Source organism: Variovorax sp. dw_954 (genome assembly GCF_018449755.1).
GTDB lineage: Bacteria > Pseudomonadota > Gammaproteobacteria > Burkholderiales > Burkholderiaceae_C > Variovorax.
The window spans coordinates 1-54963 of the sequence record NZ_JAAVVD010000026.1; the positions used below are offsets into that span (position 1 = coordinate 1).

At 68.2% G+C, this 54963-nt stretch carries 57 protein-coding genes (1 of these 57 only partly in view); 38 read left to right on the top strand and 19 right to left on the bottom strand.

The window, feature by feature from the left end; translation table 11 throughout:
• The first annotated feature begins 311 nt into the window (after nt 1-311).
• Entirely contained in the window at nt 312-2222 is a 1911-nt protein-coding gene (locus tag HB681_RS29960) for an ATP-binding cassette domain-containing protein (protein WP_213958531.1), read from the top strand.
• 78 nt (nt 2223-2300) lie between these two features.
• Nucleotides 2301-4061 (top strand): phospholipase D family protein, encoded by a 1761-nt coding sequence (locus HB681_RS29965; RefSeq protein ID WP_213958532.1) that lies wholly within the window; start codon nt 2301-2303, stop codon nt 4059-4061.
• Between the two features lie 199 nt (nt 4062-4260).
• Here HB681_RS29965 and HB681_RS29970 read toward each other — a convergent pair whose 3' ends face one another.
• From HB681_RS29970 to HB681_RS29980, 3 genes are read right to left on the bottom strand one after another with little or no spacing between them, the layout of a single operon-like run.
• Complete coding sequence (locus HB681_RS29970) at nt 4261-5229, bottom strand: tripartite tricarboxylate transporter substrate binding protein (RefSeq protein ID WP_213958533.1); 969 nt, start codon at nt 5227-5229, stop codon at nt 4261-4263.
• A 47-nt stretch (nt 5230-5276) separates the two neighbouring features.
• Nucleotides 5277-5633 carry a hypothetical protein gene (locus HB681_RS29975; protein WP_213958534.1) on the bottom strand — a complete coding sequence of 119 codons (357 nt, stop codon included), beginning with the start codon at nt 5631-5633 and terminating at the stop codon, nt 5277-5279.
• Nucleotides 5630-7042: an acyclic terpene utilization AtuA family protein gene (locus HB681_RS29980; RefSeq protein ID WP_213958535.1), complete on the bottom strand. Its 1413-nt coding sequence runs from the start codon at nt 7040-7042 to the stop codon at nt 5630-5632. Before HB681_RS29980 ends, HB681_RS29975 begins: the two co-directional genes overlap by 4 nt.
• A 94-nt stretch (nt 7043-7136) precedes the next feature.
• Here HB681_RS29980 and HB681_RS29985 point away from each other — a divergent pair, with 94 nt between their 5' ends.
• Complete coding sequence (locus HB681_RS29985; RefSeq protein ID WP_213958536.1) at nt 7137-8051, top strand: LysR family transcriptional regulator; 915 nt, start codon at nt 7137-7139, stop codon at nt 8049-8051.
• 256 nt (nt 8052-8307) lie between these two features.
• On the opposite strand, the gene HB681_RS29990 is transcribed toward HB681_RS29985, so the two are convergent.
• Complete coding sequence (locus HB681_RS29990) at nt 8308-9723, bottom strand: PLP-dependent aminotransferase family protein (protein ID WP_213958537.1); 1416 nt, start codon at nt 9721-9723, stop codon at nt 8308-8310.
• Nucleotides 9724-9825: 102 nt separating this feature from the next.
• On the opposite strand from HB681_RS29990, the gene HB681_RS29995 reads away from it, so the two are divergent.
• The 13 genes from HB681_RS29995 to HB681_RS30055 all read left to right on the top strand — a co-directional run bounded on the left by HB681_RS29995 (nt 9826) and on the right by HB681_RS30055 (nt 20313).
• The gene (locus tag HB681_RS29995; protein WP_213958538.1) at nt 9826-10425 is read left to right on the top strand and encodes a LysE family translocator; all 600 of its coding nucleotides are present in this window, start codon (nt 9826-9828) and stop codon (nt 10423-10425) included.
• The gene (locus HB681_RS30000) at nt 10422-11360 is read left to right on the top strand and encodes a DMT family transporter (RefSeq protein WP_213958539.1); all 939 of its coding nucleotides are present in this window, start codon (nt 10422-10424) and stop codon (nt 11358-11360) included. Before HB681_RS29995 ends, HB681_RS30000 begins: the two co-directional genes overlap by 4 nt.
• A complete protein-coding gene (locus tag HB681_RS30005; RefSeq protein WP_213958540.1) occupies nt 11357-11965 on the top strand; it encodes a LysE family translocator in 609 nt (202 codons plus the stop codon). The genes HB681_RS30000 and HB681_RS30005 overlap by 4 nt, the downstream gene beginning before the upstream one ends.
• Nucleotides 11966-11991: 26 nt before the next feature.
• Nucleotides 11992-13218: a PLP-dependent aminotransferase family protein gene (locus tag HB681_RS30010; protein WP_213958541.1), complete on the top strand. Its 1227-nt coding sequence runs from the start codon at nt 11992-11994 to the stop codon at nt 13216-13218.
• A gap of 22 nt (nt 13219-13240) precedes the next feature.
• Nucleotides 13241-13873, top strand: coding sequence for a DJ-1/PfpI family protein (locus tag HB681_RS30015; protein WP_213958542.1), 633 nt, complete (start codon nt 13241-13243; stop codon nt 13871-13873).
• 13 nt (nt 13874-13886) lie between these two features.
• Nucleotides 13887-14030 carry a hypothetical protein gene (locus HB681_RS30020; protein ID WP_213958543.1) on the top strand — a complete coding sequence of 48 codons (144 nt, stop codon included), beginning with the start codon at nt 13887-13889 and terminating at the stop codon, nt 14028-14030.
• A 38-nt stretch (nt 14031-14068) separates the two neighbouring features.
• Nucleotides 14069-14716: a glutathione S-transferase gene (locus HB681_RS30025; protein WP_213958544.1), complete on the top strand. Its 648-nt coding sequence runs from the start codon at nt 14069-14071 to the stop codon at nt 14714-14716.
• A 7-nt stretch (nt 14717-14723) separates the two neighbouring features.
• Nucleotides 14724-15629 carry a PhzF family phenazine biosynthesis protein gene (locus HB681_RS30030; protein WP_213958545.1) on the top strand — a complete coding sequence of 302 codons (906 nt, stop codon included), beginning with the start codon at nt 14724-14726 and terminating at the stop codon, nt 15627-15629.
• Nucleotides 15630-15633: 4 nt separating this feature from the next.
• Complete coding sequence (locus HB681_RS30035; protein ID WP_213958546.1) at nt 15634-16341, top strand: VOC family protein; 708 nt, start codon at nt 15634-15636, stop codon at nt 16339-16341.
• Nucleotides 16342-16343: 2 nt separating this feature from the next.
• Entirely contained in the window at nt 16344-16976 is a 633-nt protein-coding gene (locus HB681_RS30040) for a LysE family translocator (RefSeq protein ID WP_213958547.1), read from the top strand.
• Complete coding sequence (locus HB681_RS30045; protein WP_213958548.1) at nt 16973-17962, top strand: threonine dehydratase; 990 nt, start codon at nt 16973-16975, stop codon at nt 17960-17962. The genes HB681_RS30040 and HB681_RS30045 overlap by 4 nt, the downstream gene beginning before the upstream one ends.
• 248 nt (nt 17963-18210) lie before the next feature.
• Nucleotides 18211-18885, top strand: a complete 675-nt coding sequence (locus HB681_RS30050; RefSeq protein WP_213958549.1) for a histidine phosphatase family protein — start codon at nt 18211-18213, stop codon at nt 18883-18885.
• 45 nt (nt 18886-18930) lie between these two features.
• Nucleotides 18931-20313 carry an L-serine ammonia-lyase gene (locus tag HB681_RS30055; RefSeq protein WP_213958550.1) on the top strand — a complete coding sequence of 461 codons (1383 nt, stop codon included), beginning with the start codon at nt 18931-18933 and terminating at the stop codon, nt 20311-20313.
• Nucleotides 20314-20435: 122 nt separating this feature from the next.
• Here HB681_RS30055 and HB681_RS30060 read toward each other — a convergent pair whose 3' ends face one another.
• The 3 genes from HB681_RS30060 to HB681_RS30070 form a co-directional block, all read right to left on the bottom strand.
• Nucleotides 20436-20717, bottom strand: a complete 282-nt coding sequence (locus HB681_RS30060; RefSeq protein WP_213958551.1) for a DUF4124 domain-containing protein — start codon at nt 20715-20717, stop codon at nt 20436-20438.
• Between the two features lie 29 nt (nt 20718-20746).
• The gene (locus tag HB681_RS30065; protein WP_256354418.1) at nt 20747-21841 is read right to left on the bottom strand and encodes an ABC transporter substrate-binding protein; all 1095 of its coding nucleotides are present in this window, start codon (nt 21839-21841) and stop codon (nt 20747-20749) included.
• Nucleotides 21842-22057: 216 nt separating this feature from the next.
• Entirely contained in the window at nt 22058-23359 is a 1302-nt protein-coding gene (locus tag HB681_RS30070; RefSeq protein ID WP_213958553.1) for a D-amino acid dehydrogenase, read from the bottom strand.
• On the opposite strand from HB681_RS30070, the gene HB681_RS30075 reads away from it, so the two are divergent.
• Complete coding sequence (locus tag HB681_RS30075; RefSeq protein WP_213958554.1) at nt 23349-23492, top strand: hypothetical protein; 144 nt, start codon at nt 23349-23351, stop codon at nt 23490-23492. The two genes, HB681_RS30070 and HB681_RS30075, sit on opposite strands and share 11 nt — an antisense overlap.
• Nucleotides 23489-23956 (top strand): winged helix-turn-helix transcriptional regulator, encoded by a 468-nt coding sequence (locus tag HB681_RS30080; protein WP_213958555.1) that lies wholly within the window; start codon nt 23489-23491, stop codon nt 23954-23956. Before HB681_RS30075 ends, HB681_RS30080 begins: the two co-directional genes overlap by 4 nt.
• A 192-nt stretch (nt 23957-24148) precedes the next feature.
• Here the strand turns inward: HB681_RS30080 and HB681_RS30085 are convergent, their stop codons facing one another.
• From HB681_RS30085 to HB681_RS30095, 3 genes are read right to left on the bottom strand one after another with little or no spacing between them, the layout of a single operon-like run.
• A complete protein-coding gene (locus HB681_RS30085; RefSeq protein WP_213958622.1) occupies nt 24149-24472 on the bottom strand; it encodes a hypothetical protein in 324 nt (107 codons plus the stop codon).
• A gap of 27 nt (nt 24473-24499) precedes the next feature.
• Nucleotides 24500-25006 carry a hypothetical protein gene (locus HB681_RS30090; protein ID WP_213958556.1) on the bottom strand — a complete coding sequence of 169 codons (507 nt, stop codon included), beginning with the start codon at nt 25004-25006 and terminating at the stop codon, nt 24500-24502.
• 45 nt (nt 25007-25051) lie between these two features.
• Entirely contained in the window at nt 25052-25303 is a 252-nt protein-coding gene (locus tag HB681_RS30095) for a GlsB/YeaQ/YmgE family stress response membrane protein (RefSeq protein ID WP_213958557.1), read from the bottom strand.
• Nucleotides 25304-25450: 147 nt separating this feature from the next.
• On the opposite strand from HB681_RS30095, the gene HB681_RS30100 reads away from it, so the two are divergent.
• On the top strand, nt 25451-26086 hold the full coding sequence (locus HB681_RS30100; protein WP_213958558.1) for a YbhB/YbcL family Raf kinase inhibitor-like protein: 636 nt from the start codon (nt 25451-25453) through the stop codon (nt 26084-26086).
• 93 nt (nt 26087-26179) lie between these two features.
• On the opposite strand, the gene HB681_RS30105 is transcribed toward HB681_RS30100, so the two are convergent.
• Together HB681_RS30105 and HB681_RS30110 are read right to left on the bottom strand one after the other, a co-directional pair.
• Nucleotides 26180-26923, bottom strand: coding sequence for a ProQ/FINO family protein (locus HB681_RS30105; protein WP_213958559.1), 744 nt, complete (start codon nt 26921-26923; stop codon nt 26180-26182).
• Nucleotides 26924-26950: 27 nt separating this feature from the next.
• Complete coding sequence (locus tag HB681_RS30110; protein ID WP_256735155.1) at nt 26951-27742, bottom strand: GntR family transcriptional regulator; 792 nt, start codon at nt 27740-27742, stop codon at nt 26951-26953.
• Nucleotides 27743-27832: 90 nt separating this feature from the next.
• On the opposite strand from HB681_RS30110, the gene HB681_RS30115 reads away from it, so the two are divergent.
• The 5 genes from HB681_RS30115 to HB681_RS30135 all read left to right on the top strand — a co-directional run bounded on the left by HB681_RS30115 (nt 27833) and on the right by HB681_RS30135 (nt 32481).
• Nucleotides 27833-28705 (top strand): isocitrate lyase/PEP mutase family protein, encoded by an 873-nt coding sequence (locus HB681_RS30115; protein ID WP_213958560.1) that lies wholly within the window; start codon nt 27833-27835, stop codon nt 28703-28705.
• A gap of 155 nt (nt 28706-28860) precedes the next feature.
• Nucleotides 28861-30291 carry a 3-isopropylmalate dehydratase large subunit gene (gene leuC, locus HB681_RS30120; protein WP_213958561.1) on the top strand — a complete coding sequence of 477 codons (1431 nt, stop codon included), beginning with the start codon at nt 28861-28863 and terminating at the stop codon, nt 30289-30291.
• A 2-nt stretch (nt 30292-30293) separates the two neighbouring features.
• Entirely contained in the window at nt 30294-30926 is a 633-nt protein-coding gene (leuD, locus tag HB681_RS30125) for a 3-isopropylmalate dehydratase small subunit (RefSeq protein WP_213958562.1), read from the top strand.
• Complete coding sequence (locus HB681_RS30130) at nt 30923-31501, top strand: YbhB/YbcL family Raf kinase inhibitor-like protein (protein WP_213958563.1); 579 nt, start codon at nt 30923-30925, stop codon at nt 31499-31501. The genes leuD and HB681_RS30130 overlap by 4 nt, the downstream gene beginning before the upstream one ends.
• Nucleotides 31498-32481 (top strand): tripartite tricarboxylate transporter substrate binding protein, encoded by a 984-nt coding sequence (locus tag HB681_RS30135; protein ID WP_213958564.1) that lies wholly within the window; start codon nt 31498-31500, stop codon nt 32479-32481. Before HB681_RS30130 ends, HB681_RS30135 begins: the two co-directional genes overlap by 4 nt.
• A gap of 75 nt (nt 32482-32556) precedes the next feature.
• Here the strand turns inward: HB681_RS30135 and HB681_RS30140 are convergent, their stop codons facing one another.
• Nucleotides 32557-33381 carry a creatininase family protein gene (locus HB681_RS30140; RefSeq protein WP_213958565.1) on the bottom strand — a complete coding sequence of 275 codons (825 nt, stop codon included), beginning with the start codon at nt 33379-33381 and terminating at the stop codon, nt 32557-32559.
• Nucleotides 33382-33536: 155 nt separating this feature from the next.
• Here HB681_RS30140 and HB681_RS30145 point away from each other — a divergent pair, with 155 nt between their 5' ends.
• Nucleotides 33537-34334, top strand: coding sequence for an SDR family oxidoreductase (locus HB681_RS30145; protein ID WP_213958566.1), 798 nt, complete (start codon nt 33537-33539; stop codon nt 34332-34334).
• Nucleotides 34335-34345: 11 nt separating this feature from the next.
• Complete coding sequence (locus HB681_RS30150) at nt 34346-34762, top strand: VOC family protein (RefSeq protein WP_213958567.1); 417 nt, start codon at nt 34346-34348, stop codon at nt 34760-34762.
• On the opposite strand, the gene HB681_RS30155 is transcribed toward HB681_RS30150, so the two are convergent.
• Nucleotides 34723-35226, bottom strand: a complete 504-nt coding sequence (locus HB681_RS30155; RefSeq protein WP_213958568.1) for an SET domain-containing protein-lysine N-methyltransferase — start codon at nt 35224-35226, stop codon at nt 34723-34725. The genes HB681_RS30150 and HB681_RS30155 overlap by 40 nt on opposite strands.
• 141 nt (nt 35227-35367) lie before the next feature.
• On the opposite strand from HB681_RS30155, the gene HB681_RS30160 reads away from it, so the two are divergent.
• From HB681_RS30160 to HB681_RS30170, 3 genes are read left to right on the top strand one after another with little or no spacing between them, the layout of a single operon-like run.
• Nucleotides 35368-36081, top strand: coding sequence for an RNA polymerase sigma factor (locus HB681_RS30160; RefSeq protein ID WP_213958569.1), 714 nt, complete (start codon nt 35368-35370; stop codon nt 36079-36081).
• A 45-nt stretch (nt 36082-36126) separates the two neighbouring features.
• Nucleotides 36127-36696 carry a ferritin-like domain-containing protein gene (locus HB681_RS30165; protein WP_213958570.1) on the top strand — a complete coding sequence of 190 codons (570 nt, stop codon included), beginning with the start codon at nt 36127-36129 and terminating at the stop codon, nt 36694-36696.
• Complete coding sequence (locus HB681_RS30170) at nt 36696-37097, top strand: c-type cytochrome (RefSeq protein ID WP_213958624.1); 402 nt, start codon at nt 36696-36698, stop codon at nt 37095-37097. The genes HB681_RS30165 and HB681_RS30170 overlap by 1 nt, the downstream gene beginning before the upstream one ends.
• Here HB681_RS30170 and HB681_RS30175 read toward each other — a convergent pair.
• Nucleotides 37082-37411, bottom strand: a complete 330-nt coding sequence (locus HB681_RS30175) for a hypothetical protein (protein WP_213958571.1) — start codon at nt 37409-37411, stop codon at nt 37082-37084. The two genes, HB681_RS30170 and HB681_RS30175, sit on opposite strands and share 16 nt — an antisense overlap.
• 5 nt (nt 37412-37416) lie before the next feature.
• Complete coding sequence (locus HB681_RS30180) at nt 37417-38112, bottom strand: CBS domain-containing protein (RefSeq protein ID WP_213958572.1); 696 nt, start codon at nt 38110-38112, stop codon at nt 37417-37419.
• 123 nt (nt 38113-38235) lie between these two features.
• On the opposite strand from HB681_RS30180, the gene HB681_RS30185 reads away from it, so the two are divergent.
• Entirely contained in the window at nt 38236-39141 is a 906-nt protein-coding gene (locus HB681_RS30185; protein WP_213958573.1) for a LysR family transcriptional regulator, read from the top strand.
• Nucleotides 39142-39151: 10 nt separating this feature from the next.
• On the opposite strand, the gene HB681_RS30190 is transcribed toward HB681_RS30185, so the two are convergent.
• Nucleotides 39152-40483 carry a sorbosone dehydrogenase family protein gene (locus HB681_RS30190; RefSeq protein ID WP_213958574.1) on the bottom strand — a complete coding sequence of 444 codons (1332 nt, stop codon included), beginning with the start codon at nt 40481-40483 and terminating at the stop codon, nt 39152-39154.
• A 128-nt stretch (nt 40484-40611) separates the two neighbouring features.
• Between HB681_RS30190 and HB681_RS30195 the strand changes: the two genes are divergently transcribed.
• The 5 genes from HB681_RS30195 to priA all read left to right on the top strand — a co-directional run bounded on the left by HB681_RS30195 (nt 40612) and on the right by priA (nt 48439).
• Nucleotides 40612-41352, top strand: coding sequence for an alanyl-tRNA editing protein (locus HB681_RS30195; protein WP_213958575.1), 741 nt, complete (start codon nt 40612-40614; stop codon nt 41350-41352).
• A gap of 54 nt (nt 41353-41406) precedes the next feature.
• A complete protein-coding gene (locus HB681_RS30200) occupies nt 41407-43617 on the top strand; it encodes a thioredoxin family protein (RefSeq protein WP_213958576.1) in 2211 nt (736 codons plus the stop codon).
• Between the two features lie 125 nt (nt 43618-43742).
• Complete coding sequence (locus tag HB681_RS30205; RefSeq protein ID WP_213958577.1) at nt 43743-44438, top strand: redoxin domain-containing protein; 696 nt, start codon at nt 43743-43745, stop codon at nt 44436-44438.
• A gap of 293 nt (nt 44439-44731) precedes the next feature.
• Complete coding sequence (hemE, locus tag HB681_RS30210) at nt 44732-45853, top strand: uroporphyrinogen decarboxylase (protein ID WP_213958578.1); 1122 nt, start codon at nt 44732-44734, stop codon at nt 45851-45853.
• A 498-nt stretch (nt 45854-46351) separates the two neighbouring features.
• The gene (gene priA, locus HB681_RS30215; protein ID WP_345944781.1) at nt 46352-48439 is read left to right on the top strand and encodes a primosomal protein N'; all 2088 of its coding nucleotides are present in this window, start codon (nt 46352-46354) and stop codon (nt 48437-48439) included.
• A gap of 80 nt (nt 48440-48519) precedes the next feature.
• Here priA and HB681_RS30220 read toward each other — a convergent pair whose 3' ends face one another.
• Both HB681_RS30220 and HB681_RS30225 read right to left on the bottom strand, forming a co-directional pair.
• Nucleotides 48520-49740, bottom strand: coding sequence for an OmpA family protein (locus HB681_RS30220; protein ID WP_213958580.1), 1221 nt, complete (start codon nt 49738-49740; stop codon nt 48520-48522).
• Nucleotides 49737-51962, bottom strand: a complete 2226-nt coding sequence (locus tag HB681_RS30225) for a serine/threonine-protein kinase (RefSeq protein ID WP_213958581.1) — start codon at nt 51960-51962, stop codon at nt 49737-49739. Before HB681_RS30225 ends, HB681_RS30220 begins: the two co-directional genes overlap by 4 nt.
• A gap of 230 nt (nt 51963-52192) precedes the next feature.
• Here HB681_RS30225 and HB681_RS30230 point away from each other — a divergent pair, with 230 nt between their 5' ends.
• The 3 genes from HB681_RS30230 to HB681_RS30240 all read left to right on the top strand — a co-directional run.
• A complete protein-coding gene (locus tag HB681_RS30230; RefSeq protein WP_256354415.1) occupies nt 52193-53062 on the top strand; it encodes a hypothetical protein in 870 nt (289 codons plus the stop codon).
• Between the two features lie 708 nt (nt 53063-53770).
• Nucleotides 53771-54463, top strand: coding sequence for a hypothetical protein (locus HB681_RS30235; protein WP_256735157.1), 693 nt, complete (start codon nt 53771-53773; stop codon nt 54461-54463).
• Nucleotides 54464-54606: 143 nt separating this feature from the next.
• On the top strand, nt 54607-54963 hold the 5' portion of the coding sequence (locus HB681_RS30240; RefSeq protein ID WP_213958582.1) for a UvrD-helicase domain-containing protein. 1722 nt of this gene lie beyond the right edge of the window; 357 of the gene's 2079 nt are visible here — the first part of the coding sequence; it begins with the start codon at nt 54607-54609; its stop codon lies beyond the right edge, outside the window.

The following is a 54963-nucleotide window of genomic DNA, read 5'->3' on the forward strand; positions in this document are numbered from 1 at the left end:
GGCTTTTTGCAAACCGGCCTGGAGCCGTTCTGCTGATCCGCGGTTTGCGTTTCTAGCCGAGCCCACGAGTATATGCCATTTTATGCAGTGCGCAACCGCGGCTGCAAAAAATCACTAGCAAGTCCAGGTCTCGCGTCGCACACATCCTTTGCTCGGGGAGCAAGGAGAGCGCACTGTACTTCAGCGCAGTTGCTGCCTGCGTCCGGTGCGGCTCACTTATAGATAGAGAAGGGAGCGCAATCCAACCCATGTACGCCCCGCGTCGCTTGGGGGCACTAGGTGCAAGGGCTCCCCCGGATAATCGGCGTCACATGGCACTCATCACACTCCTCGACGCGCAACTCGCGTTCGGTCACGTCCCGCTGCTGGATCATGCGGACTTCTCGTTGCTCGAATCGGAGCGTATTGGCCTTATCGGGCGAAACGGTGCGGGCAAGTCCTCGATGCTCAAGATCCTCGGGGGGCTGGAGAAGGCGGACGATGGCACCCTGCAGCTCCAGCAGAACCTGCGCGTCGCCTATGTGGCGCAAGAGCCTGCCCTGGACATGGAGGCCACCGTCTTCGCCGCGGCGAGCGAGGGCCTGGCGCATGTGATCGCCTCGCGCGAGATGTACTTGAATGCAGCGGAGGGAGCGGACCTGGACGCACTTCAGTCTGAAATAGAAGCCTACGACGCGTGGAACTGGGAGCAACGGGTGGAAGAGACGCTGCACCGTCTGCACCTGGACCCGGAGGCCCGTGTGGGGTCACTTTCCGGTGGTACGCGCAAACGTGTCGCCCTGGCCCAGGCGCTCGTGACCGCGCCCGATGTGCTGTTGCTGGACGAGCCGACCAACCATCTGGACCTCGATTCAATCGAATGGCTGGAGCAGTTGTTGATCGATTTCAAAGGCAGCGTGGTCACGATCACCCATGACCGGAGCTTCCTGAACCGCGTGGCGACCCGCATCATCGAACTCGATCGGGGCAAGCTGAGTTCGTACCCTGGCAATTTCGAGCAATACCTCCTGCAGAAGGAAGAGCAACTTGCGCAGGAGGCGGTGATCAACGCCAAGGCCGACAAGCTGCTTGCGCAGGAAGAGATCTGGATCCGAAAGGGTGTGGAGGCACGGCGCACGCGCAGCCAGAGCCGCATCAGCCGCTTGCAGGAGATGCGTGCGAGCCATGCGGCCCGTCGCAACGTGCAAGGCAGCGTCAACATGGACGTTGTTTCGGGACAGTCGAGCGGAAAGATCGTCGCGGAGCTGACGCATGCGTCCAAGTCCTTCGGCGCCAAGACCGTGGTCCGCGATTTCAGCAATACCATCCTGCGTGGCGACAAGGTGGGCCTGCTGGGGCCCAACGGCGCGGGCAAGACGACGCTGCTGAAGCTGATTCTTGGCGACCTGGAGCCGGACAGCGGCAAGGTTCGGCGTGGCACCAACATCGAGGTCGCCTATTTCGACCAGATGCGCGAGAAGCTCGACCTTGACGCGACGCTGGAGGACTTCATCAGCCCGGGCAGCGAGTGGATCGAGATCGGCAAGCAGCGCAAGCACGTGAAGAGCTACCTGAGCGATTTCCTGTTCTCGCCGGCGCGTGCCAACTCGCCGGTTCGATCGCTGAGCGGCGGCGAGCGCAACCGCTTGCTGCTGGCGCGCCTGTTCGCGCGACCGGCCAATGTGCTGGTGCTGGACGAGCCGACCAACGACCTGGACATCGACACGCTGGAGTTGCTGGAGGACCTGCTGCAGAACTACGACGGCACCGTGTTCCTGGTCAGCCATGACCGCACTTTCCTGGACAACGTGGTGACGAGCACCATTGCCTTCGAAGGCGACGGCAACTGGCGCGAATATGAAGGTGGCGTGCAGGACTGGCTGGTCCAGTCGAAGCGGGCGAGGGAGATCAACGCACAGCGTGCGGCCGCCGCGCCGACTCTCGCACCTGCAGTCGCCCCAGCACCCGCTCCTGTGCCGGCGCCGGCTGCCGCGACAGCCGCGATGCCGCGCAGGAAGCTCAGCTACAAGGAGCAGCGCGAACTCGACGCCTTGCCGGGCCGGATCGCGGAGCTGGAAGGCGAGCAGAAGGAGATTGCCGAGTTGCTGGAGCGCGATGGCGGCGCCATCTATTCGACGGAGGCCTCGCGGGCGGTGGAGCTTGGCGAGCGCCATGCGCACATCGACGACGAACTGATGGCGGCGCTGGAACGCTGGGAAGAATTGAGCGCCGCAGCCCGCTGAGGACGTTGAGTCTGTCTGACGCGGCGGCTCGCGGCTTCAGGCTATACACGGTGCCAATTCAACTTCGACTGGCACGCCATGCTTCGTCCACTGCGCTGGACCCTTGCCCTTCTCATTGCCATCGGCCTCTTGACGGCGGGTGGTTGCGCCGAGCTTCCAACGCAGGTCGACCGGCCGGTGTCGCATGCGCTGGCCTCCGCGGCAGGGACGCCGTTTGCGACGCTGGTGAGGCAGCGGCATGACGCGGCGAATGCCCGGTCCGATTCGGGCTTCCTGCTGCTCGACGGCCCGCAGGCTGCCTACGGCAGTCGGCTGGCCCTGGTGGACGGCGCGCAGAAGACGCTGGACCTGCAGTACTACGCCATCCATGCCGATGCGAGCACCCGCCGACTGATGCGGGCGGTGCGCGAGGCGGCGGCGCGCGGCGTCCGGGTGCGCATCCTCATCGATGACTTCCACAGCACCGGGCGCGATGCGCTGGTGCTGCAACTGGCCTACGTCGAGAACATCGAGGTGCGGCTGTTCAATCCGTTGGCCGGTGCGCGCGGTTCGACGATCGGGCGGTTGTTCAGTTCGATCGATGACGCATCGCGCATCCAGCAGCGCATGCACAACAAGCTGTTCCTTGCCGACAACGTGTTCGGCGTGGCTGGCGGGCGCAATCTGGGGGATGCGTATTTCGGCGTCGGGGAGAGCGGCAACTTCGTGGACCTCGACGTGCTGGCGGCCGGGCCGATCGTGCAGGACCTGTCGCGCAGCTTCGACACCTACTGGAACAACGAGCGCGCCTATCCGGTCCAGTCGCTGGTCAAGCGGGAGGAACTGGACAGGATCCGGGACGAGGCCCGGGCCGACGATGCCTCGAAGCCGGAGGCGGAGAAGCAACCGGCCGGGGCGCGGCGGGCCGTCGTCTGGGACGAGCAGCCGATCGACCTCGCGCAGGCCGACTTCACCTGGGCGCTGGCCGTGGTACTGGCCGACAAGCCCGGCAAGATCGCTTCCAGCGCCGAGGAAGCCGCCAGCGCGAGCCCCGCAGCAGCTCGCGCTTCCGGCAGGGAGGCAGTTGGACTGCAGGTCAGCCTGCCGGCTGGCGGGCAGCGCAAGGGCAACGACGCTTCTGGCAGTCGAGGGCAGGCGGCGATGCAGGACGTTGGCGGCGGGCGGCAGGCCACGGTGCAAGACGCGGCCCACGCCGCGGCAGGCGGCGACACGCTGGTCGAGGGCCTGCTGCAACTGATCGGCCAGGCGCAGAGCGACCTGCTGATCATCTCGCCCTACTTCGTGCCCGGACCGGACATCACGCAGGCGCTTTCGGCACTGCATGCGCGCGGCATCCGCGTGCGCGTGCTGACCAATTCGCTGGCTTCTAACGACGCGCCCGTCGCGCACGTCGGCTATGCGCGGCATCGGGAGGCGCTGCTGAAGCTGGGTGTCGATCTCTATGAATTGCGCAGCGAGCAGGCCGGCATCAACAGCGCCTTTGGCTCCTCGGGCTCCGTCACGGGTCAATCGCGCTCGATGCTGCATTCCAAAGTGCTTGTGATGGACAAGCGGCTGGTGGTGATCGGGTCGATGAACCTGGACCTGCGTTCGCAGAAGCAGAACACCGAGGTGGCGTTGCTCATCGGCAGCCGCGGGCTGTCGGGCGATACCACTGAACTTATTGAAAAGACCTTGCGCGAAGGCGCGTGGCATGTGGAACTGGTCGATGGTCGCCTGACGTGGCGCGCGCCGCAGGGCAGCGGGCTGCAGGACACGACGACCGAGCCGGATGCAAGTGCCGGCCTCAAGCTGATGCTCAAGGTGATCGGGCCGTTGGCCCCGGACAGCATGCTCTGATGCGGCATTGCCGAGCAGAGGGCCATGCGAATGCCTGCGGCGAGCAGGTCATTGGACTGACCGTCCATGCGGGTGGGACTGGACGACGGTCAACCGGTTCCGGGCGTCGGCCTGGCGCGTAGATGTGACCGCACAGCCGCTTGCAAGTCATGGGGGCGGCTGCACCCAGCGCGAGGCGGGCGGTCTGGAGTTCATGAGGCTATTCGGCTTCGATGCCGGCCTCCTTCACGATGCTGCCCCACTTGCGCGATTCGGCGGCCTGGAACCTGGCCATATCCTCGGGCGTGTTGGTGAAGACCTCGGTGCCGGTCGGGTCGTAGAAGATGGTCCTGGCGGCCTCGCTCTTCGCGGCCTTGACGAGCAACTCGTTGAGGTGCTTGACGACGGCGGGCGGTGTCTTCGCGGGCGCATACGCGGCGAACCAGTAGCCCATCTCGTAGCCCTTGACGCCGGCCTCGGCGATGGTCGGCACATCGGGTGCAAGCGGCGAGCGCTTGCTGCCCGAGACGCCGAGCGCGCGCAGCTTCCCCGACTTGACCTGCGGCAGCCCGGTGGCCGTGTCGGTGATCATCATGCTGATCTGGCCGCCGAGCAGGTCGGTGACGGCGAGCGTGTTGCTCTTGTAAGGCACGTGCAGCAGCTTGATGCCGGCCATCTGCTGCAGCAACTCGCCGGCCATGCGGCTCGATGAACTGCCGCTGCCGAAGCTGTACTTGCCGGGCTCCTTCTTCGCCATCGCGACGAACTCGGCCACGGTCCTGGCCGGGAAAGACGGGTTCACGACCATGATCTGCCCGCCCTTGCCCAGGGCGGTGATGGGCGCGAAATCCTTGACCGGGTCGTAGGGCATCTTCTTGTACAGGTGCTCGTTGGCCGCGTGCGTGGTGTTGGTGGTGATGAGCACGGTGTAGCCGTCTGGCGCGGCCTTGGCCACTTGCTGTGAAGCGATGAAGCCGCTGGCGCCGGCCTTGTTGTCGATGACCACGGGCTGTTTGGTCTCGGCGCTGACGCCGTTGCCGATGGCACGGGCAATCTGGTCGGTGGCGGTGCCGGCGGCGAAGGGGACGACGAAGGTGATGGGCTTGTCCGGGAAGGTGTCGGCCTGGGCAAGCGCGGGGGCAAGCGCCAGGGCGGCGATCGCGAGAGCGATTGAATGGATCGGGGTCATGGGTTTTGTCTCCGGATGGTTGGAAGTGGAATCTGATGGGGGTCTTTTCAGTCTTCGGCTGGGCCGGCGAGAAGATGCTGGAGCCCGGGCGGCACGCGGATCGGCATGTCGAGCAGCAGGAAGGACAGCGACTTGCCGTGCGTGTCGAGGTTCAGCGCATCGTTGACGCCGCCGTCGAGCACTGCGTCGAGCACGAAGTTCATGGCATGCAGCCTGGGCAGCACGAAGCGCTGCACGCGGCTGGGGGCGCGGTGGCGGAATTGCGCGGCGACAGCCTCGGGCGTGACCTGTTCGACGAGCAACGGGAACAGCTCGGGGTGCCAGGCGATCACGCTGATGTTGGAGCGGTCGCCCTTGTCGCCGGTGCGGCCGTGTGCGGCCCTGTAAAGACGAACCGAGGTCATTGGATGCCTTTCGCACTGGGCGCCGTGGAGAGTGCGCCCTCCACCATCTCGAACCCAACCGGCACCGCCTCGCGCGGCAACAGGCACGAGATCGTGTTGAGCCGGGGCGTGAGCGTGCTGCGGACGCCGCCGCCCCCGGCCGGGCCGCAGGTGTAGAGGGCCATCACCTCACGGCCGAGGCGTTCGGCTTCGGCGCGGTCGTCGTGCGTGGCGGCGACGCGCAGGCGGATGTCGCGCGCGCCGCCATCGGGCGTGGCGGCGAGCGCGCGGCCCGCGTCGTCGGCCAGGATGCTGACGGCGCCGATGAGGTCGACGCGCAGCTTGAGGCTGCCCAAGCGGCTGCGCAGTACCTCGGCGGCCAGACGCGCACGCGCTTCGGCTCGCGGGCCGGCGTAGGAGATCTCTCCTTCGGCCAGCCATCCGCCTTCATGGCATACGTTGACCTTGTAGTGCGTCGGGCGAGCATGGCCGCGAACGCCCGTGAGCGCGACATGGTCGGTGCCAGTGGCCTGGACTTCGGCGTCGCTGATGTCGGCGATGACGTCGGGCGTGAGGTAGGCCGCGGGGTCGTGCACTTCGTAGAGCAGTTGCTCCTTGACCGTGGCCTCGGTGACGAAGCCGCCGGTGCCGTCGGATTTGCCGACGGTGCAGCTTCCGTCGGACTGGATTTCAGCGATCGGGAAGCCGACGTTTTCGAGCCCCGGCACATTCTTGAAGCCGGGGTCCGCGAAGTAGCCGCCGCAGACCTGCGCGCCGCATTCGAGCAGGTGGCCGGCCATCGTCGCGCGGCCGAGCTTCTCCCAATCGTCGGCGCGCCAGCCGAAGTGCGACATGGCCGGGCCGACCGCCAGCGACGGGTCGGCCACGCGGCCGCACACCACGATCTGCGCGCCGGCGTCGAGCGCGGCAGCGATGGGTTCTGCTCCGATGTAGGCGTTGGCGCTGACGATGCGCAGGCCGTCGATGCGCTCGCCGAGTTGCTCGCGCAGCAAGGCGCGTTGCGCCAGGGCGGAGAGGTCGTCGCCCTCGACCACGGCGATGCGCGGCATCGGCGCGCCGAGTTCACGGGCGATGCGTGCGATGTGTCGTGCGGCGGCGCGCGGGTTGGCTGCGCCGAAGTTGCTGACGATGCGGATGTCGTTCGCCATGCAGCGCGCCAGCACCGGTCGCAGCATGGCGTCGAGCAGGGGCTCGTAGCCGGCATCGTGATCGGCACGCCGACGCAGTTGCGCGAGCGCAAGGGTGCGCTCGGCCAGCGTCTCGAAGATGAGGAACGCGCGCTGGCCGCCGGGGCCGGCGGCGAGCCGGGCGATGAGCGTGTCGACCACAGGGCCGGCAGCATCGGTGCGGTCGCCTGAAAAGCCGGCGGCGCAACCGATCAACAGCGGGGGTGGGATGGTGGGATTCATTCGCCTCTTTGTCTCGTATGGAGGCTGAATGTAGGCCGCGGGTCTTCATCCGTAAAATCGAATGTTCAGATCGATTCATCCAAATAGCAGATCGATGAGCACCCCCGACCTTTCCACGCGACAACTGCGCGCGTTCGCCGCGCTGGCCGAGCAACGCAACTTCACGCGGGCGGCGCAGACCTGCCATTTGTCGCAGCCCGCGTTCAGTGCATTGATCCGCACGCTGGAAGAGACGCTCGGCGCACGCCTGTTCGACCGCGACACGCGCAGCGTTCAACTCACGCCCGAGGGCCGGCTGTTCGAAGCCTCGGCGAGGCGCCTGCTCGACGACATGCAAGGCGCGGTCGGCGAACTGGCCGATCATGTGGAGCGACGCAAGGGCCGTGTCAGCGTGGCTGCATTGCCTTCACTCGCGGCCGGCTGGTTGCCGGGCATCCTGGCCGAGTTCATGAAGGCGTGGCCCGGCATCACGGTCGAGTTGCACGATGCGTTGTCGGACGCATGCATCGCGCAGTTGCGCAGCCATCAAGCGGACTTTGCGCTGGCGGCCTCGGGCGCGGGCGCCGCTTCGGCGAGCGACCTGCGCGGGAGCAAGCTGTGCAGCGACGGCTTTCATCTCGTGTGCCAGAAGGACCATCCACTCGCCAAGGTGCCGAAGCTGACGGCCAGGCAGTTGGCACCGTGGCCCTTCATCCAGATGGCACGCAACAGCAGCGTGCGGCAGTCACTCGATGCGGCACTGCATCCGCTGCGGTTGAACGCGGTGTTCGAGGTGGAGCATCTGGCGACGGTGATGGGGCTGGTCGAGGCCGGGGTGGGGATCAGCGTGGTGCCGGCGTTGACACTGTTCCACTTCCGGCGCGAGACGCTGGTGACGCGGCCCCTGCCGGTGCCGGGGCTGACGCGGACGATCTATCTGGTTCAGCGGAGGGAGGGAAGCTTGTCTGTGGCTGCGCAGACGCTGCATGACTTGATCGTGGAGAGGATGGGGGCGTTGCGGTTTGAATGAACGCGAACGTGTCGAATGGTCCGAGTCAGCACACACCAAGCGCGGCATGCGGTGCGGCGCGGCCGACCCTTCAGCGCCTCCGAAGCGCGCAGCGTTTGGCGGGTCAGGGCCATGTGCTGTTTGAGCGAAGCGAGTTCACATGGACCCCGCCAAACGCGAGCACTGCAGGGGAGCCCCGAAGGGGCCGGCGCAGTAGGGTCGGCTGGGCCGTGCCGCGTGCCGGGCGCTCTCACCACTGGGCGCAAGGCAAGCAGCGTCACCCCCGCACCCGCCCGAACACCTTCCAGAACTCCGCATCCTGCGCCGTCGCGAAGTTGATCCGCATCAGCGTCGACGGCGGCCGTCGCGCGTGGAACAGCGAACCTGGCGCCAGCAAGTAGCCCTCATCCAGCATGCGCTGCGTCAACGCATCGGTATCGACACCGGTATCAACCCAGCCGAACAGCCCCGCCGGTTCCGACACGAACGTGCAGTCATGCGACAACGCCAGCTTCACCGTCCGCGCACGCGCCCCATCGAGCCGCACGCGAATGCGATCCGCATGCCGGCGCAGTTGCCCCTGGTCGATGCACCATGCCAACGCGCGCTCGAACAGCGCGGGCGTGGTCAAGGTCGCGAGCAGCTTGGTTTCGAGCAGGCCGCCCAGCAACCCCGGCGGCGCGGCCAGAAACCCGATGCGCCAGTTCGGCGCCAGGATCTTCGCGAAGCCGCTCACGTAGATCGTGCGCTGCAACCCGTCGAGCGCGCACAGCCGGGTTGCATGCTCGGGCGCGAGATGGCTGTAGGTGTCGTCCTCGACGATGTGGAAGTCGTGCTTGTTGGCCAGTTGCAGCACCCGGTGCGCGCTGCCCGGCGAGAGGCTGTAGCCGGTCGGGTTGTGCAGCACGCTCACGCTCACGAACAGCTTGGGCTTGTGCGCCTCGCAATACTTCGCCATCACCTCCAGGTCGGGCCCGTCGGCGCGGCGCGGCACCGGCAGGATGCGCATGCCGAGCGACTCCAGCCGCGCGAACTCGATGGCCCAGCCCGGCTCCTCGACCATCACCGGGTCGCCGGCGCGCAGCAGCGTGCGGCTCACGATGTCCAGCGCATGCGTGGCGCCGATGGTCGTGATGATCTGGTCGGGCGCGGCGGGCACGTTGATGCTCACCAGCTTCTGCGACAGGCTGCGGCGCAGGGCGGTGTCGCCCAGCGGTTCGCCGTATTGCAGCGACAGGTCCTGCAGCGCGCGTGTACTGGTCAGGCGGCGCAGCGAGGTCGGCATGAAGGTCGACTCCATCCAGTCCGGCGGAAACACGCCCATGCCGGGCTGCGGCTTGTCGCTCTGGCGGTGGAACATGCCACGGATCAGGGAACTGGCATCGGCCGGTACGCCTGAGGCCGGCAGCGGGCTCGCGATGGCATGGACGACCGGACCCGGCGTCCGGGCGTCCTGCCCCGCGGCCGAGTCGCGCACATAGAAACCACGCTGGCGTCGCGCCTCGACCAGGCCTTGCGCCAGCAGCTGGTCGTACGCTGCGACGACCGTGTGCGGGCTCACGCCCTGTTGCCGCGCGCACTCGCGCACCGAAGGCAGGCGCGCGCCGGGCGCGAGCAGGCGCGTGCGGATGCGTTCGGCAAAGCGGCCGGCCAACTGCTCGGTCAGCGACTGTGTGGAAGTTCTCGTCAGCATGCGCAGTTTTGATCTGTGTCGATGGATGAACCAATACAGAGCCAAATCATGTTCGCCAATCTGTATTGGTACTGTAATGGTCCTCAGTTTAGAGTCTGTGTCATGAACTGGCAAGAATTCACTGCGCTGCTGGTGTTGGCCACGGCGATGAGTTTTTCGCCCGGCCCGAACACCACGCTCTCCACCGCCCTCGCGGCCAACGGCGGCTTGCCGCGCGCGATGCGCTTCATCGTCGCCGTGCCGGTGGGCTGGACGCTGTTGCTCGCGTTGTGCGCGGCCGGCGTCGGCGCGCTGGTGACGGCCGCGCCCATGCTCCGGCTGGCCATCAAGGGCCTGGGCATCGCCTACCTGCTGTGGCTGGCTTTCAAGCTGAGCAACAGCGGCACGCTGGGCAGTGCCGATGGCAAGCAGCTTGACGTTGGCTTCGGTCAGGGCGTGATGCTGCAATTCCTCAACATCAAGGCCTGGCTGCTGGCACTCACGCTGGTGGCCGGATGGATCGCCGGCCGGCCCGACGCACTGAGTCGTTTTGCGATCGTCGCGCCGGTCATGCTGATGTATGCCTTTGCCAGCAACTTCGCCTATGCGCTGGTCGGCGCGCTGCTGCGGCAGTGGCTGGCGCACGGCAAGCGCCTTTTGTGGTTCAACCGCGCGATGGCGGCGGTGCTGGTGCTGACGGCTTTCTGGATGTTCGAGACATGAAGAAGATCAAGGACGAAACCCTCGGGATGTGGCTCGGCGTGCTGGGCGTGGCCTTCTTCGCGGTGACGCTGCCGATGACCCGGCTGGCCACGGGCACGGTCGATGCGCCGCAACTCTCGCCGTGGTTCGTGACGGTCGGCCGCGCGGCGCTGGCGGGCATGTTGTCGCTCGTGTTCCTGCTGGCCACGCGCTCGTCATTGCCGCAGCGCCACCAATGGAAGCCGCTGGGGATGGCGGTGCTGGGCAACTGCCTTGGCTTTCCCCTGCTGCTTGGCTATGCACTGCGCATGGTCACCGCGAGCCATGCGGCGGTGATCACGGCGCTGTTGCCGCTGGCGACGGCGGCCGTCGCCGCATGGGTGCTGCACCAGCGGGCGCGCTTCGGCTTCTGGGTGTGCGCTGTGCTCGGCAGCTTGCTGGTGGTCGCGTTCTCCATGCTGCGTGCGAGCCAGCATGGCAACGGCTTCGGGTTCGAATGGGCCGACCTGTTGCTGGTCGGCGCGGTGGTGGCGGCTTCCGTCGGATACGTCTATGGCGCACAGGTCACGCCGTCGCTGGGGGCCGAGCGGGTGATCTGCTGGGTGTGCGTGATGGCACTCCCGTTCAGTTTGCCGGCCACCCTGTTGCTGTGGCCGCAACAGCCGATAGCGACCTCGTCCTGGGCCGGCTTCGTCTATGTCGGCGTGTTTTCGATGTGGATTGGCTTCTTCGCCTGGTACCGCGGGCTGGCACTCGGCGGCGCGCTGCGGGTGAGCCAGACGCAACTGCTGCAGCCTTTCCTCTCGATCCTTGCCGCCGTGCCTTTGCTGGGCGAGGCGCTGGATGTCGTGACGCTGGGCTTCGCGGCTGCCGTCGTGGCGACGGTCGTGGTCGGCAAGAAGCTGTCGCAACCGCGTGCCGTTGCGCGCCCCGTCACCGCTGGAGGAACAGCATGACCACGGAAACCTGGCTGGCCTTCAGCCTCTTCGCCCTGGTGAGCTCGATCACGCCGGGCCCCAACAACACGATGATGCTGGCCTCCGGCGTCAACTTCGGCTTTGCCCGCTCGGTGCCGCACATGGTGGGCATCACCGTCGGCTTCTGCTTCATGATCCTGCTGATGGGCATGGGCCTGGGCGCGGTGTTCGAACGCTTTCCCGTGCTGTACACCGCCATGCGCTATGCCGGCGGCGCCTACATGCTCTACCTGGCCTGGAAGATCTTTCGCAGCCGCTCCGCGAGTGATGCGGTGCAGGACGGCGCGCCCGAGGTGCGGCCGATGGGCTTCACCGCGGCGGCGGCCTTCCAGTGGGTCAACCCCAAGGCCTGGGTGATGGCGCTCGGCGCAATCACCACCTATTTGCCAGCCGGCCATTCGCTGTGGCAACTTCTCGCCTTGACGGGCGTGATGGCGGTCATCAACATGCCAAGCACCGGCTCCTGGGCGCTGTTCGGCAGCAGCATGCGCCGCTACTTGCAGCAACCGGCCTTTCTTCGCGCCTTCAACACCGTCGCGGCCCTTGCGCTGGTCGCCTCGCTCTACCCTTTGCTCACCCACTGAATCCATATCACCGAACGGAGAACAACATGACAACCACCTGGAAACTGGCCACCCGCGCCGAGAAAATGAACCCTTCGGTGCTGCGCGAGATCCTCAAGGTCACCGAGCGCCCCGGCATCATCAGCCTGGCCGGCGGCCTGCCCTCGCCCAAGACCTTCCCGATCCAGGAATTCGCCGACGCCTGCGCCCACGTGCTGCACACCGACGGCCAGGCCGCGCTGCAATACGCCGCGAGCGAAGGCTACGGCCCGCTGCGCCAGGCAGTGGCCGACATGCTGCCGTGGAACGTCGACCCGGCGCAGGTGCTGATCACCACCGGCTCGCAGCAGGGCCTGGACCTGGTGGCCAAGGTGCTGCTCGATCCGGGCAGCCGCGTGCTGGTCGAGACGCCGACCTACCTCGGCGCGCTGCAGGCCTTCGCGCCGATGGAGCCGGTGCCGGTCAGCGTGGCCAGCGATGACGACGGCGTGATCGTCGATGACCTCGTGGCCCAGGCCCGGGGCAGTGCGGGGCAGGAGGCGGCGCGTTTCGTCTACCTGCTGCCCAACTTCCAGAACCCGACCGGCCGCACCATGACCGAGGCGCGTCGCCAGGCCGTGACGGAAGCTGCCGCAAAGGCCGGCCTGCCGATCGTGGAAGACAACCCCTACGGCGAACTCTGGTTCGACGAAGCCCCGCCGCTGCCGCTGGCCGCGCGCAACCCCGACGGCGTGATCTACCTCGGCTCCTTCTCGAAGGTGCTGGCGCCGGGCCTGCGCCTGGGCTTCCTGATCGCGCCGAAGGCGGTCTACCCCAAGCTGCTGCAGGCCAAGCAGGCGGTCGACCTGCACACGCCGATCTTCACGCAGCGCATGGTGTCGGCGGTGATGAAGGACAACTTCCTCGCGCGTCACGTGCCGACGATCCGCGCGCTCTACAAGCGCCAGCGCGATGCGATGGTCGCCGCGTTGAGGCGCGAGATGAAGGGCCTGGACGTGCAGTTCAACGTGCCCGTGGGCGGCATGTTCCTGTGGGCGCGCATGCCCGAGGGCATCGACACGGTGAAGCTGCTGCCGCGTGCGGTGGAACGCAACGTGGCCTTCGTGCCGGGCGCGCCTTTCTATGCAGGCCCGGGCGACTCGCGCACCATGCGCCTGTCGTTCGTGACGGCCAATGTCGACGAGATCGATACGGCCATCGCCGCGCTGGCGGCCACGGTGCGCGAGGAACTGGCGGCGCAGGCGAAGGCCCAGCCCGCAGCCGCCCTGGGCTGACCGACCTTCACAGGACTGAAGCATGCACATCGCCATCCTCACCTTCGACGGCTTCAACGAGCTCGACTCGTTCATTGCGCTGGGCATCCTCAACCGCGTGAAGAAGCCGGGCTGGCGCGTGACGCTGGCCGCGCCGACGCCATCGGTCACGTCGATGAACGGCGTCACGGTGCAGATCGCTTCCTCGCTGCAGGAAGCCTGCGCGGCCGATGCCGTGATCGCCGGCAGCGGCATGCGCACGCGCGAGGTCGCGGCCGACGCCGCGGTGATGTCCGCGCTGCGGCTCGACCCCTCGCGCCAGTTGATCGGCGCACAGTGCTCGGGCACTTTGCTGTTGGCGAAACTGGGCCTGCTCGGCCGCGTGCCGGCATGCACCGACCTCACCACCAAGCCGTGGGTTCAGGAAGCCGGCGTGCAGGTGCTGGAGCAGCCCTTCTTCGCCCGCGGCAACGTGGCGACGGCCGGCGGCTGCCTGTCGTCGACCTACCTGGCGGCCTGGCTCATCGCGCGGGCGGAAGGCGTCGACACGGCAGCCGCCGCCATCCACTACGTGGCACCGGTCGGCGAGAAGGACGAATGGGTCGCGCGCACGCTGCGCAACATTGCGCCCTATCTACCGACGAGCGCCGCTGCCGCGGACCTCGCGCTCACCTGACACGGCGGCCGACATGATCGACCTCGCGACTTGGGGCTTGTTCGGGGTCGCGGTGCTGGCACTGTTCGCGTCGCCGGGGCCGAACATGGCGTTGCTCGCGGCGGTGATGCTCGGGCTGGCCGTGCGCCTGCTCCTGCTCGACCGTCCCGCCCGCTAACCTTCTTGCCGACCTTCAAACCCGAAAGAACCGACGACATGCTCAACATCTGGGGCCGCATCACTTCGATCAACGTGCGCAAGGTGGTCTGGTGCGCGCAGGAACTGGGACTGGACTTCCAGCGCACCGAAGCCGGCGGCAAGTACGGCGTCGTGCAGACCCCCGAGTACCGCGCGCTCAACCCGAATGCGCTGGTGCCGGCCATCGACGACGGCGATGGCGACGACGCCTCGCATGTGAAGCTGTGGGAATCAAACGTGATCGTGCGCTACCTCTGCGCCAAGTATTCGTCCGGCCGGCTGTACCCGGAGCCGCTGCCCGAGCGCTTCGACGCGGAGCGCTGGATGGACTGGCAGCAGACCACCTTCAACCGGGCCAGCGCACCGGCCTTCGTGCAATGGGTGCGCACGGCGCCGGCCGATCGCAACCCGGACGTCATCGCGGCGTCTGTCCACGCCACCGAGCCGCTGTTCGCGATCCTCGATGCACACCTGGCCACGCGGCGCTTCATGCTCGGCGAGAGCTTCACCATGGCCGACATACCGCTGGGCTGCGAGGCGCACCGCTGGTTCGGACTGCCGCCGACCGAATACACGCGGCCGGCCTGGCCGCATGTCGAGCGCTGGTTCGGGGAACTGCGGTCGCGCTCCGGCTCGCGCGGTGTGCTGGACCTGGCGCTGGAGTGAAACCCACATGAAAACCCGTGCCTTCCAGCAAGTCGATGTCTTCACCGCCGTGGCGTACCGGGGCAACCCGGTGGCCGTGGTGCTCGATGGCAGCGATCTCGACGATGCCGAGTTCCAGCGCTTCGCGCAATGGACCAACCTGTCGGAGACCACCTTCCTGCTGCCGCCGACCGAGCCCGGCGCCGACTACCGCATCCGCATCTTCACGCCCGGCGGCGAGATGCCCTTTGCCGGCCATCCGACGCTCGGCAGTTGCCGTGCCTGGCTCAAGGCCGGCGGCAAGCCGAAGTCGACAGAGTTCATCGTGCAGCAGTGCGTGACCGGGCTGGTCACGATCCGCCGCGACGGCGCGCGCCTGGCCTTTGCCGCGCCGCCATTGAAGCGCACTGCGCCCAGCCCGACGATGCTGGCCAAGATCGCGCATGCGCTGGGCCTGAAGGCGGCGCAAATCCTGACAGCGCAGCAACTGGACAACGGGTCTGATTGGCTGGGCCTGCTGCTGGACGAAGTCGACAGCGTGCTGGCGCTGGTGCCGGACCATCGCGCCCTGAAGGAACTCGGCGTCAAGGTCGGCGTCGCGGCCATTGCGCAGGCGCCCTCCCCCACGCAGTTGATCGCACGCTCGAACCGCGAGGCCAGGGCTTTCGGCGGCAGCGCCCAGGGCAGCGTCGACCTGGAGGTGCGCGCCTTCGCTGCCGCCACCGGCATCGAGGAAGACCCGGTCACCGGCAGCCTGAACGCCGGCCTCGCCCAGTGGCTCATCACCGACGGACACATGCCCGAGCGCTACCTCGTCGGCCAGGGCCAGTGCCTCGGCCGCGACGGGCGCGTGAGCGTCGAGCGCGATGCCGAAGGCCGGATCTGGATCGGCGGCGACACGGTGGTGTGCATCGAGGGAGCGGTCACGCTCTGATGGCATGCGCCCTGCCGGCACGACCGCCCTGCTCGATCACCTCGTGATCGCCGCGCGCACGCTCGACGAAGGCGTGCAGTGGTGCGAGGCGACGCTGGGCGTCACGCCGGGGCCGGGCGGCGTGCATTCATTGATGGGCACGCACAACCGGCTGCTCAATGTCGCGTCGCTGGCCTTTCCCCTGGCCTACCTCGAGATCATCGCCATCGACCCCGAGCGGCGCCCCGCGCGCACGGGCAAGCTGCACCGCTGGTTCGACCTGGACGACCCGATGCTGCAACTGGCGCTGGCGCGCGGCGGCCCACAGCTCGTTCACCTCGTCGCGCGTGTGACCAACGCCGCCGCGGCGGTGCATGCGCTGGCACACATGGCCACGCACATCGACCGCGGCCACCTCATCGAAGCCTCGCGCGACACCGCCGCCGGCCGGCTCGACTGGCGGATCACCGTGCGCGACGATGGCCAGCGCCTCTTCTACGGCGCCCTGCCGACGCTGATCCAGTGGGGGCCGGTGCACCCGATCGACACGATGCCGGCGTCGGGCCTCCAACTGCTCGGGCTGGCCGCTTCGCATCCGCGCGTGGACAGCCTGCGCAGTGCACTCGAGGCCATCGGCTTCGATGCGATGACCTTGAAGCAGGGACCGCCCAACCTCACCGCCACCTTGACCACGCCGCGCGGCGTGGTCACGCTCGAATCGAAAGGACACTGAACATGCTCGCCCTCCACGAACTCGCCTGGTTCGCACTCGCCTCCCTGCTGCTCGCACTCACGCCGGGGCCGAACATGATCTATTGCGTCTCGCGCACGCTGGTGCAGGGGCGGCGCGCTGGATTGATCTCCCTGGGCGGCGTGATGCTGGCCTTCCTGGTGCACCTGGTGGCCGCCGCGCTCGGACTCACCGCGGTGCTGCTCGCGGTGCCGCTGGCCTTCGATGCGATCCGCCTGGCCGGCGCGGCCTACCTGCTGTGGCTGGCCTGGCAAGCCGTCAAGCCCGGGGGCACCGCGCCCTTCGAGCCGCGCGCACTCCCGGCCGACCCGCCGGGCAAGTTGTTTCGCATGGGCTTCGTCACCAACCTGCTGAACCCCAAGGTCGCGATGTTCTACCTCTCGTTCTTTCCGCAGTTCATCCATCCCGACCGCGGCTCGGTGCTCTGGCAGAGCGCGCAGCTGGGCGCGGTGCAGATCCTCGGCAGCGGGTTGGTCAACAGCATGATGATCGTCTTCGCTGCGGCGATCACGGCAGTGCTGTCGCAAAGCTCGGGCTGGCTGCGTGCGCAACGCTACGTGATGGGCAGCGTGCTGGCCGCGCTCGCAGTGCGCGTCGCACTCACGGAGCGCAAGTGAACTTCACACGCGAGGAGATCGAGGCCGCGCAAGCCACCGTCCATGCGGCCATGCCGCCCACGCCGCAGTACGTGTGGCCGCTGCTCGGCCAGCGGCTCGGCTGCACGCTCTGGGCCAAGCACGAGAACCACACGCCGGTTGGCGCCTTCAAGATTCGCGGCGGCCTTTGCTACCTCGAATCGCTGGCGCGCGAACAGCCCGGGGTGCGCCATGTGATCAGCGCCACGCGCGGCAACCACGGCCAGTCGATCGGCTTCGCGGCGCGGCGTCACGGACTGGCCGCGACCATCGTGGTGCCGCATGGCAATTCGGTCGAGAAGAACGCGGCCATGCGCGCGCTGGGCGTCACGCTCGTCGAGCATGGCGACGACTTCCAGGCCGCCTCCGAGCATGCGGCCCTGCTGGCCGAACGCGATGGCCTGCATCGCGTGCCCTCGTTCGCGCGCGAACTGGTGCGTGGCGTGGCCACATGCTGGGTCGAGTTCTTCGAGGCGGTGAAGCGCGCCGGCGATGTGCCCGACGTGCTGTTCGTGCCCATCGGCCTGGGCTCGGGCTTTGCGGCTGCGGCCGCGGCACGCGCGCATTGCAAGGTATCGACGCGGCTCATCGGCGTGGTTTCCGCGCATGCGACGGCGTATCGCGATTCCTTCCTTGCAGGCCACGCCGTCGATGCGCCCGTGACCACGCTGCTGGCCGATGGCATGGCCTGTCGAACGCCGGTGCCCGAGGCGCTCGAGATGTTGCGCCGCGAGGCCGAGGACGTGGTCACCGTCACTGACGGCGAAGTGGCGCAGGCCATGCGCGCCCTCTTCACCGACACGCACAACGTTGCCGAGGGCGCTGGCGCCGCAGCGCTCGCTGCAGCCATGCAGCAACGAGAACGCTGGCGCGGCAGGACGGTCGGCATTGCCGTGAGCGGTGGCAACGTCGATGCGCCGCTGTTCGCGAACGTGCTGACGATGCCCGCTCCAACCGGGAATATTTGACCCTTTGGCTCGGGCGTTTTTGCCTACGACTTAAGTTATATACCTGAACTAGTCCCTACAATATCTTTGCCGGACAGTGATTCGTGTCAAAACGAACCCTGGTTTTTTTCTCTACCTCCCTGGAAGAAAGCCGCCGGACTTCGCGGCCGCTTCGTGCGGCCGCTTTTTCTTTGGGGGTCGCAAAACGCTTTGCGAGCCGGTCGCAGCCGGGACAAGCACCCCGCCCGCCCTTTGCCAGAATCGTCGGCATGGGAACCCTCTACCTCGTGCGCCATGGGCAAGCTTCATTCGGCGCGGCCGACTACGACAACCTCAGCGAACTGGGCCACAAGCAGGCGGTGCGGCTCGGCGAATACTGGCGCGAGCGCGGCATGCAGTTCGACGCCGTCATCACCGGCACGCTCAAGCGCCATCGGCAAACCTGGGAAGGCATCGCAAAGGGGCTGGGCCTCGCCAACCAGGACGTGCTGCCGTGGCCCGGCCTCAACGAGTACGACAGCGAGGCGATCGTCGCGACCATCCACCCCGGCGAGTTGCCGAAGGCCGACACGCCAGAGTTGTACCGAAAGCACTTCCGCCTGCTGCGCGACGGCCTCAGCGTCTGGATGCAGGGCAAGACCGAGCCGGTCGGCATGCCGAACTACATCGACTTCCTCGCGGGCGTGACGACCGCGCTCGACCATGTGCGCGACAAGCACCACGGCGCGAAGGTGCTGGTGGTGTCGAGCGGCGGCCCAATCTCCACTGCCGTCGGCCATGTGCTCGGCACCAGCGCGGAGACCACCATCGAACTCAACCTGCGCATCCGCAACAGCTCGATCACCGAGTTCGCGTTCACGCCCAAGCGCCACATGCTCGTCACCTACAACACGCTTCCGCACCTTGACGGTCCGGCGTACGAGGACTGGATCACCTACTCCTGAAGACGTAGGTGCCGCGGCAGCCGAGGATGGGCGCATGATCGGCCGATGCTCTCCGCCTTCGACATCTTCAAGATCGGCATCGGCCCGTCGAGTTCGCACACCGTCGGCCCGATGCGCGCCGCGCAGCAGTTCGCCAGCAGCCTGGAGCGCGATGGCCTCCTTGTCGACACGACCCACGTGCGGTGCGAGTTGTTCGGCTCGCTCGGCGCCACCGGCGCGGGCCACGCGACCGACCAGGGCGTGATCCTCGGCCTGTTCGGCGACACGCCGGACGGCGTCGACCCGGCTACCGTGCAGCCCCGGCTCGCGGCCTTGCGCAAGTCGGGCCAGCTCCTGCTGCTGGGCCGGCATGCGATCGCTTTCGACAGGGTGCGCGACATCCCCTTCCTCGGCGAGCAGTCGATGCCCGAGCATCCGAATGCGATGCGCTTCACAGCGTCGGCGGCGGATGGCTCGACCCTGGCGCAGCGCTGCTATTTCTCGGTGGGCGGCGGCTTCGTGGTCGAGGGCGGCGCACATCCGGACGCGGTGCCCGAGGTCGCGCGCGACTGGCCCTGGCCCTTCCGCACCGGCGACGAACTGATGGCCCAGGCCAACGCCAGCGGCTTGTCGGTCGCGCAACTCATGATGGCCAACGAATGCGCCTGGCGCCCCGAGGCCGAGGTGCGCGCCGGACTGCTGCGCATCTGGTCCGTGATGCGCGAGTGCGTCCAGCGCGGCTTCGGCATCGACAACCCGATGGCGGCCTTGCCGCTGCCCGGCCCGCTGCGCATGCGCCGCCGCGCGCCTGAACTGCGGCGCGAACTCGATGCGCAACAGGGCGCGGCCGATCCGCTGGCAGCAATGGACTGGGTCAATGCGTTTGCCATGGCGGTGAACGAGGAGAACGCGGCCGGCGGCCGGGTGGTCACGGCGCCGACCAACGGCGCGGCCGGCGTGGTGCCCGCGGTGATGCACTACTACACGCGCTTCGTGCCCGCGGCGAGCGACGGCGGCATCGTCGACTTCCTGCTCACGGCGGCCGCGATCGGCATGCTCTACAAGGCCAACGCATCGATTTCAGGGGCGGAGGTCGGCTGCCAGGGCGAAGTCGGCGTGGCATGCTCGATGGCGGCCGGCGCGCTGGCCGCCGTGATGGGCGGCACGCCCGCGCAGGTGGAGAACGCGGCCGAGATCGGCATGGAGCACAACCTCGGCCTGACCTGCGACCCGGTCGGCGGCATGGTGCAGATCCCCTGCGTCGAACGCAACGCGATGGGCGCGGTGAAGGCGATCAACGCGGCGCGGATGGCGCTGCGCGGCGACGGCAGCCACTATGTGTCGCTGGACGCGGTGATCCAGACCATGAAGCAGACCGGCGAGGACATGAAGTCGACCTACAAGGAGACTTCGCTGGGCGGGCTCGCGGTGAACGTCGTGGAGTGCTGAGCAGCCTCACTCGACCGCGGCCGCATCGCTCAACTCGCGCAACAAGTCCGAAGGCCACGCTCGTGAACGCACGCTTGAACGCGTGGCGCTTGCGTGAACCTGACCGGCCTTGCAGCCGAAGTTCAGCGCGTCTTGAGCGCGCCAGCGGCGTGCGCAGGCGCCTGCACCGAGACCGGTGTCACGTCCTGCCGGGCGCCCGCAGTCGTCGGCCGATAGGTCTCCTCTTTCCACCCCTTGGCCGAATTCACCGCGCCGAAGGATTTCTCGGCCCGAACGCCATTGCAGACGGTGTCGGAGAAAGTCACCTTGCCGTCGGCGTCGATGCAGCGATGAACGCCGGCCATCGCAGGCGCTGTGGCCAGCGCGAGCAGCGCGGCCAGGACGGGCATGGAATGCATGTTCATGGAAGAAGTCCTTGTCGGGAGGGTGTTCATCAACGCAGCACGCGGCCTTCGGCCGTGATGTAGACCAGGTCGACGGTGCGCGCCGTGTCGTGCAGGGGCGGTCGCAGGTTGACTCGAAAGCCGCCCACGTCGTAGTCGTTCATGCCCGTCATCGCTTTCTGCAGCACGGCCCGCGTGGGCGCGGGCCCGGCGCGGCGCACGGCCTCGGCGAGCGACTTGGCAGCAATGAAGCCTTCGAGTCCTTCGTACGAGGCGGTCTGGTCGGAGTCGGCCAGTGCCGCGAGGTATTCCTTGACGATCGGCGTGCGGCTGTTGTCGCGTGGGGCCGGCACCACCTGCGAAATGATCACGCCCCGGATGTCCTTGCCGAGCGCGGTGTAGAGCGGGTCGATGCCGACGACGGAAAAGGTCATCAGCGCGCTGCCGTAGCCGGCCTTGCGCATCTCGCGCACGAAAGCAGCGGTGGTCTGCGAGAGCGAGGCCTGCACCACCGCCTGCGGTTGTGCCTTCATCACGCTGGCAACGGCCTCCGCCACCTGGGTGCCCCCCGATGCCACTTTCGCCACGGCGACCGGCGGCGCCAGCTTGAGCTCGACCGCGGCGTCCTGCAGCGCCTGCAACGCCGCGCGGCCCATGGCGTCGTCGTCCACCACCACGGCGATGCGCTTCTGCCCCAGCGTGTCGCACTGACGCAGCATCGCGTAGGCCTCGTCGGCCATGCTCGGGCGGACGTGGAAGACGTGCCCGTGGGCCTTGTCGCGCAGCGCGTCGGCCGCTGCAAAGGGTGCGAAGAAGGGAGCGCCCTGCTTCTGTGCGACCGAGGCGCCGGCCTCCGCGCTGGCAGTGCCGACGAAGCCGAACAGCACATCCGCGCCCTCGGCCAGCAGCTTGGTGGCGTTGGCGCCGGCCTTGTCGGCGTTATAGGCGTCGTCTAGCTGCCGCAGTTCAATCGTGGGGCCGCCTGCAGTGGCAACGCGGTCGTTGTAGCCGCCCACGAACAGCTTGGCGCCGCCCGCAAAGGCCATGCCGATTTCGCTGGCCGCCCCCGTCATCGGGATGGACTGCCCGACGATCAGCTTGCCCGCCGCCGCGCCTCGCCTTGCGCCGGTGGTTTGCGCGTGCAAAGGGCCCGCCAGTCCCAGCAGCGCCCATGCGCCTGCTGCGTGGCCGAATCGTCTGCGCGAAGCCTGAAGAGACATTGAGAGACCTTTGCAACAATATTTTACAAAGGTGAATCATAGGACTTCCGATCGGCTCATGCCCCAAGCCGCGCGCATGTAACGACGACGGCAAACGTGCAGTTCAGCACGCTTCGAGCCGCCGGAGGGGCTCCGGCCGACTCAGGCCGTCGCGGGCGAAGGCGAGCGCATGCCGCGCGCGCCGGCGCGGAGACGTGCGTAGCGGTCGATGGCCAGCCCGTCGGTGCTGATCTCCGGCCGCTGCCCGGTCACCATGTCCGCGACCAGCTTGCCCGACCCGCAGGCCATGGTCCAGCCCAGCGTGCCGTGGCCGGTGTTCAGGAACAGGTTGGGGAATTGCGTGGCGCCGATGACCGGCGTGCCGTCCGGGGTCATGGGGCGCAGGCCGGTCCAGAACGATGCGCGCTTGACGTCGCCGCCGGGGAACAGGTCGTTGACCACGAGTTCCAGCGTGGCGCGGCGGCGCGGGTCGAGCCGCAGGTCGAAGCCGCCGAGTTCAGCCATGCCGCCCACGCGGATTCGGTCGTCGAAGCGGGTGACGGCGATCTTGTAGGTTTCGTCGAGCACGGTCGATTGCGGCGCGAATGCCGGGTCGACCAGCGGCACCGTCAGCGAATAGCCCTTCACCGGATAGACCGGCAGGTCGAGGCCCAGTGGCGTCAGGAAGTCGCGCGAATAGCTGCCGAAGGCCAGCACGAAGCGGTCGGCGGTCAGCACCTGGCCGTCGACGCGCACGCCGGTGACGCGGCCGCCCTCCGTCACCAGGCCGTCCACCGACGGGCCGAAGCGGAAGTCCACGCCCAGGCCGCGCGCAAGCTCGCAGAGCGCATTGGTGAAGCGATGGCAGTCGCCGGTTTCGTCGTTCGGCAGGCGGAGGCCGCCGGTGAGCCGGTCGCGCGCCTGCGCCAGGCTGGGCTCCACCTGCGCCAGCTGGTCGCGGGTGAGCAGTTCGAAGGGCACGTTGCATTCCTTCAGCACCGCGACATCGCGCTGCACAGCGTCGAGCTGGGACTGGGTGCGGAACAGTTGCAGCGTGCCGCCGGTGCGTTGCTCGTACTGGATGCCGGTGTCGGCGCGCAGTTGCTGCAGGCAGGCGCGGCTGTATTCGGCCACGCGCATCATCCGTTCCTTGTTGACCGCGTAGCGCTCGGGCGAGCAGTTGCGCAGCATCTGCGCCATCCATTGCAACTGGAACAGGCTGCCGTCGAGGCGGACCGCGAGCGGCGCATGCTTCTGGAACATCCACTTCATCGCCTTGAGCGGGATGCCGGGCGCGGCCCATGGCGTGGAATAGCCGGGCGACACCTGGCCCGCGTTGGCGAAGCTGGTTTCCAGCGCCGGGCCGGCCTGCCGGTCGAGCACCGTGACGCTGGCGCCCGAGCGGGCCAGGTAATAGGCCGTGCTGACACCGATGACGCCGCCGCCCAAAACAATGACTTTCATTGCAGATCCCGAATGTGGTGAGGAATCCGGTAAATTTATGCGGCCTGCTGCCACTGGTTTAATTGAAATTTCTGCAAATTGCAGTGAATATTCCTGCGGCATTGCTCGCTTTGACCTGCTGGAAGTGAAATGACCGAACTCGACCGCATGGACCGCAAGATCCTCGACATCCTCCAGCGCGAGGGCCGCATTTCGATGACGGATCTGGCGCAGCAGATCGGGCTCTCCACCTCGCCCTGCTCGGAGCGCGTGAAGCGCATGGAACGCGCCGGCGTCATCACCGGCTACCACGCGCGCGTGTCGCCGCAGGCGCTGGGCAAGTCGCTGCTGGTGTTCGTGGAGATCACGCTTTCATCGAAATCCGCCGAGGTGTTCGACAAGGTGCGCGAGGAGTTGCTGCACGTGCCGGACGTGCAGGAATGCCACCTGGTCTCAGGCAGCTTCGACTACCTGGTGAAAGCGCAACTCGGCGGCATGGACGAGTACCGCAGCCTGCTGGGCGACGTGCTGAAGAAACTGCCCGTGACGGCGCAGTCGCACAGCTATGTGGTGATGGAGGAGGTGAAGGAGAGCCTGTCGGTTCGGACGGATAGGTAGGGCGCCTGGGCAGGTTGCGCTCGGACAGAGGCTGTCGGAATGCGGACTTGGCCGTACGCGAAGGACGCGACGGTTTCGCGAAATAACGCGAAAGGACTTCCAAAGAAATTTCTTGGCTTCTTTCGCGTCCTTTGCGTTCCTTCGCGCCCTTCGCGTACGGTCAAGTCCGATCCCGCAATCAGCGACCGTGGATCAGGCCTGCCAGACCCCATATCCCAGCGACCGCAACCGGATGCCGAGTTCGACCTCCATCAGCGCCGCATCGTCGCGCTTCATCGGGTTGTAGCGCTCGTACAGCGTGGGCAGCAGACGCAGGCCATGGTCGCGCACGAACACGTTGGCCTGGATGCCGGCCTTGTGCTTGTCGAAGCGGATGTCAGGGTCGAGCCCCGTCATGCCCACATAGACGAAGGGCTTGCCGAGTTGATAGTCCGGGTTGGCGCGGCGGAAGCGCCCGCTGTTCCAGACCTGGTCGTCCAGCTCGACGACGTAGACGTGATAGCGGGGCTTGCCCAGATCTCCCTCCCCGGCGCTTGCGCGCGCTCAGCCTCGGTCGCCGGCGTGCTCTTTCATCTTCGCCAGCGCCACCATCAGGGCGGCGCCGCCGAGCGTCTTGATCAGGCCCGAATGCTCGGCATAGAACTGGCTCACCTGGTCGACCACGCCCGGATGCGCCTGCTCGGCATGCGCGGCGATCTCGGTGACCTGCGCCGGCGAGAGCTGCGAAGCCTGGTCGGGCGTGATCTGGGTCTGGCCGGGCGCCAGCACGCGGCCCAGCGCGCCACCGGCAATCGCGGCGGCCGCGGCCGGGCCGAGCGTGGCGAGGATCTGGTTCAGCACGCCGGCCTGCTGGTTCGGCGACGAGTTGCCGAACATCTGGCCGACCATGTTGCCGAAGGGCGGCGTCTGGTCGGAACGCATCGCGGCCGCGAGGCCGGCGCCGACCTGGTCTGTCGTTGCGTGTTGCGTCACCTGGTCGAAATGCGCCTCGGCGTTGCCGCCGCTGCCCGCACCCGACATCACTTGTTGCAGGATGTCCAGCAATCCCATGATGTGCTCCTTTGGCCCCGGCAACATGCCGGGAGCCTGACATTCTCAGGCCTTGCGCTTGATCATGCCCCACACGAAAAGCAGCACGATCGCGCCGACCACCGACATGATGAAACCCGCGGTCTCGCCCGGGCCGTACCAGTGCAGGGCCTGCCCCAGGTAGGTGGCGCCCAGCGCGCCGGCAATGCCGATGATGGTGGTGAAGATGAAGCCGCCGGAGTCGTCGCCCGGCTTGAGCGCACGCGCGATCAGCCCCGCGATGAAGCCGATCAGGATGGTCCCGAGGAGTGAGAGCATGGATTCCCCCGTGAAAAGGTGGATGGATCGAGGTGCCGCCGACGGGCCGGGCCATGATAAGCCGCACCGCCCCCGAACGGACCGGGCAGGCGCATCGCGTCGAGGGCGTCCTACAACCGGTTGCGGCAAGCGGCGCTAAAAGGGTTCATGCTCGAAAAACTCCCCGACGCCATCGGCCACGCCCTGCAAGAGGTGCGCGCCGGGCTGGACCAGATCGTCTTCAACACACTGGGCTTGCGCAGCGGCATGGCCACCATCGAGGTCAGCAGCCTGGCCTTTGCCGACCACGCCCCGATCCCCGCGCGCTACACCGCCGATGGCGAGGGCTGTTCGCCGCCGCTGGCCTGGCGCGGCCTGCCGACGGAAGCGACATCCGCGGTGCTCCTGGTGGAGGACGCCGATTCGCCGACGCCCCATCCGCTGGTCCATGCCATCGTCGTCGACCTGCCGGTGGCGGAAGGCGCACTGGCCGAGGCTGCGATGCCCAGCACCGACGTGGCCGGCGTGGGCTTGCACATCGGCCGCAATTCCTGGCTGCAGGCCGCATGGCTCCCGCCCGATCCGCCACCCGGCCACGGCGTGCACCGCTACGCCTTCCAGGTGTTCGCACTGCGCGACGGCGAGGCGTTTTCGGAGACGCCGGGCCGCGATGAGGTGATCGACCGCCTGCGCGAGCGCGCCATCGCGAGCGGACTGCTGATCGGCACCTGCGAGCGGGCGGATACGTCGATCCAGGATCCACTCACGGAGACGGTCGCTTCGGTCACGCAGCTCGCTGGCTGAATTCACCCACCACGATGCGCCTGCGGCGCACCCTGCGGCCTGGCAAAAGCCAATTCCGCGGGTGCCCGCGAGCAGGCAGCGGGGTGGGACTGCTTACGCGTTCGGCAGCATGCGGCCGACTTCGCGCGGGTCGAGTCCGTACATCTCGGCGAATTCCGCCACCGTCTTGCCGCTGGCAGCGAAGGCGCGCTGCAGCGCCTCGCGCTTGGCCGTCTGCGCGGAGAGTTCGGCGAAGGCTTCGTCGGTGAGTTCGTTGCTGGCCGGGTCCTGGCTGCGCACGAGTGCCTGGTAGTCCTCGCGCGAGAGGCCCGACTTCTCGAAGGCATCGAGGATGCGCTTGCGCGTCTGCGGGCGCAGGTCGTCGCCGGTGCGGGCCTGGCGGCGCTTGAACACTTCGAGGATGGCGTGGTGCACGTGCTCCGGCGCCACGTCTTCCACCGGCTGGCCGTCGAGGCCGTGGCGCTTGTCGCCGGCCGCCACGCGCTCCAGGTATTTGGTCGAACGGGTGTGCAGCGCGAGCGCGACCTTGAGTTCGTCCTTCTTCAGCACCTCCGGGTGCTTTTCGAGCAGCGCCTGGAACACGCCGCGCTGCAGCGGCAGGAAGCGGGCGCCGAACAGGTCGGGATAGAGCCCGAACAGGGTTTCAAGCGCGGGGTGCGTCTTGCGCGGGCCCTTCTGCGCAGGCCTGCCTTGCTGGGGCTGTTGCTGCGGTTGTTGCTGTTGTTGCGAAGAGGGCTGTTGAGCGCCTTGCGCCTGCGGCGCGCGGCCAGCCGGGCGCGGATTGCGCTTCTTCCTGGGCGCGCGAGGCGCTTGGGGTTCGGGGGTGTCGGTCATCATGCGGCCCCGATTGTCGCCGCTCGCGCGTCACCGCACGTCGTGCACGAATTGGCCGGCGCTCAGGGTGTTGACCGTGTCGCCCGGAATGTCCATCAGGATGCGGCTGCGCTCGGGTGAAAGATAGGCCGTGAGGTGTTGCACCGGCCGCGCGTCGGCGTCGTGCATCACGCGCACCAGCTTGATCAGCGGCGCGCCGACCTCGGTCTTCAGGAGGCCGGCCCGCACCGGGTCGGCGGCCACCGCCGTGATCTCCTGCACCACGCGCCCGAACTTCACGCCCTGCGCCATCAGCAGTTCGTAGAGCGCCTGCTTGCGCAAGGCGGCCGGCGTCACGCGCTTGCCGAGCGGGGCCGGCACCCAGGCGTCGGTGAGCATCACCGGCGTGCCGCTCATGCTGCGCAGGCGCAGGACGTGCACGGCCTTCTCGCCGCGCTGGATCTGCAGCAAGGCCATCACGTCCATGGGCGGTTCGGATTGCGCCACCTCGAGCACCTCGACATCGGTGTCCGTCGCCGTCTTGCGCAGGCTGTCGAGCACGGTGAGGCTGGGCGTCGTGCGCGCCACCGGCACATCGGCCCGCACGAAGGTGCCGAGCCCGTGGCGCCGCTCGACCAGCCCCAGCGCGGCCAGGTCGGCCAGCGCACGGCGCACGGTGATGCGCGAGACGCCAAAGCGCTCGCACAAGGTCTCTTCCTTCGGCAAGGCACCGTCCGGAAAGAGGCCGCGCGAGATCTGGTCGCGCAACACGAGGAACAACTGGCGGTGCAGCGCCGTGCCCTTGGCGAGCGTGAAAGGGGGTGGGTCGGCCATGGTCTTCATGGATGCCAGCATAGCCGCTTGACTTGTTGTTATGTTGTGATAGTCTTATAACAACTCAACGACCAAACCAGACAACCAGGAACTTCGACGATGAGCACGCACCCTTCGCTTCGCCAGCAACTCACCGCCCCCGGCATGGTCATCGCCCCTGGCGCCTACGACGGCATCGGCGCCAGGCTGATCGAGCAGGCCGGGTTCCGGGCCGTGTACATGACCGGCGCCGGCACCTCGGCCGCGCGCGGCTTTCCCGACTTCGGCCTTCTCACCATGAGCGAGATGGTCGAGAACGCGGCCGTCATGGCGCGCGCCTGCAGCCTCCCGCTGATCGCCGATGCCGACACCGGCTACGGCAACGAACTGAACGTGACCCGCACCGTGCGCGAATACGAGGCGCGCGGTGTCGCCGCCATCCACATCGAGGACCAGGTCTCGCCCAAGCGCTGCGGCCACCTGGACGGCAAGCAGGTGATCCCGTGCGCGGAGTTCGTCTCGAAGATCCGCGCCGCCGTCGAGGCGCGCCGCACGAAGGACTTCCTCGTCATCGCCCGCACCGACGCGCGCGCGATGCACGACCTCGACGAGGCGGTCCGGCGCGCCAATGCGGCGCTCGAGGCGGGCGCCGACATGGCATTCGTCGAGGCCACGCAAACCGTCGAGGAGATCGCCGCCGTGCCGAAGCGCGTGCACGGGCCATGCCTGCTGAACGTGGTGCCCGGCGGACGCACGCCGCTCATCGACCTGAGGGAGGCCGAGACGATGGGCTACAAGCTCGCCATCCTGCCGGGCCTGATGCTCAAGGCCACCATCGAGGCCGGCGACGCGGCGCTGGCTGAACTCAAGGCCACGCACATGGCGCCGAAGGTCGCGCTGAGCGTGGCGCAGACCTTCCGGCGCTTCGGCGCCGACGAATGGGATGCGCTGCGCACCCGCTTCAATGCCGGCGCAACGATGGAGGCGCGCTGAAATGGAACCCACCCCCGAATGCGCCTGCGGCGCTCCCCCTCAAGGGGGCGCACCCAGCGGCCCGGCAAAGCCGGTTCCACGGGTGCCCACGAACAAGCGGTGCTCACCCTCGTTTCATGCGCCGCGGCCACGCGAAAGCATGGTGGAAAACTGATATGACCGCCACCACCGCCGCTGCCTCCGTGCACCGGCCCCGCACGCTCTTCGACAAGCTCTGGGACGCGCACGTCGTCCGCGACCTCGGCAACGGCTGGGCGCTGCTGCACATCGACCGCCATCTGCTGCACGACCTGTCGGGCCCGCCGGCGCTCGGCGAAGTCGCGGCGCGCGGGCTGCGGCTGCACAACGCCGAGCTGGTGTTCTCGACGCCCGACCATGCCGTGTCCAGCCAGCCCGGCCGCGTGGCCACGACCTTCCCCCTCGGCGGCAAGCTGCACGCGGCGCTGCGGGAACGCAGCGCAGAGGCGGGTGTCCACATGTTCGATCTCGGCCAGCCGGGCCAGGGCATCGTGCATGTGATGGGGCCGGAAATCGGCATCGTGCTGCCCGGCCTCACGGTGATCTGCGGCGACAGCCATACCTGCACCAACGGTGGCCTCGGGGCGATGGCCTTCGGCGTTGGTTCCTCCGAGAGCACGCACGCGCTCGCGACACAGACGCTGCGCCAGCAAAAGCCAAGGCAGATGCGCATCCGCTGCGACGGCCGGCTGCGCGCGGGTGTCACGGCGAAGGACCTGGCGCTGCACATCATCGGCAAGCTCGGCGCCGCGGCCGGCGTCGGCTCGGCGATCGAATTCGCGGGGCCGGCCATCGAGGCGATGGAGGTCGAGGGCCGCCTCACGCTGTGCAACCTGTCGGTGGAACTCGGCGCACGCTTCGGCATGGTCGCGCCCGATGCGCGCACCTTCGACTACCTGCGCGGCCGGCCGTTCGCGCCGCAGGGCGCGGACTTCGATGCGGCGGTCGCGCACTGGCGCACCTTGCCCGGCGATGCCGGCGCGGTGTTCGACCGCGAAGTCGTCATCGACGCCGCGGCCGTGCGCCCGACCATCACCTGGGGCACCAGCCCCGAGCACGCGATCGCCATCGACGGCCGCGTGCCCGACCCGCGCGACACCGCCGACGCCGCGCAACGCGACACGCTGATCGCAGCGCTCGACTACATGGGGCTCAGCGCCGGCCAGGCCATCGCCGGCACGCCGATCGACTGGGTCTTCATCGGCTCCTGCGCCAACGCGCGGCTGTCGGACCTGCGCAAGGCGGCCGAGGTGGTGCGCGGGAAGCACGTCGCCGCGCGGGTCACGGCCTGGGTCGTGCCCGGATCGGAAAACGTCAAGCGCGCGGCCGAGGCCGAGGGCCTGCGCGAGGAGTTCGAGGCCGCCGGCTTTGAGTGGCGCGAGCCCGGCTGCAGCATGTGCGTCGCCGCCAATGGCGAACAGGTGCCGCCGCGGCAACGCTCGGTGTCGACGTCCAACCGCAACTTCGTCGGCCGGCAAGGCCCCGGCGCGCGCACCCACCTCGCCAGCCCGGCGACGGCAGCCGCCTCGGCCATCGCCGGCGTCATCACCGACCTCGAAGCCCCCTGAACATGCAAGCCTTCACCACCCTCACCGGCGCCGCCGCCTGCCTGCCGCGCGCCAACCTCGACACCGACGTCATCATCCGCATCGAGCGCCTGACCTCGTTGACGCGCGACCAGCTGGGGCGCTACGCCCTGGAGGCGCTTCGCTACCGGGACGACGGCAGCGAAGACCCCGCCTTCGTCTTCAACCAGCCGGCCTTTCGCGGTGCGCCGATCCTCCTGGCCGGCGACAACTTCGGCTGCGGCTCCTCGCGCGAGGGCGCCGTGTGGGCGCTGCGGGGCATGGGCGTGCGCTGCGTGATCGCGCCGAGCTTCGGCGACATCTTCTTCAACAACTGCCTCCAGAACGGCGTGCTGCCGATCCGCCTGCCGGCCGCCGACGTGCAGCGGCTGGCTCTGGCGTGCGCCGACGGCGCGCCGCTGACGGTGGACCTCGAGCAATGCACGTTGCTCACCGCGGACGGCAAGGTGACGCCCTTTGCCATCGATCCGCTGCGGCGCGAGGGCCTCCTGCAGGGTCTCGACGACATCGGCCTGACGCTGAAGGACGACGCGCTGATCCGCACATGGCAACAGGCGGATCGTGCACGCCGCCCCTGGGCCTGGCCCGTCGCGCGAAGCACGGAGCTTCCCCGATGAACCCCCTTGTGTTGCGCTGGATCGGCCTGCCGCTGCGCGGTCGCCGCGCGGGCGACGCCACACTGGCCTGCAACGACCCCGCGTTGGCGTCGTTGCCCGACACGCTCGCATTGCGGAGCGACTCTTTCACCCACTACGGCGCACTGGACCTGCGCCAGGCCGGCGAAGGAGTCGGCGGCAACCTTTCGCCGGAACTGCACTGGAACCCGCTGCCGCCAAGCGCGACGAACTGGGCGCTGATCGTCGAAGACCCCGACGTGCCCTTGCGCCACGCGTACCTGCACGGCATCGCCACCGGGCCGGCCAGCGTGCGGCGCATGGCGGAAGGCGCGATGCCGGGCTATGCCGGCGCCCGGCCACTGCCCGGCCACGGCACCCATCGCTATGTGTTCCAGCTGTTCGCGCTGACACGCGCGCCCGGCACTGCGGCCACGCGCGAAGAACTCATGCCCCTGCTGCGCGGCAGCGCCATCGCCTGCAGCCGCCTCGTCGGCCTGTTCGAACGCGATTGGCTGCGGGCGCGCCCCGTGCCGCCGAGCCCATCCCATTCCCACGAAACGGAGACAACCCGATGACCCGAAGACTTCAGCGATGGATTTCGCCCACTGGCGCGGCCTTGATGGCCAGCGCCCTGCTCGCCGCACCAGCCACGCATGCCCAGACCGCCTGGAAGCCCGACCGCCCGGTGACCCTGGTCGTGCCGTATTCGCCCGGCGGCGGCACCGATGCCACCGCGCGCGCCGTGTCGAAGCAGCTCGGCATCCTGTGGGGCCAGCCGGTGGTGGTCGAGAACCTGGCGGGTGCCGACGGCCTGATCGGCACCCGGCGCGTGATGGAGGCCAGGCCCGATGGCTACACCGTGCTGCTGCAGGTGCCCTCGATCGTGGTCACGCGCTACACGCCGGGCCTCAAGGGCATCGACCCGCTCGCGCGGCTGGAGCCGGTGACCGCCGTATCGCAATCGCCGGCCGCGATCGTGGCCAGCGCCAAGGTGCCGGCGAGGACGCTGGCCGAATTCATCGCCTACTGCAAGACGTCCGCGCAGCCCTGCTCGGTCGCCAGCGGGGAAAGCGTGTCGCGCATCTCGGCGCGGCAACTCGCGGCGGAAGCGGGCATCCCGAATCTGATCTTCGTCAACTACCGCGGCACCAGCCCGATCGTCGCCGACCTGCTGGCCAACAACGTGAACATGGCGTTCACCGGCATCACGGCCGCGCTGCCGCACTACAAGGCCGGCACGCTGAAGATCTTCGCCACCCAGGGCCACCAGCGTGCCGCCGCATTGCCGGAAGTGCCGACTTCGGCGGAGGCCGGATATCCGCAGTTCCAGTCGGTCACGTGGTATGGCCTGTTCGCGCCGAAGGGCACGCCGGCACCGGTGCTGCAGGGCTACGCCACGGCACTGCGCGAAGCCGTGAAGGATGCCGACGTCAGGAAGGCCATCACCGCAGCGGGCGCCGAACCGGTCGTCAATTCGCCGGCCGAGTTTGCGATGCAGATCCGCGAGGAGAGCGAGCGTATGGGCGCGCTGGTGAAGCGCTATCCGCTGGAGTGACGCGACCCCTCCGGCCCGACGCTCCGGCTCGGCAGGAGCGTCAGCGCGTCGTCGATGAAGCCGGCGTAGCGCCCCTCACGCAGGATCAGCGCCCAGCACCGACAGCGGCAACGCGACCACCTCCGCGAGCAACAGCGCAAGCTGCCGCGCCGCCGCATCGACCACCCTGCGCCCCTTGTCCGCGCTGGCCGCGGTCGCATTGCCGGCGGCGCCCTGCGGGTTGTAGTCCTGCATGGCCCAGCCAAGCTTGGCGCTCTTGCCGTTGCCGAGGATGGCGTAGTCGGCGGCGCGCTGCTGCGACGCGGACTTGAAGTCCTGCAGCGCCCCGGTGCGCACCAGCGGGGCATGCAGCGCCAGCATCATCGAGGTCTCGATCTCGCCGGCGTGCACGCCGAAGCGGTGCTCCTGCGCACTGAACTGCGCGTCGGCCTCGCCCAGCGGCAGGTTGAACCAGCTCACGCTGTAGACGATGAGGTCGTGCGCCTCGCGCAACTCGCGCGCCACGATGTCCATCGCGCCGACATGCCCGCCATGCGCGTTGAACAGCACCAGCTTGCGCACGCCCGCGCGCGCCACGCCGGCGCCGATGTCCTTCCACAGCCGCATCAGCGTCTCGGCCGACAGGGTGAGTGTGCCGGCGAAGCGCGCGTGCTCGGGGCTCAGGCCGATGGCCTGGGTTGGCAGGAACAGCACGGGCAGATCCTGCGGCAGTTGCGGCAAGGCAGCGGCGACGATGCCATCGACCAGGCTGGTGTCCACGCCCAGCGGCAGGTGCGGGCCATGCTGCTCCGTCGCGCCCAATGGCAGCACCGCCACCGTGCGCGCCGGGTCGAGCGCAGCGAAGTCGCGCGTCGTGAGCTCGGCCCAGAAGCGATGGGGCGCAGGGGTGGGGTCCGTCATGCGGCGGATCTTAGGCGACGCTGGCAAGCACCTTCAACGCGAGGGCTGTCGCGCGCCAGCGCTGCGGCGGCCGCGGCGGGCCGGTCGATGCGGCCGGCAGCAATGAGGGGGCATGCCATGTACGCGCAGTGCCATTTCAAGGTTCAATAGGCCCCATGGACCTCCAACTCACCCACCAACACGTTCTCATCACCGGCGGCAGCAAGGGCATCGGGCTGGCCTGCGCGCTGGGTTTCCTGCGCGAAGGCGCGCGCGTGAGCCTGGTGTCGCGCGAACTGGCCAACCTGCAGCGCGGCGAGCGCGAGCTGGTCGGGCAGTTCAGCGAGGCGGGCGGCCATGTGGCGCTGCATGCGGCGGACCTGCGGCAGCCGGGCGGCGCCCTCGCCGCGCTGGATGCGGCCGAGCTGAACTTCGGCCCGGTCGACGTGCTGGTCAACTCGGCCGGCGCCGCCAGGCGCACCGCGCCCGAAGACCTGGACGCGGCGGCCTGGCACGAGGCCATGGACGCCAAATACTTCACCTACATCCACATGCTCGACCCGGTGATCAAGCGCATGGGCCGGCGCGGTCGCGGCGCGATCGTCAACGTGATCGGTGCGGGCGGCAAGGTGGCCAGCCCGATCCACATGGCCGGCGGCGCGGCGAACGCCGCATTGATGCTGGTGAGCGCGGGCATGGCGGCGGCCTATGCGGCAAAAGGCGTGCGCGTGAACGCGGTGAACCCCGGCCTCACGCTCACCGCGCGGCTGCAGGAAGGGCTGGTGGCCGATGCCAAGGTGCAGGGCATCGGCACCGAAGAGGCCTTGCAACGCGCGACGGCCCGCCTGCCGCTGGGCCGCATCGCCACACCCGAGGAAATCGCGAACGCGGTGGTGTTCCTCGCGTCGCCCAAAGCCAGCTACATCACCGGCGCGGTGCTCGCGATGGATGGCGCGGTGACGCCGATGATCTGAAGGCGGCGGCGATGTTCTCGCACGTCTTCGTCAGCGTCGGCGACTTCGAACGCGCACTGGCGTTTCACGGCGCGGTCATGGACAGCCTTGGCCTGGCGCTTCGCTTCTGCGAGCGCGACAAGCCCTGGGCCGGCTGGCACAGCGCCGGCGATTCGCGTCCGTTCTTCGTGATCTGCAAGCCCTTCGACGGGCAGCCGCACGACCCGGGCAACGGGCAGATGGTGGCCTTCGCAGCGGCGGACCGCGCCACCGTGCGCGCCGCGTACCAGTCGGCGCTGGCCCGTGGAGGCACCTGCGAGGGGCCGCCCGGCTTGCGACCGCAATATCACGCGAACTATTACGGTGCGTACTTTCGCGACCCGGATGGCAACAAGTTCTGCGTCGCGTGTCACGCGCCCGAGGACGAGGACTCCGGCGCCGCCTCCTGATCATTCGTGACTGGCGCCAGCATCGTTCCGCGGCAGCTCGGGGCGCCGCAGCGGCACGGATAGTCTTCCGGCACCGAGCCATCGTCGGCGGTCAGGCAGTAGTCGATGAACAGTTCCTCGCCGGCCTCGATCGGCTGCAGCGTCACGAACTTGAGGATCAGCTTGCCCGCGTCGTCGTATTCCTCCACCGCCTCGCAGTTCGGCTCGCACGAGTGATTCAGGTGCCGCGTCGCGTTGCCGCCCTTGGCGCCGTCGATGGTCTCCTGGTTGGAGAGCGTGAACAGGTAGGTGAGCTGGTCGTTCCAGTCCTTCGCCGCGATCTGCTTGGGCGTGTAGCGCCTGCCTTCGTAGAGGCCGAGCAACGCAAGGGCCGGCAGCGGCCGGGTTGCGAAGGCGCCGAGGCCATGCACCCCACTAGGTGAGACGCGGATGCAGGGGGTGGCGGAAGGGTCGTGCTTGGACATTTGCATGGTTCTCGGGACATGCAAGTTTCGCGCACATTGGGCCCACCCACGCAGCGCCTTCGCGAAGGCGGGCGCGGCGGCACTTCGATTCCTGAAACGCTTTGCGATGTCGGGTCGTCCAACAGGTGAAAGAACACCAACATGCACCACGAGCAACACCTATCGCAGCGACTTCCTGCCGAACAGGCCACCGACGCCGATCTGGCGCGGCGCGCGCGTGGCGGCGACGGCCCGGCCTTCGAAGCCATCATGCGGCGGCACAACCAACTGCTGTTTCGCACCGCGCGCAGCATCCTCAAGAGCGATGCCGACACCGAGGACGCGCTGCAGGAGGCCTATCTCAAGGCCTGGCGCTCGCTGGCGAACTTCCGCGAGGAGGCACGACTTTCCACCTGGCTGGTGCGCATCGTGATCAACGAATCGCTCAGCCGCTTGCGCCGCCGCGGCGCGCAAGTGATTCCGCTGGACGCGGCCAGGGAGACGACCGGGTCGGACGAGGAGCAGTGGATGGAAGACAACGCCGACGGGCGCCCCGAAGCGCTGGCCATGCGCGAGGAGATGCGCCGCCTGATCGAGACGCGCATCGATCGCCTGCCAGATGCCTACCGCACCGTCTTCATGCTGCGCGCGGTGGAGGAGATGAGCTTCGGCGAAGTCGCCACTGCACTGGGCATGCCCGAGGCCTCGGCGCGCACGCGCTTCTTTCGCGCCCGCAGCCTGCTGCGCGAAGGCCTGTCGCGCGACGTCGACGTGGCGGTTGGCGATGCCTTCTCGTTCGACGGCGCGCGCTGCGACCGGATCGTTGCTGGCGTGCTGGCACGGCTGGCGGACGATGCAGCGCTGCCGCGGCCCTGAGGCCTCCATTCGTTTTCCTCCCCCAACCCCACCAAGGAAACCACCATGTCATTCCTCCAGATGCCCACGCCCGTCGCGGCACGTCGCCTGTTCCTCGGTCGCTCGGGCCTCGTGCTCTCCGGCGCCGCCATTGCCCTGCTGGCCGGCAAGGACGCCCTCGCGGCCAGCACGGGTGACGGCGGACCGCAGGACACGCAGATCCTCAACACTGCCCTGGGCGCCGAACTCGAAGCCATCGCCGCCTATCAGCTCGGCGCCGAGAGCAAGCTGCTGGAGAAGCCGGTGCTCGATCTCGCGCTCACCTTCCAGGGCCACCACAAGGCCCATGCCGACTTGCTCGCCAGGACCATCGAGAAGCTCGGCGGCAAGCCGGTCGCGTCCAGGGCGAACTACAACTTTCCGGCGGAGCAATTGAAGTCGCAGGCCGACGTGCTCCGGTTCGCGGCCAGGCTGGAACAGGGCGCGGTGAGCGCATACCTTGGCGCAGTGCCTCTGTTCGGCAACCGCGACCTGTCGAAGGCCGCGGCCAGCATCCTCGGTGACGAGGCGATGCACTGGGCCGTGCTGCGGCAAGCGCTCGGCGAAGCACCGGTGCCTGCGGCGTTCATGTCGTGATCCGGGCCGTTCTGGCGGCCGGCGCCCTGCTGGCGCTGGCGGCGGGAGCGTGCGCGGGCGACATCGATGCGGTTCGCGGCGAACAGGTCTATGCGCGCTGCATGGCATGCCATGCACTGGCCTTCGACCGCGTCGGCCCGCGGCATTGCGGCTTGCTCGGCCGGCTTGCCGGAAGCGTGCCGGGCTTCGCCTATTCGCCGGCGATGAAGAACTCCGGCATCACATGGAACGACAAGACACTCGATCGCTTCCTGGCCAAGCCTTTGGCCGTGGTGCCCGGCACCGCCATGACCTACGACGGCGTGCCGGACCCGGGCGACCGGGCCGACCTGATCGCCTACCTCAAGCTGGCGGGCACGACGCCTGCGTGCACCGCCACGACGATTCAGCCGAAGAAGTGATGGGCGGTATGCGCGCCGCGGCGGGAGCGCATCGACTTCTTCATGTGCGCGAGCGCGTCGTCGCCCAGCAGGCGCCCAGCCATCGGCAGCAGTTCGGTTCTCTCGAAGCGGACGTGACGATCGCAGAGCGATGCCAGCGCGGCGCGGAACGCCCGCGTCAGGCGCAGGAGGGTGGCGCGCAGCTCATCGGGCGCGACACCCTCGTCGGCGACCCGATGCACCAGCCGGTTCAGCAGGTCGCATTGCCGCGCCACTTCGTCGCGGGCATCGGCGAGCCATGCAAGCGGCGAGTCGTCCGGCGGGTTCGGGGACATTTGCTTCAGCACATCGCCTGCATGTCGGCGGCGCGAATCCGCTCGTCGATCACGCCCCGAACGCCGTCGATGTTCTCGGCGGCCACGCGCGCCGCGTCGCGGGCGGCTTCGCTCTCCAGCAGGCCGTGATAGCTGACGATGCCGTCTTCGACGACAACCTGAGACCATGTGTCGCTCCACCACCCCTGCCGCGAGAGTTCGTCCTCGAGGCTGGCTTGTATGTCGGCATCGCTGCGGGGACCGGCCGCTGCGGGTTGGCCGGATTCCGCCAGCGCCTTCACCAGGTCCGAACTGGCCACGATGCCGACCAGCCGTCGGCCGCGCATCACCGGCACGCGATGGATGTGGCGCCGCGCGAACAGGGACGCGACCTCGGCCAGCGGCGTGTCCTCGCGCACCGACACTGCCCCATGCGTCATGACGTCGCAGGCACGCGTGCCGTGCGAGCGCACATAGCGCAGCGGCGCCTCGCTGCGCAGCAGCATGCGGCACCACCATGGGCGCGCTGCAGCCGGCGGCTGGCCTGCCTCGTATCGCTGGAGCAGGTCGGACTCGCTCACGATGCCGACCAGGGCATCCACCGCGTCGACCACCGGAACGCCGCCGATGCGGCGGTCGCGCAGCAGTTCGGTGATGTCGCGAACCGGGGTGGACAGAGAGATGGTGACCACCGGCGAGGTCATGACGTCCTTGGCAAACATGGCGTACTCCAGAGTGTTGGGCTGGGCTCCATCTTGTGCCTTGCCATAGCGCAAGTAAAACGAATTCAAATGGATTTGAATGCAACAATATTGCAGTCAAATCAGGGCCCAAAGAGGCAAGCCATGGACGTCAACCTCGCGAAGACCTTCCTCGAAATCGCATCGAGCGGCTCCTTCCTCGGCGCCGCAGAAAGCCTTCACCTCACGCAGACCGCCATCAGCGCGCGGGTGCGCACGCTCGAGGAATCGCTGGGCCAGAAGTTGTTCGTGCGCAACCGCTCCGGCGCCACGCTCACCCCGGCCGGCGAACGGTTCTCGCGCTACGCGTTGATCCTCGTGCAGGCCTGGGAACAGGCACGGCACCAGATGGCCGTGCCCGCAGGCCGCGACGCGGTGCTCACCGTGGGCTGCGAAGTGAGCCTGTGGGATCCGCTGCTGCTGCAGTGGCTGTTGTGGATGCGTCGCGCCGCGCCGCAGCTCGCATTGCGCACAGAGGTCGGGCTGCCCGAACGCCTGCTGAACCGCGTGTCCGAAGGCACGCTGGACATCGCGGTGGTCTACGCGCCGCACCAGCTTCCGGGCCTGCGCATCGAACTGCTGATCGAGGAAAAACTGGTGATGGTCACCACCTCGGCCAACGGCGAGGCGCCCCGCGCCAACGACTATGTCTACGTCGACTGGGGCCCCCAGTTCGCAGCCCAACATGCACTGGCGTTTCCGGAGCTGTCGGGTGCGGGCGTATCTGCCAGCCTCGGACCGCTCGGGCGCGAATACCTCCTGGCCGCGGGTGGCGCTGGCTACTTCCGGCTCGACGTGGTGCGCCCGCACCTTGAAAGCGGGCGGCTCCATCGGGTGCCCGGCACGCCGGAATTCCTCTATCCCGCCTACGCGGTGTATTCGGAGAGTGCGGTAGCGGCGAGTGTCGGGCCGGGGCTCGAAGGATTGCGCCAGGTCGTGCGGCCACAGGAGGCAAAAGTTGCGAAAGCTACGGAAGCGGCAAGGGCCCCGTCTCGACGGCGCAAGGCGTAGCCCGGCGCGTTCACTTGCCCTTCGACACCCGCCACACCGCATTGCCCACGTCGTCCGCCACCAGCAGCGCCCCAGACTTGTCGAGCGCGACGCCGACGGGCCGGCCCATGGCCTTCTCGTCCGCATCGAGGAAGCCGGTCAGGAAGTCCTTCGGCGGACCACTGGGCTTGCCGCCGATGAAGGGCACGAACACCACCTTGTAGCCAGACTTGGGCTTGCGATTCCACGAGCCGTGCTCGCCGATGAAGGCGCCGTTGGCAAACTCGGGCGGCATCCGCGCATCGGAGAACGCCAGGCCCAGGGGCGCGACGTGGGTGCCGAGCGCATAGTCCGGTGCGATCGCCTTGGCCACCAGGTCGGGGCGCTGCGGCTGCACGCGCACGTCGACGACGCCGCCCCAGTAGCTCCACGGCCAGCCATACGATGCGCCGTCCTTCACCGAGGTGAGGTAGTCGGGCACCAGGTCGCTGCCGATTTCGTCACGCTCGTTGACCACGGTCCACAGCGCCTGGGTCTCCGGTTCGAAGCGCATGCCGTTCGGGTTGCGCAGGCCGCTGGCAAACAGGCGCTTGGCCCCGGTCTTCGTGTCGACCTCCCAGATGGCAGCGCGACCCTCCTCGGCGGGCAGGCCGTTCTCGCCGATGTTGCTGTTGGAACCCACGCTCACATAGAGCTTGCTGCCGTCCTGGTTGGCGACGACGTTCTTGGTCCAGTGGTGGTTGATGCCGGCCGGCAGGTCGGTCACCTTCACAGGCACAGCGCTCGCGGTGGTCTGGCCGTCGATGTACGGCACCTTGACCAGGGCATCGGCGTTGGCGATGAACAACTCGTTGCCCACCAGGGCCATGCCGAAGGGCGACATCAGCCCCTGCAGGAACACGGTGCGCACCTTCGCCACACCATCGCCGTCCGCGTCGCGCAGCAAGGTGATGCGATTGGCGCTCGGCACCTCGGCGCCAGCGCGCTTCATGATGATCGACTGCACCTTGTCCTTGACGCGGGCGACGAGGCCGTCGCCACCATCGCGCGCCCCTTCGGGCCTGGGCGGCTTGTTGCCCTCGGCCACGAGCACATCGCCATTGGGCAGCGTGTAGACCCAGCGCGGGTGGTCGAGGTTGCGCGCGAACGCCGCGACCTTGAAGCCGGGCTGCGCCGCGACCGGCCCCTGCGTGTCGGTCCAGCCGGTGGCGGTGGCCACGTTGACGGTGGGGAACATCGTCTTGTTCGGCGGCGGCAACTCGGGCCGCGTGCCCACGCCGGCCTCGAAGGGCAGCCTCGCGGTTTCGCCGCAGCCGGCCAGAAGCAATGCGGCAACGAGCAAGGAAAGTCGGGGTCGGGCCATGCGGTGTCTCCAGGAATGCGTGGGCGCAAGAGTGGAATGTCGGCGACGCGGCTCAGGGCGCCTGTCGGCTGCGGGCGCATTCTGGCGTGGTCGCACCCCGAAACGGCCGCGCCGCTACCATCGAGACCATGACCGACGACCTGTTCCGCACCGATGCCTACCTGCGCGAGTGCGAAGCGCGCATCCTGCGCATCGATGAATCCGGCATCGTGCTCGACCGCACGGTGTTCTATCCGCTCGGAGGCGGGCAGGCCGGCGACAGCGGCGTGCTGGCCCTGGCCGACGGCCGCATGCTGGCCATCGCCGACACGCGCAAGGCGAAGGACGCCGAGGGAAAGCCGACCGACGAGATCCTCCACGTGCCCGCGCCCGACCAGGCCGACCTGCTCGCGGCGCTGAAGGCGGGCGACGCCGTCACTGCCCGCCTCGACTGGGAGCGCCGCCACAAGCTGATGCGCTTCCACACCTCGACGCACCTGCTGTGCCACCTGGTGCCGTGGCCGGTCAATGGCTGCTCGATCACGCCCGAGTACGCACGCCTCGATTTCCACATGACCGACCCGCTCGACAAGGACGCGCTGACCGCCGGCCTCGCGCGACTGGTCGGCGCAGCGCATCCGCTGGTGGTCGGCGCGATCACCGACGCGGAACTCGACGCCAACCCGGCCCTGGTCAAGAGCATGAGCGTGCAGCCGCCGCGCGGCACGGGGACGGTGCGCACCATCCGAATCGGCAGCGATGAGCAGATCGACTTCCAGCCCTGCGGCGGAACGCACGTGGCGAACACCGCGGAGATCGGCTCGGTGGTCGTCACGAAGATCGAGAAGAAAAGCGCCAGCAGCCGCCGCGTCGTGCTCGGCTGGGCCTGAACCCTGTCCGCACTTCCGGAACTTGCACGCCACAGCCCGGCTCCCATTGAGCGCATGACCCTTTCCCGCCTTTCCCTTGCCGCGCTGCTGGCGGCGTCTTTCATCGCCGCGACGCCGGCCGTGGCCCAGCTGGCGCCGAAGGTCGGCCCGGTGGTCACCACGCCCCACGTCCGGGCCGAACTGGTCGCGCAGGCGCCCGAGGGTATCGCTCCCGGCGCGCCGGTCCGCCTGGGCCTGCTGATCACGCACCAGCCCGAATGGCACACCTACTGGAAGAACGCCGGCGATTCCGGCCTGCCGACCGAGTTGGCCTTCACGCTGCCGGCCGGCATGAGCGCAGGCGACATCGCCTGGCCGGTGCCGAAGAAGATCCCGGTCGGCACCCTGGCCAACTACGGCTATGAAGGCACCGTCCTGCTGCCGGTGGCGGTGACCGTCGCGCCGGACTTCAAGCCGCCCGCTTCGCTGACCGGCGTGGCCGGCGCCGACATCCGGCTCAAGGCCTCCTGGCTGGTCTGCCGCAAGGAATGCATTCCCGAGGAAGGCGAGTTCGCGCTGTCGCTGCCGGTGCAGGGCTCGACCGCGCTGCACAGGGCCGACTTCGATGCCGCGCAGGCGGCCGAACCGGTGGCGCTCGGCAAGCCCGGCGTCGTCGAGGTGGTCGGCAACACGCTGAAGATCAGGATCGACGGCTTGCCGGCTGCCGCGCGCGGCAAGACGCTGGAGTTCTTCCCCGAGACCACCGACGTCATCCACACCGCCGCCGTCTCCGGCAAGGACTGGACGCAAGCCTGGCAAGGCGAGGCCTGGACTGCGACCGTTCCGCTGGCCGACCAGCGCAGCGCCAGCCCGACCGACCTGCCGATGGTCGTAGTGCTCGCCGAAGCCGACCGGCAAGCCGGCCAGCCGGTCGCCTGGCGCGCGGACGCGCCCGTTTCGGGCAAGTGGCCCACGCCGGCGCCGCGCGCCGAGGTGTCGCCCGCCCTGCAGGCCGCCCTGACCGCCAATACCGCGACCGCCCCGGCGCCGGCCGCGGCCCTCGCGCCGCCTTCGGCCAGTTTCTGGATGGCGCTGGCGGGCGCGCTGCTCGGCGGCCTGTTGTTGAACCTCATGCCCTGCGTGTTCCCGGTGCTGGCCATCAAGGTGCTGGGCTTCGCCCGGCAGGCCGGCGACCGCGGCGCGCACCGTCGGGCGGGCTTGGCCTACACGGCGGGCGTCATGGTGTCGATGCTGGCGCTGGGCGCCGCGATGCTCGCCCTGCGCGCGGCCGGCTCACAGCTCGGCTGGGGTTTCCAGCTCCAGTCGCCGGCCGTGGTGGCGGCGCTGGCCGCGCTGTTCACCGTGATCGGGCTCAACCTCGCCGGCGTGTTCGAGTTCGGCAGCATGGCGCCGTCGCGCATCCGGTCGGCCGAAGCCAGGCATCCGGTGACCAATGACTTCCTCTCGGGCGTGCTGGCCGTGGTGATCGCATCGCCCTGCAGCGCGCCTTTCATGGGCGCATCGCTGGGCCTCGCGATCGCCTTGCCGGCCGTGCAGGCACTGCTGCTGTTCGCCGCGCTGGGACTGGGTCTTGCCCTGCCTTACCTGCTCGCCGCCTTCGTGCCGGCGGTTGCGCGGCTCTTGCCCAAGCCCGGCCGGTGGATGCAGACGCTGCGCCGCCTGCTCGCCTTCCCGATGTTCGCAACCGTCGCCTGGCTGGTCTGGGTGCTGGGCCAGCAAAGCGGCATCGACGGCGCGGGCGCCCTGCTCGCCCTGCTGGTGTGCCTGGCCTCTGTGGTGTGGGCTTTCACGCTGCGAGGCCGTGCCCGTGCGATCGTTGCCACGCTGTTGGTCGCGGTCAGCGCCCTTCTGACGGGCGCGATCGGCCCCAACGTGCTGCAGGCCGTGGAGCCGATGACGCAGGCTTCGGCTGCTGCGCCCGGCGAGAGCGCCCGTTGGCAGAAGTGGTCGAGCGAACGCGTCGGCGAACTGCACGGCAGCGGGCGGCCGGTGTTCATCGATTTCACCGCCGCCTGGTGCGTCACCTGCCAGTACAACAAGCGAACGCTGGCCGATGTCGAATTGCTGGCGGACTTCGATGCCCGGAAAGTAGCGCTCCTGCGCGCCGACTGGACACGGCGCGACCCGGCCATCACCGCCGCGCTCGCGGCGCTGGGCCGCAACGGCGTGCCGGTCTACGTGCTGCAGGCGCCCGGCAAGGCGCCCGTGGTGCTGACGGAAATCCTCGGCAAGGACGAAGTGCGCGCGGCCTTGGCAGCGTTGTAGCCGCTGGCGCAGCGAGTCAAGCAGTGGCCCATCACCCCGCTGGTCTACGGGTTGTCACAACCACATGAATAAAACGTTCTAAGCTGCGGCCGTTGTTCAATTTTCACTCGGGAGACCCGCAGACGATGTCATCCCTTCCAGGCTCCATTTCCTCGCGCTCGGCCAGCGCCGCCCGACGCGCCCGCGCAGCCCTCGACCGCGCTTCCCGCCGCGCCATCATGGCTGCCGCGGTGGCCCTCGGCGCTACCTTGCTGATGGGCACCGGCGCCCATGCGGCGCCGTCCCTCGGCCAGCCAGCACCCGATTTCGTCGCCGTCGACACCGCCGGCAAGCAGCATCGGCTCTCGGATTTCGCCGGCACGTTCGTGGTGCTGGAATGGACCAACCCCGGCTGCCCCTTCGTTCGCAAGCACTACGGCAGCGGCAACATGCCGGCCACGCAGAAGGCGGCGACGGCCAAGGGGGCGGTCTGGCTTTCCGTCAACTCGACCGAGCGCGCCGCCAGCGACTACCTGAAACCGGCCGCGCTCGACAAATGGATGAAGGACCAGGGCGCCGCGCCCACCGCCGTGTTGATGGACGAGGACGGCGTGATCGGCCAGGCCTATGGCGCTCGCACGACGCCGCACCTGTTCATCATCGATCCCAAGGGCGTGCTCGTCTATGCGGGCGGCATCGACAGCATCGCGTCGTCGCGTGCGGACGATATCGCGCACGCCACCAACTACGTGAACCAGGCGCTCGGCGAGGCCTTCGGCGGAAAACCGATCTCGGCCGCGGCGACCCGGGCTTATGGCTGTTCGGTGAAATACAAGGCATGAAATAGGCCCAGCCCCGTGGCGCCGCGGGCGCTTCCCCCGAAGGGGGCGCACCCAGGGGCCCGGCAAAAAGCCGGTTCCCCGGGTGTCCAGGAACAGGCTTCGCTGTGCTCGCCCTGAGGGATTGATGCGTGGTCCGGGTTGGCCTCACGGGAAGCCGACAGGCGTTCCGCGTAGGCGAGCACCGGGGGCTTTTCGCGCGAGCCGGCGATGCGGGGCCTGGCGGCCTCTGCCGCATCCGCTTGCATTGCGCCACCTGGATCCGCCCCGGCGTGGCCGGCAGCGACAATGGGGCCATGCCTTTCGCCTCCCTGCAAAACGACACCTTCCTGCGCGCCTGCTGGCGACAGGCTACTGACCACACCCCCGTCTGGCTCATGCGCCAGGCCGGACGCTACCTGCCGGAATACCTGGCCACGCGGGCCAAGGCCGGCAGCTTCATGGGGCTGGCCACCAACGTCGACTACGCCACCGAGGTCACGCTGCAGCCGCTGGAGCGCTTTCCGCTACTGGATGCAGCCATCCTCTTCTCCGACATCCTGACCGTGCCGGATGCGATGGGCCTGGGCCTCTCGTTCGAAGCCGGCGAGGGCCCGCGCTTCGCCCGGCCGCTGCGCGACGAAGCCGCCATCGCGGCGCTCCGGGCGCCGGACCTCGACAAGCTGCGGTACGTGTTCGATGCCGTCACGTCGATCCGCCGCGCGCTCGACGGGCGCGTGCCGCTCATCGGCTTTTCCGGCAGCCCGTGGACCCTCGCCTGCTACATGGTCGAAGGGGCCGGCTCGAGCGACTACCGCTTGGTCAAGACGCTGATGTACAGCCGCCCCGAGCTGATGCACCAACTGCTCGCGGTGAATGCCGATGCGGTTGCGGCCTACCTCAATGCGCAGATCGATGCCGGCGCGCAAGCCGTGATGGTCTTCGACAGCTGGGGTGGCGTGCTCGCCGACGGCGCGTTCCAGGAATTCAGCCTTGCCTACACGGCACGCGTGCTGGCAGGCCTCAAGCGCAACGGTGTCGATGGCCAACCCGTGCCCCGCATCGTCTTTACCAAGGGCGGCGGCCTATGGCTCGACGCGATGCGCGGGCTGGACTGCGAGGTACTGGGCCTGGACTGGACCGTGAACCTGGCCCGCGCACGCGCGCTCGTCGGTGAAGGCGGCGCTGAGGCGAAGGCGCTGCAGGGGAATATCGATCCGAATGTGCTGTTCGCGCCGCCCGCCCGAATCGAGGCGGCGGTGGCCAAGGTCCTGCAGGATTTCGGCATGCCGCACACGGATCGCAGCACGACCGGGCCGACGCACATCTTCAACCTCGGCCACGGTATCAGCCAGTTCACGCCACCCGATCATGTCGCGGCGCTGGTGGGCGCCGTCCGCAGCCAATCCCGCGCAAGCAGGGCGGCGAACCGCCCCTGATTGTGTATAAATGTAACTCTGTCGTGTGCAATATTTGCGTTTGTCAAGCCACTTTCGGCGTCGGTGACAGACTTATGCACAAAAGATGTCTTGCGGTACGCGCCAGCGTCACTTCGATGTGGCACCTTGCTAGCAAAGCGATAGCACACGTAAGTTATTGATTTCTAAGGAAATTGCATTTTGCTTTTTTTGCAGGCATTCCAGTGAAAGCCTTGATTGACGTGGGTTTGGAGCGTGTCGGGCAGGGATATCAACAAAGTTATCCACACAATCGTTGGACACCGTGCAAAGCGCAAGAAAATCAACGACTTAACTCGTTTTGCTCCAAGCTTCTTTAAGAGCGCCCACGGCAGGCGCGCCGCCATGACGACAGACCCGGTCGATTCCGGAACTGGGGTTTCTCCTGCCCAGGACTCGCAGATTTGCAACACTTTGCAACACATCTGGCGGCTGGAGGCGGCCGTCCAGACTCCGGCGCACAGCGCGCTTGGAAACCTTTTGTCTTACGCAAGCACCGTGCCGCTGGCGCCGGGCACCCTGGTGCGGGTTCCCCTGGGCCGGCGCGAGGTGCTGGGCGTGGTCTGGGCGTGCGCGCAGCGGACTGACGACGAAGACGCGCGAGATCTCAAGGCCGTGGCCGGCGCGCTCGACGCCCTGCCGCCGCTGAACGACGGCTGGCGCGAGCTGGTGGCGTTCGCGGCGCGCTACTACCAGCGCTCGCTCGGCGAAGTCGCGCTGGCGGCACTCCCCCCGCAGTTGCGCGACCTCACGAGCCAGCAGCTCGCGCGGCGCCTGAAGCGCCGGGCAACGACAGAAGGAAGGCCTACTGCCACCGCTACCGCCGCTGCCACCGACACCGACACCAGTACCAGCACCAGCACCGGTCCGACCATCCTGAGCGCCGAACAAGCCGCCGCCCTGACCCGCTTCGAGGCGGAAAGCGGCCCCTTCCTGCTGTTCGGAAGCACCGGCAGCGGCAAGACCGAGGTCTACCTGCGCGCGGTGGCCGCCCTGCTCGCGCGTGACGACACGGCCCAGGCGCTGATCATGGTGCCCGAGATCAACCTCACGCCCCAACTCGAGGCGCGCGTGCGCGACCGCTTCGAGGCGCGCTTCGGCGCTGGCGCCGTGGTGTCGCTGCACAGCGGCATGACCAACCCGCAGCGCCTCGCGAGCTGGCTGGCGGCACATGCCGGGCAGGCTCGCATCGTCCTGGGCACGCGCATGGCGGTGTTCGCCTCGATGCCTTCATTGCGGCTGATCGTGGTCGACGAGGAACACGACCCCAGCTACAAGCAGCAGGAAGGCGCGCGCTATTCGGCGCGCGACCTGGCCGTGTGGCGCGGCCAGCGCGAAGGCGCCAAGGTCATCCTGGGTTCGGCCACCCCGTCGCTCGAAAGCTGGCACCACAGCCGTCCCGCCGAGGGTGTCGATCCGGGCGGTCGCTACGTGCGGCTGGCCATGCCGGGGCGCATCGGAGACGGCGCACTGCCGACGGTGCGCGGCGTCGACATGAACCTGCAGCCGCCGAAGACAGTGCTCTCGGGCGCGTTGCTGGACGCCATCGGGCAACGCATCGCGCGCGGCGAGCAGAGCATGGTGTTCCTGAACCGCCGCGGCTATGCGCCGGTGCTCGCCTGCGCCGATTGCGGCTGGAAGAGCGAATGCCCGCACTGCAGCGCCTACCGCGTATTCCACAAGATCGACCGCACGCTGCGCTGCCACCACTGCGGGTTCACAGAGCGGGTGCCCCGCGCCTGTCCCGCCTGCGGCAACCCCGACATCGCGCCCGTCGGACGCGGCACGGAGCGGCTGGAAGAACACCTGGCCGAGTTGTTCGCAACGGCGAAACGACCGGACGGCAGCGCCGTGCACATCGCGCGCATCGATGCAGACAGTACCCGCAAGCAAGGCGCGCTCGCGCAGCAGCTTGCCCAGGTGCACAGCGGCGAAGTGGATGTGCTGGTCGGAACACAGATGATCGCGAAGGGCCACGACTTCCGACGCGTGACGCTGGTGGCGGCGGTCAATCCGGACGGGGCGCTGTTCTCCAGCGACTTCCGCGCGCCGGAGCGCCTGTTCAGCCTGTTGATGCAATCGGCAGGCCGCGCCGGCCGCGACGCGAACTACCTGGCGGCGCAAGGCAGCACGGCCGAGATGTGGATACAGACGCATCACGGCGGCCACCCGCTGTTCCAGGCGCTCAGGCGACACGACTATCCGGCCTTCGCCAGGCAGCAACTCGACGAGCGGCGCGCCGCAGGCATGCCGCCTTTCGCGTTCCAGGCCCTGGTGCGTGCGGACGCCCGCACGCAACAGGCCGCGCAGGACTTCCTCCATGCGGCCAATGCCGCGGCAGACGCGCTGCCCCAGGCGGCGCAGGTGATGCGCTACCCGGCGGTGCCGCTCGCCATCCAGCGCGTGGCCAACGTGGAACGCGCACAGATGCTGGTCGAAAGCGCGTCGCGCGTTGCGCTGCAGCGCTTCCTGGCCGACTGGCAACCGCTGCTGCACGCCCTGCGCCGGGAGCCGGTCGGCAAGGGCGTGATCCGCTGGCTCATCGACGTGGACCCCCACTCGATCTGAGCCTCCAGGGCCGGGCTACGCAGCGCGCCCCCGCGGGGAATCAAGTCGAGATCGCAGGCCACATCGACTTGAGCAAGGTACTAGCAAGGATTGACCTTGAACTCGACACGACGGTCCAGGGCGTCGACCGCGTTGTCGGTGCCGCTGCCGACGATGTTCTCGCGGTAGCCCTTGCCATCCGGCCTGGTGCGGTCGGCGAGCACCGCAGACTTGGCGATCAATTGCTCGCGGATGAAGGTGCCGCGCTGCAGCGACAGCGTGTCGTTGAATTCCTGCGAGCCCGTGCGGCTGGTGTGGCCAACCACGCTCATGCAGACCTTGGCTGCGGTGGCCTTGGTGGCCACCTGGTCCAGCCACATGCCGTATTGCCCGCTGACTGCCGGGTCCGGCCAGAACGCCGTGCTGCCCGGCGTGAACAGGAACTTCACGCCCAATTGCTTGGTGTCGATACCGTAGGAAACGACCTTGCCGAATGCGGCCTCGGCCTCCGGCATGCGGTTGAGCTTGACCAGCGAAAGATAGACGCCGGTCAGCACGCGCAACTGGTCACCTGCGGGGAGCGCCGCGGCGGCGCTGTACTGGGCCAGGGCGTCCGCGTAGCGGCCGGTGGCATAGGCCTCGGTGGCCGTGTTGATGGCGGGCGCCACCACGACGTGCTCCATGTAGTAAGGGTCGGCCTTCTCGCCGGGGAGCGTTGAAGTGGTGCGAACGTAGCCGTCGACCACCTTGTCCTTGGCCAGCACCGGGCTGTCTTGGTCGGCTGCGAGCGGCGTGCCGTCCAGGCCGTCGTCGCGCGCGATCGTGGTGGCTTGCGCCGCGACCTTGCCGTTGCGCAGTTCCGTCAGCGCCAGCTTGATCTGCACCGGCGTGCCGGGCTTGCCGACGGTGCGGACGACGGTGCCGGTCAACAGGTAGGTGGCCCTGGAAAGATTCAAGCCCTCGAAGGGAATCACTTCGACCGTGTCCTTCGCCACGCCCAGCCGCTCGATGACGCGCTTCTGCATGAGCTGCGTGGTCTCGGTCCGCGCGCCGCTCACGACGTCGATCATCGGGTCGACCATCACGGTGCGCCTGGGCTCCAGCCTGGACAGGAAGCTCGGCAGCGCGTGCGTCTGCGCCACCAGTGCGTCGGTCGCCTGCGCGATGGCCTGGTCGAACGGCTGCACCGCGCTGGAGGTGCTGGCCTTGGGTGCGGCGCAGCCGGCGAGGGCCAGCGACAGCAGCACGGCTGCCGATGTGAGCGCGACCTGCTGAGGGCGCACGGGGGTCCAGGTTGTGGTCTTGGTTTTGGTTTTGGTCATCTATGACATTCCCTTTTTAGAAAAGCGGTCTCCCCCGCATTGAGCGGGCCGAGCGAAGCGGATTGGAGGATTTCGGTGCAGCGCGCGCGGTTGGCCGCGCCTCTGGCAGGTCCGGCCTGCGCGACGTGCTCGGGCCGGCCAGGCGGGGGTGGGGCTGCGCCATGGGACGGCGCTGCGGGCGCTGCGGGCACGGCGGCGATAGCGGGCGAGTTGCCATGGCTGTCATCGCCAGCGAGTGGGGCGGCCGTCGCCGCATGGTTCGGCGCGACGGAGGTGGACCGCGCGCCGTCATGCGACGGCTTTGGCGAAGTCGCCGACGGTGCGGAAGCGGATGCTTGCGTGTGCGCCGCGGCTGGCGGCGCGGGTGCCGGCGGGCGCGCGGGGGCCGGCATCGGGGATGCGGAGGCGTGCGCCGGAGGTACTGCTGCTGGCGACGTGGGGATCCGGATCGGCTGTGTCGCTGCCGGGGCAGGCGTCGCTGCAAGGGGAACGGATGGCGCAGCCGGCGGTGCGGGTTTGGGTGCGGGTGTGCTGCGCGCCGGGGCGGTCGGCTGGAGCTTCGACACCATCGGCGGAGGCGTTGTCGAACCCAGTCCATAGCCGATGGCGGCCAGCATCAGCACGAAGGACATGCCCAGCAGCACGTACAACGGCGTCCTCCAGCGGCGCGGCTTCTCGCGTGCCCAGCTCGGCAGCGCTTCGGCGGCGGCGCCAGTGTCCACGGCGACGATGGCGCCGACAGGCGCTGCCGCGGGCGGCGGCTCGGTTGGAGGCGCCGCACCGGCTTCCACTTCGAACTCCGATTCCGACTTGGACTCCACAGCCGAAGCCCCGATCGGGGTCGATGTCGATGTCGAGGCCCGGTACGGCTTCGACGCCGGGACCGATGCCGATGCCGATGCCGACACCGATGCCGCGGACTCCCTTGCGATCGTCGGCGCGGCGGCGTGTGCCAGGGCGGGCGCTGGCGCCGGCTTCACAACGCCAGCGCCGAGGAGCGGCGTCACTTGCAATGGCAATGGCGCATCCGCGAACTCGAAGGTCGGCGTGAACTCCGCGTCCAGCAGTGCTGGGTCCACCGGCGATTCCAGGGATTGCGGTACTGCCAAGTCGAAGGCCGGCTCCCTCCGTCCATCCTGCGACAGCGCCATCTGGAAGCGGGCCTCGCGCGGCGCGTCCACAGCCCCCGGGCCGGCCGCCTCGCCATCCAGCCGGGCCAGGAACCCGGCCACATTCTTGGGCCGGTCGGCCGGTCGAACGGCAAGCGCGCCGTCGATGGCGGCAAGCAGTGCAGGACTGAACCGGCCCCTGGCCACCTCGGAGAGCGGCTTCAGGCGATCGTCCTTGAGGCGGTCTACCGAGGGCTGCGGCGGCTTGCCGGTCACGGCGGCATAGGCCACGGCGGCCAATGCATACAGGTCGGTCCAGGGACCCTGCTTCAGCGATGGGTCTTCCGCGTACTGCTCGATGGGGGAGAAGCCCGGCTTGACCACCGCGCTCAGGTCGTTGGTGAGGTTGCCGATCACGCGTCGCGCAGCGCCGAAATCGAGCAGCATGGGGCCGTCATCGGTCAGCAGGATGTTGTCGGGCGCCACGTCGCGGTGAAAGCAATTGACCGCGTGCATCGCGGCCAGCCCGTCGAGCAACGGGCGCAGCAGTCGCCGCAGTTCGTCTTCGTCAGGCGAACGGCCCAGCGCCGCCAACTCGTCCGCCAGCGTCGGTCCTTGGCAGTAGGGCATGGCCATGTAGGCCGTCCCGTTGGCTTCCCAGAAGCGCAGGACCTTGACCAGCGACGGATGGTTGAAGCGCGCGAGCAATCGTGCTTCGTTGATGAAGCTGCGCAGGCCCGCGCCGAACGCCTCGCGGCTGCGATGCGACCGGGGCGTGACATAGGGCGACAGCGGCGCGCGGACGCCCAGGCTCGCCGGCAGGTATTCCTTGATGGCGATGTGCCGCTCGAGCAGGTTGTCGAAGGCGAGGTAGACGATGCCGAATCCGCCGCGCCCGATCACGTCGATGATTTCGTAGCCGGCGAGCCGCGTGCCCTCGCGCAGCGCGGCATCATCGGCCGGCGCCTCGGCGGGGGCGCCGGCACCCGCTGTGCCATCGACCCCATCGACGCCACCGGCAAGCTCGCCGACGCCCGCCCGGCCGAGATCCTCGTCCCTGGCCAGCGTGTCGATGGGCACGGTGTGCTGATGCATCAGGTTCGGCGTCTTCATGACCCCGCCCGTCGATGACGCTTGCGCACCCTGCTCTTCCGAGCGAACTTCCGCCGCTTGCATGTAGCTCCCTGTTGATCGAGGGCACTCTAGCAGTGAGCGCTAACCAAAGTACTCGCTGTTTGTCACGCTTGGACGCTGAATCTGATGCAGGGACCCGCCGTTCGGCCGATGCGTGAACTTTGTCTGTCCTACAGACGCCGGCCTTGCAGAAGAAGAAGATGCGACCCATGCCTGCTCAATTCCGCCGGATGGTCTTGCTGTTGTGCCTTGCGTTGCTGCCGTGGGCGACCCATGCGCAGGATGCGGCCTCCCTGCAGCGCAAGCACGGTTCGATTGGCGCGCAACTCGCCAACAACCCGTTCAAACGCCCGCTGGCGCTGGAGTCGTCGGAAAGCTCGAGCCGCCTCGCCGGTGACATCTACGCGGTGATCGATCATCCGTTCGCCGAGGTGAGCCAGACCCTGCAATTGCCATCTACATGGTGCGACGTGCTGATGCTGCACCTGAACACCAAGTACTGCGCCGTTGCCAAGGCGGGCGCCGACACGTCGTTGTCGGTCGCGCTGGGGCGCAAGTTCGACCAGCCGCTGGCCGATGCGCAGCGCGTGAAGTTCGTGTGGCAGCCGGTGGTGTCCAGCGACGACTACCTGAACGTCGGCCTGGCGGCGGCCGAGGGTCCGCTGTCGACGCGGGACTACAAGATCGTGCTCGAGTCCGTGCCGCTCGATGGCGGCAAGAGCTTCATCCACCTGTCGTATTCGTATGCCTACGGCACCGCTGCTCGACTGGCGATGCAGGCTTACCTGAGCACCATCGGCAGCGACAAGGCGGGCTTCACTGTCACCGGCAAGGACGACAAGGGCGCGCCCAAGTACATCGGGGGCGTGCGCGGTGTCGTGGAGCGCAACACGATGCGTTACTACCTGGCGATCGACGCGTTCCTCGATGCGCCCGCTTCGACGCAGCTCGATTCGCGCCTGGGCGCATGGTTCGATGCGACGGAGCGCTATGCGCTCCAGCTGCACGAGACCGAGCGCAACGATTACCTTGCCATGAAACGCAATGAGTACCAGCGCATGAAGAGTGGGGGATCCTGACTGGAGGCAGGGAATGCGTGCGCGGTGAAGGGCTTGGGGCCTTTACTCATTCGCTGTGCTCATCCAGGCCTGGGGCCCGTACTCGTTCGCTTTGCTCGTTCAGTGGAAGCCCAAGCGGGCTTCCTGAAGGGTTGAAGATTTCGTAGCGAGGGCCCCGAGGTCGGGTCGAGGAGCGGAACCGCACTCTCGTGCGGTGACAACGAAGTTGCGGCATAGGCTGACAACTGCGCGAAGCGCTTGTCACGCCGGAGCCAACACCGCAGGCCCGAGATCGGGGCCCGCAGTAGAAAGATTCACCCCTTCAGCAGGGTTCCTTGGTCATGTGCACGTACTGAAGAAGATGGTCGCCCCGCCGACGACGCGACGATGGCCATGCCAAAAGTACTATGACAGGAACGGCCAGCGCCAATGCCCAGCCGGCCCGCAGTGCGCCTTCGTGCCAAAGCAAGCCTGCGGCAGCAACCCAGGCAAGGCCGAAGAACCAACGAAGAAGCGTAGCCATATGTTTCTCCAAGGAGCATTCAATCCATTCTGACAGTCCGCCTGTGAACTTAGGTACTCGCCAAATGGACGATGTTGGACTATTGCAGCAGGTGGTGCGCGCCGCGTGTAGGAAATTTTCTGAAACATCGATTGACGCCGGCCTACCGCTCAGCAAGCTGTCAGTATGCACGTATCTCATTGGTTCAAAATCCGGCGGAAATGCACTTGAAATTGCCGAAACTCATCGTCTTCGCCCTCGCTGTCGGGGCAATGAGCGTTGCCGCGCTGGCGGCGGAGATCGAAGTCGAGGGCACCCGCATGGTCGTGTCGGGGATGCTGGACGGCAGCGCCTTGCCGGAATTTGTCGAGCATGCCAGCAACGGACGCGTGCGCACCGTGATGTTCGAGAACTCGACCGGCGGCAGCGCTGAAGTGGCGGAGGCCTACGCGCAGGTGATTCGCAGCAAGGGGCTGATGACCGAGGCACGCGGCCAGTGCCAGGCCGCCTGCGCCTACGCCTTCCTTGCCGGCAAGGAGCATCGTTTCGGGCGCGGCGGACAGGTCAATGCGCTCCTGATCCCGCTGCCGCGCCGGCCGACTGCTGCCGAGCTGGCCGCTGGCGGCTGGCGCAGCGACGAGGCGCGGGCCGCGGTGCCACCGGCGCCCGCGGCGGGGCCAGTGAACGTCGCGTCGGCTGCGTCCCCGAGCGCCCCCGCCGATGCACCGGCCTCGGATGCCGGCCCCGGGGCAAAGGATGCCTGGCTGCCTGGCAAGGGCATGCTGTTCACCTCGACGCCGACCTTCTTCGGACGGGTCTACAACACCTACTACTGCGACGGCAACCAGGGCTCCGACCTGTCGCGCTGCGATCGGGTGTCGGATGCCGATCCCTACAAGCTCGGTGTCTTGACGCAATAGTCGGGCCGCGGCCCGCAGCGATACATTGCTTGCAACCGGCAACGCGGCCGGCAGCGCCCTGCGCAATCATTGCCAAATGTAACCAGACTGCGAGAGGCCGGCCGGTATCATTGCGCGCTTTCCGTCTGGTCCCCCCTCCCCCCATGTCTTCCGGTCTCAATCTTGCCCAGCAGGAAGCCGTCAACTATGTGAGCGGTCCCTGCCTCGTCCTCGCGGGCGCGGGGTCCGGCAAGACGCGCGTGATCACGATGAAGATCGGCCGGCTGATCCAGATCGGGCTGGAGCCCAAGCGCATCGCCGCCATCACCTTCACCAACAAGGCCGCCGCCGAGATGCGCGAGCGGGCCAAGCACCTGATCGGGCGCGACGCGAAGCATGTGATGGTCTGCACCTTCCACGCGCTGGGCGTGCGCATGATGCGCGAGGACGGCGCCGTGCTCGGCCTGAAGCCCGCCTTCAGCATCCTGGACAGCGACGACGTCACCAAGATCCTGAAGGAC

Excerpts from the sequence above, each read along its gene's own strand:
- HB681_RS29960 (WP_213958531.1), top strand. The coding sequence starts at position 312 with ATGGCACTCATCACACTCCTCGACGCGCAACTCGCGTTCGGTCACGTC.
- HB681_RS29965 (WP_213958532.1), top strand. The coding sequence starts at position 2,301 with ATGCTTCGTCCACTGCGCTGGACCCTTGCCCTTCTCATTGCCATCGGC.
- HB681_RS29970 (WP_213958533.1), bottom strand. The coding sequence starts at position 5,229 with ATGACCCCGATCCATTCAATCGCTCTCGCGATCGCCGCCCTGGCGCTT.
- HB681_RS29975 (WP_213958534.1), bottom strand. The coding sequence starts at position 5,633 with ATGACCTCGGTTCGTCTTTACAGGGCCGCACACGGCCGCACCGGCGAC.
- HB681_RS29980 (WP_213958535.1), bottom strand. The coding sequence starts at position 7,042 with ATGAATCCCACCATCCCACCCCCGCTGTTGATCGGTTGCGCCGCCGGC.
- HB681_RS29985 (WP_213958536.1), top strand. The coding sequence starts at position 7,137 with ATGAGCACCCCCGACCTTTCCACGCGACAACTGCGCGCGTTCGCCGCG.
- HB681_RS29990 (WP_213958537.1), bottom strand. The coding sequence starts at position 9,723 with ATGCTGACGAGAACTTCCACACAGTCGCTGACCGAGCAGTTGGCCGGC.
- HB681_RS29995 (WP_213958538.1), top strand. The coding sequence starts at position 9,826 with ATGAACTGGCAAGAATTCACTGCGCTGCTGGTGTTGGCCACGGCGATG.
- HB681_RS30000 (WP_213958539.1), top strand. The coding sequence starts at position 10,422 with ATGAAGAAGATCAAGGACGAAACCCTCGGGATGTGGCTCGGCGTGCTG.
- HB681_RS30005 (WP_213958540.1), top strand. The coding sequence starts at position 11,357 with ATGACCACGGAAACCTGGCTGGCCTTCAGCCTCTTCGCCCTGGTGAGC.
- HB681_RS30010 (WP_213958541.1), top strand. The coding sequence starts at position 11,992 with ATGACAACCACCTGGAAACTGGCCACCCGCGCCGAGAAAATGAACCCT.
- HB681_RS30015 (WP_213958542.1), top strand. The coding sequence starts at position 13,241 with ATGCACATCGCCATCCTCACCTTCGACGGCTTCAACGAGCTCGACTCG.
- HB681_RS30020 (WP_213958543.1), top strand. The coding sequence starts at position 13,887 with ATGATCGACCTCGCGACTTGGGGCTTGTTCGGGGTCGCGGTGCTGGCA.
- HB681_RS30025 (WP_213958544.1), top strand. The coding sequence starts at position 14,069 with ATGCTCAACATCTGGGGCCGCATCACTTCGATCAACGTGCGCAAGGTG.
- HB681_RS30030 (WP_213958545.1), top strand. The coding sequence starts at position 14,724 with ATGAAAACCCGTGCCTTCCAGCAAGTCGATGTCTTCACCGCCGTGGCG.
- HB681_RS30035 (WP_213958546.1), top strand. The coding sequence starts at position 15,634 with ATGCGCCCTGCCGGCACGACCGCCCTGCTCGATCACCTCGTGATCGCC.
- HB681_RS30040 (WP_213958547.1), top strand. The coding sequence starts at position 16,344 with ATGCTCGCCCTCCACGAACTCGCCTGGTTCGCACTCGCCTCCCTGCTG.
- HB681_RS30050 (WP_213958549.1), top strand. The coding sequence starts at position 18,211 with ATGGGAACCCTCTACCTCGTGCGCCATGGGCAAGCTTCATTCGGCGCG.
- HB681_RS30055 (WP_213958550.1), top strand. The coding sequence starts at position 18,931 with ATGCTCTCCGCCTTCGACATCTTCAAGATCGGCATCGGCCCGTCGAGT.
- HB681_RS30060 (WP_213958551.1), bottom strand. The coding sequence starts at position 20,717 with ATGAACATGCATTCCATGCCCGTCCTGGCCGCGCTGCTCGCGCTGGCC.
- HB681_RS30075 (WP_213958554.1), top strand. The coding sequence starts at position 23,349 with ATGACTTTCATTGCAGATCCCGAATGTGGTGAGGAATCCGGTAAATTT.
- HB681_RS30070 (WP_213958553.1), bottom strand. The coding sequence starts at position 23,359 with ATGAAAGTCATTGTTTTGGGCGGCGGCGTCATCGGTGTCAGCACGGCC.
- HB681_RS30080 (WP_213958555.1), top strand. The coding sequence starts at position 23,489 with ATGACCGAACTCGACCGCATGGACCGCAAGATCCTCGACATCCTCCAG.
- HB681_RS30090 (WP_213958556.1), bottom strand. The coding sequence starts at position 25,006 with ATGGGATTGCTGGACATCCTGCAACAAGTGATGTCGGGTGCGGGCAGC.
- HB681_RS30095 (WP_213958557.1), bottom strand. The coding sequence starts at position 25,303 with ATGCTCTCACTCCTCGGGACCATCCTGATCGGCTTCATCGCGGGGCTG.
- HB681_RS30100 (WP_213958558.1), top strand. The coding sequence starts at position 25,451 with ATGCTCGAAAAACTCCCCGACGCCATCGGCCACGCCCTGCAAGAGGTG.
- HB681_RS30105 (WP_213958559.1), bottom strand. The coding sequence starts at position 26,923 with ATGATGACCGACACCCCCGAACCCCAAGCGCCTCGCGCGCCCAGGAAG.
- HB681_RS30110 (WP_256735155.1), bottom strand. The coding sequence starts at position 27,742 with ATGAAGACCATGGCCGACCCACCCCCTTTCACGCTCGCCAAGGGCACG.
- HB681_RS30115 (WP_213958560.1), top strand. The coding sequence starts at position 27,833 with ATGAGCACGCACCCTTCGCTTCGCCAGCAACTCACCGCCCCCGGCATG.
- leuC (WP_213958561.1), top strand. The coding sequence starts at position 28,861 with ATGACCGCCACCACCGCCGCTGCCTCCGTGCACCGGCCCCGCACGCTC.
- leuD (WP_213958562.1), top strand. The coding sequence starts at position 30,294 with ATGCAAGCCTTCACCACCCTCACCGGCGCCGCCGCCTGCCTGCCGCGC.
- HB681_RS30130 (WP_213958563.1), top strand. The coding sequence starts at position 30,923 with ATGAACCCCCTTGTGTTGCGCTGGATCGGCCTGCCGCTGCGCGGTCGC.
- HB681_RS30135 (WP_213958564.1), top strand. The coding sequence starts at position 31,498 with ATGACCCGAAGACTTCAGCGATGGATTTCGCCCACTGGCGCGGCCTTG.
- HB681_RS30140 (WP_213958565.1), bottom strand. The coding sequence starts at position 33,381 with ATGACGGACCCCACCCCTGCGCCCCATCGCTTCTGGGCCGAGCTCACG.
- HB681_RS30145 (WP_213958566.1), top strand. The coding sequence starts at position 33,537 with ATGGACCTCCAACTCACCCACCAACACGTTCTCATCACCGGCGGCAGC.
- HB681_RS30150 (WP_213958567.1), top strand. The coding sequence starts at position 34,346 with ATGTTCTCGCACGTCTTCGTCAGCGTCGGCGACTTCGAACGCGCACTG.
- HB681_RS30155 (WP_213958568.1), bottom strand. The coding sequence starts at position 35,226 with ATGTCCAAGCACGACCCTTCCGCCACCCCCTGCATCCGCGTCTCACCT.
- HB681_RS30160 (WP_213958569.1), top strand. The coding sequence starts at position 35,368 with ATGCACCACGAGCAACACCTATCGCAGCGACTTCCTGCCGAACAGGCC.
- HB681_RS30165 (WP_213958570.1), top strand. The coding sequence starts at position 36,127 with ATGTCATTCCTCCAGATGCCCACGCCCGTCGCGGCACGTCGCCTGTTC.
- HB681_RS30175 (WP_213958571.1), bottom strand. The coding sequence starts at position 37,411 with ATGTCCCCGAACCCGCCGGACGACTCGCCGCTTGCATGGCTCGCCGAT.
- HB681_RS30180 (WP_213958572.1), bottom strand. The coding sequence starts at position 38,112 with ATGTTTGCCAAGGACGTCATGACCTCGCCGGTGGTCACCATCTCTCTG.
- HB681_RS30185 (WP_213958573.1), top strand. The coding sequence starts at position 38,236 with ATGGACGTCAACCTCGCGAAGACCTTCCTCGAAATCGCATCGAGCGGC.
- HB681_RS30190 (WP_213958574.1), bottom strand. The coding sequence starts at position 40,483 with ATGGCCCGACCCCGACTTTCCTTGCTCGTTGCCGCATTGCTTCTGGCC.
- HB681_RS30195 (WP_213958575.1), top strand. The coding sequence starts at position 40,612 with ATGACCGACGACCTGTTCCGCACCGATGCCTACCTGCGCGAGTGCGAA.
- HB681_RS30200 (WP_213958576.1), top strand. The coding sequence starts at position 41,407 with ATGACCCTTTCCCGCCTTTCCCTTGCCGCGCTGCTGGCGGCGTCTTTC.
- HB681_RS30205 (WP_213958577.1), top strand. The coding sequence starts at position 43,743 with ATGTCATCCCTTCCAGGCTCCATTTCCTCGCGCTCGGCCAGCGCCGCC.
- hemE (WP_213958578.1), top strand. The coding sequence starts at position 44,732 with ATGCCTTTCGCCTCCCTGCAAAACGACACCTTCCTGCGCGCCTGCTGG.
- HB681_RS30220 (WP_213958580.1), bottom strand. The coding sequence starts at position 49,740 with ATGACCAAAACCAAAACCAAGACCACAACCTGGACCCCCGTGCGCCCT.
- HB681_RS30225 (WP_213958581.1), bottom strand. The coding sequence starts at position 51,962 with ATGAAGACGCCGAACCTGATGCATCAGCACACCGTGCCCATCGACACG.
- HB681_RS30230 (WP_256354415.1), top strand. The coding sequence starts at position 52,193 with ATGCCTGCTCAATTCCGCCGGATGGTCTTGCTGTTGTGCCTTGCGTTG.